Below are 57671 nucleotides of genomic sequence, written 5' to 3'. Positions count from 1 at the left end.
AAGGAGGTTTGCGATGAGCGATGTAGCACCGGAAATCAAAGTGGGCGATACAGCCCCGGACTTCAATCTCAAGGATCAAGACCAGAAGGACGTAAAGTTGAGCGACTACAAGGGCCAGAAAAACGTCGTGCTCTGCTTTTACCCGCTGGATTGGAGCCCTGTGTGCCAGGGCGAAAACAAGTGCTTGAGCGATGACTTTCCCAAGTTCCAGTCAGCCAATGCCGAGCTGTTCGGCGTCAGCTGCGACAGCTTCTTTTCCCACAAGGCCTGGGCGGACTCCATGGACCTCAAGCACCGCCTGTTGTCCGACGTCCATCGGACGACGGCCAAGGCGTATGGCCTCTATTTTGAACCGCTAAATTGTTCCAAACGTGCGACCGTGATCGTCGATAAGAACGGCAAGGTCGCCTACGCGAAGGTCCAGGAAATCAAGACGGCGCGAGAAGACAAGGACATTCTTGCTGCGCTTTCGAAGCTAAACTAACGATTCAGGACTGAGGACTGGGTGGCTCTGAAGCTCAGTCCTCAGCCCGCTTCGCCCGCTCAGCCTGCGTCGACGAGTCCGCGAGGCGCTGCGAGGCGAGCACTCAAACCCTAGCACTGCTTATGAGCACCGTTCTAGACGTCAGCGACGCCAACTACAAAGAATTCACCGACAGCGCCGGTGCAATTGTCACTTACGGCCTTGCCACCTGTGAGCCCTGCAAGGCTTACGATCCTATACTTGAAGCGACCGCTGCGAAATTCCCCGAGATCAAAATCGGCAAGGCCAAGATGCATGTGCCGGGCCGCTGTCGTGAGATCAAGAAGACTCACACGTTTGAAACATACCCCACGACTCATTTCTTCGCCCATGGTAAATTACTGCTCACGCGCGAAGGAGTCGTCGAGCCGGCCGAACTCGCAGCACTCATTTTGGACCACCTGCTCACGTAACGTCCATGCACCGTGAGTAGTTGAATTGAAAGATACCTATCTGCCGCGCCCGGATCACCGGAAGCGGTACATGGTCGGCGAGTGTAGGAGGCAACCTGAGGATGAACAACACGATCGTAGCCCTCGTATTCGGTATGACCCTGGCCTTTTCATTCACGGCTCAGGCCCACACCGACGAATTTTTCGATGCCGTTGAAGCTCCGCACGGCGGGCAACTGCGCATGACCGGCCCGTTTCATATAGAACTCGTCGCCAAGGCTGGAGACTTGATCGTATACGTCACCGATCACGCGGACAATGCCATCAGCGTGGACGGTGGATTAGCCAAGGCAAATATCGAGAATGGGGCAACAAGGACGCAGGTGAACTTGTTTCCGGTAGGGAGCAATATCCTCAGGGGCTCCGGCACTTTTTCGCTGACCCCGAGTACGGTGGTCGTCGTTTTCTTGAAGCTACCGAAGCAAGACGGCTATGCCGCCCGCTTCATGCCGTTGAAACCGAAGGGTGAACAGGGAGAAAAAGCCCCACCCCACGCGGATGATGCCGGTCCTCACCACCACCATCACCACCCACCGAAGTATTGATTGGGAGAACCGATCATGAAATATTTGCTGGGGAACTTAGCTCTGTGCGCAACGCTGTTCGGTACGGTGCCGGTTGGAGCCCACTCGGCGAAACCATCCGACCCAGTGAAGGCCCTCCACGCCGGGCAGGCCCTTACTGCAGGGCCCTATCATCTAGAGCTGGTCGCCAAGGACAGAGAACTGATCCTGTATGTAACGGATCATTCAGACAAGGCCATCCCCACTGATGGGGCGAAAGCCAAAGCCACTATCCAGCAGGGGTATGAGAAGGCCAACATCCAGGTGGAATTGGAGCCATCCGGCGAAAACACCCTCAAGGGTACCGGGGAATTTACGATTAATCCGGATACCGGGATCATTGTCTTCCTCAGGTTACCGGAACAGGAAGCTTACGCAGCCCGCTTCACTCCGCTCAACAGCAAGGGCGGGACCGCACAAACAGGCGAGCACCACCACAAGCCGAAACATTGATCGTCTCAGCTTCCTCAGCATTCACAATAACTCTTGAAGGTTCCGTCGCGGTCGCCTAACGTGCCGGCAACCAGGGTATGACAGGATTATTGGATAAGTGGAGGAGCCGGAGGTCTGGTATTGCCTTGGTAACCGGCGCTAACAAGGGTATCGGCCTTGAGGTAGTCCGGCAATTGGCGGCGAAACAGTGGCGGGTGTTCCTCAGCGGACGATCCCTCGATTCCATCGAACGAGCTGCTGTCTCCCTTTCCACCCCATCGGTCACCCCCGTCGTCCTCGATGTCACTGATCAAGCGAGTATCGACATGGCTACGAAGATCGTCTCCGAGACCGTCGATCATCTTGACGTCCTCGTAAACAATGCCGGGATCTTGGACGATCATGATGATTCGGCCCTCAATCTCCCTGCCGATCAACTCCGGCGAATGTTTGAGACCAACACCATCGGCCCCTTGCTCGTCACCCAGGCGTTCGTCCCTCTGCTCCACAAGAGTGCTGCCGCTCGAATCATCAACGTCTCGAGTGGAGTCGGGCGGTTGAGCGACATGGGTTCAGCGGTTCCAGCCTATGGCATTTCCAAAACGGCGCTCAATGGCGTGACCGGCAAATTCGCGGCGGCGCTCAAGAACGCCGGCATAGCAGTAAATTCCGTCGATCCAGGGTGGGTACGGACTGAGATGGGCGGGAACAAAGCGCCCCGTTCAGTAGAACAGGGGGCGGATACGATCGTCTGGCTGGCTACCCAGGCTCCTCAGTCGATGACCGGCCAGTTTCTTCGAGATCGTAAACCGATTCCGTGGTAAAGCATTCCGCCGGATTTCGAGAGCCGTGTTTAGGATCAAGACAGATGACCGTTTGATCCGATCACCGCAATAGATTCGCCGATGGCTTGTCCATGTAGGTCAACAGCGCGATCAATCCCGCGCCGATCAACAGCCACAAGAAACCGCCTTTCCAATTTCGTTGGCTGAACGCGAACACGCTGATCAGGAACAAGAGCGCTCCCACAATGCCGATTAGCATCGACCCCGCCGCACTCATCAGCCCCTCCGTAGAAGAGATTCCTGTTTATAGCCAAGCCCTCAATTACTGATGGACATTGACGGTGGACTTTGCGATCATGGGGCATGAGATGCTCATCAGATTTGCGCCAACGGGTCGTGGATTTTGTCCGGAGTGGTGGCAGCAAGGCCGAGGCGGCTCGGCGATTCAAGGTGGGCGAGGCCAGCGTCTACCGCTGGCTCAAGCCCGGCGGCCTAGCATACAAGCGTCCCGGCCCACAACGACCCCACAAACTGGATTGGGACGCCTTGCGTCGTCATGTGGAAGTCCATCCCGATCGGACACAAGCGGAGCGAGCACGGCATTTCCAGGTGTCCCGGCATTGCATCTGGAACGCACTCCACAAACTGGCGTTGACCCATAAAAAAAAGGATCGGGTACCAGGAGCGCGATCCGCAGCAACGGAAACAATTCCTGCGCCTGCGCGAGCGGTTCTTTCGCCGTGGCAAACGACCCGTCCATATCGATGAATGCGGGTTTGCGTCGTCGACGGCGCGGCGGTATGGGTACGCACCGAAGGGTCACCGCGTGGACGGCCTGGTCTCCGGGCAGCGCCGGCCACGGACCTCGCTGATTGCGGCCCGTATGGATGGGCGATTCGAAGAACCACTGCTGTTTGAGGGGACGTGCGATACGGTGGTCTTCAACACCTGGCTCAAGACGAGGCTGTGCCCGCGTCTCAATGCCCAGCACCTCGTGATCATGGACAACGCGGCCTTTCACACATCGTCGGAGACGGCGGCGCTCATCGAGGCCACCGGCGCCACGCTGCTGTTCCTGCCGCCGTACTCTCCCGACTTTAACCCGATCGAACAGGACTTCGCTGCCCTCAAGAAACGCAGGGAATACCATGAAACCGCTACCCTCGATCAGATCGTGAAGGCCTATTCATAACTATGGGCTTAGCTATAGCATGTCGAGAGGAACGAACTCCAGGGCTTGCGCGTGATTTACAAGGTTGAGGACCAGCGCGTTCCGGTGGTAGTCATGGATGTGACCGCGCAATCTGCTGCCTAACTTCTGCTCAGCGCTGTTCGGGCTCTTTGCCTTCGACCAGCAAGCGCAAGGCTCTACTGTTATCCAAACAGCCGTTCAAGAAGCACCTCGCGGTTTATCTCAAAATGCGCGGCCACATCGGCGAGAATGGCCGAGAGGGTGCCGATGCGAAGCGGGGTATGCTGGGGGATCGTGAGATGATGCTCGCCATGCTCGTAAGTGGTGAGTCGAAGGTGACTGCCTGTTTGGCGGGTAATCAAGTAGCCGAGTTTGCGAAGGGCCTGAGCGAGATCGCTCCCGGACAGATCGCGGGGAAGCCTCATACGGCGATAATTTCCTCGCGGACATAGTGAAGGCGGACGATCTTTGGGGCCATGCCTTCTTCAAAGTGACAACGAACGGCTTCACGGACTTTCCCCGGCAATTCAGCCGGCGTGTCCGCTTCTGTGAAGATCGACTGCCCGAGCGCGCGCGCAATATACCCGCCCTCCGGAGCTTCTTCGACGACAAAGATCAACTCATTCATGGCGATCCCGCATCAAGGGTGTGTTTGGCACATGGTAGTCCCGCACCCACCTAATGTCCAGCCTGCAACGCCTTACGCACGAGTAACCAGAGATGTGGTTTAGACTACCTGAATTTCCTGAATCAGACCGCCGGGGCCAGCGCCTCATGCAGCACGGCTTCGAGGCGGCGGCGGCTGTCGGTCTGGGTGGTGGCGAGCTGCGCGTCGAGCTGATCGCAGAGGGTCATCAGTTCATCGACCTTGGCGACGATGCGCTGTTGCTCGGCGAGGGGTGGGAGAGTGAGAACAAACTGGTCAACATCTTCTCGGGAAATTCCCGGTCTCAAACTGCGTGCGCTTTCCTTCAACGTCTCTGCAAGCCGGTATGTTGCTAAGAGCAGAAACTGCCGACTGATCGCGACTTCTGTCAAATCACAAATTGCGGTTTTGCCGACGCCTGCCCCTTTAACGGTCAGCAGTATGTGTCCTTTCTTTGCGACTGCCTTCCGCACAATCGCGTAGCGTGTAATCACCAACCCGTTGTCTCCAAAGGCTGCAGATCCGGTGATATAGGGTGGCCCGCCTTTCGAAAGGGTAAAGGATCCGTTCAACCGGCGTAGTCGAACGAGAGGTCGCGGGTTTGGACGAGGCGGATGTTGTGAAGGGTTCCTCTGGAGAGGCGACCGGCAATACGGTCCCAGATCGCCTTGACTAGCGCTTCGCCCCTCACCGTTTCGGATCCAAGCGCCTGGCAGAGGTCCTGTCGATCAAAAGTCTTGATGACGCGGTCCTGCACCAGTCGATCCAGCGCTCCAATGTCCGTCACCATGCCCGTCGCGGGATCGATTGTCCCGTAAACCGTCACGTAGCAGTCCCAGTCTCGCCCCTGATGGGCTTCTTGGGCTGCGTTAAAGGTATACCGCCTGGTAACGGCGGCGACATCCGGACCGTCGGCTGCAGTCGCCTCGGCATAGAGATCTTCGTCCTCACAGAGCCGAAGGGTGTGGAGTGTACCGATATCCCGTTGGGCAACCAGCTTCGTCCACAGCACGTGTGCGAAATTTTCGGAAGTAGGAATTCGCTCTTTGAAGTAGGGCATGTCGAGATTCAGGTTCTTGTGATCAAATTCTTCGATCACCGCCAGGAGAACACGTTTGAGGTCGAACAGGTTGACGACCATGCCGGTCCTTGGATCAATCTCGCCGGAGACCGTCACCTCCAGCAAATAGTTGTGTCCGTGAGCGGGAGGATTATAGCAGCGCCCGAACGCCGCTCGATTCTTCGCCTCATCCCATTCGGTCCTGACATAACGATGCGCTGCGGCGAATTCGATGCGTTTGGTCAACAGAACAGTGGGCATAGTTCTCCGGGGCTGAGTCCTGAGTGCTGAGTTAAACGCTTAGATCAGCGACCCATTCTTCCCTCATGTTGCCTGGAACAGGGACCTCCTCGTGGTACTCACCATGATTCACTCGAATTGAAACGGGTCGGGTGAGATCCGCAAAGGCGGCTTTCATCTTGGCGCTCGGTCGAAATCTGACGAAATGGACCGCGCTGATTTTCGTCTCGTGGCTGCGGCCACCTTCGAACTCGCCGAAGGCTTCTTCGCCGCCGGCGACGATCGCTATCTTCTTTCCGTGATCCAGCCCCATGAAGTGATCGAGCCTTTCTTTTATCTTCGCCTCATCGGTGATTTCAATCAACAGGGTTGCGCTCAGCTCGTGCTCCTCCGGCAAGAGCGCGTTGTATACATCCAGCTCATCCTGAACCTTGGCAGGATCGATGATCCGCTCGGCTCTGATCATTTCCTGAATTTGAAACCGGAGGGTGTCCCGATTTTCGAACACGACGGTGATCAAGGGGCCAAGAGAAATCCGTCGCCGTTGCTTCAGTGCGATGATCTTTGCGCGAAAGGCATCTCGCTGTCGTTCATACTCTTCGTACGGGATGATATCGTCGGAAGTGATCGCCTTCACCGATTGCTCCCTTTTGCCCTGTCCATCACTCTTGTGACGACAGCCCATACGCATCACGGACGATCTGAATCGGATGCAGGACGGCTTTTCCTCCTGCATGGGCCGTCGCGCCGGCTTGTTCCAACTGTAAGCCGGCCAACGGGCAGTCCGAAGCGACGAGGTCAGCCGGCGTTTGCTCTATCGCCCGCACGGCCTTGCCGGCGATTTTCATCGACAAAGAAAAGAACTCCGTTTTGGCGGACCAGGCGCCGTCATGTCCCGAACATTGTTCGATCACCTCAACCTGCGCCCCGGCGCATTCCATGAGTTCCTTTGATTTAAACCCGATATTCTGGTCCCTGAGATGACAAGGGATCTGGTAGGCGACGCGCCCCGGCTTCTTGGTGAAGTCGCTCGTTAACTGGCCGGCCTTTTTCATCGCCATCAGATATTCGCAGACATCGAAGGTCCGCTCGGCCACCTGTCTGGTTTGCTCACCGCGATCAAGCTCTGGATATTCGCGCTTTAGCATCAAGCTGCAGCTCGCGGTCGGGACGACAACATCGTACCCCTTGATGACCCAGGGGTACAATGACGCGACGTTGCTTCGAACAGCTTGCTGAATGGCCTGGGTATCCCCAATATCGAAACTCGGCATGCCGCAACAGCGCTGTTCCGGCACCACCACCTGGACCCCGTTCTTCTCCAGGACCTGCACCGTCGCCTTGCCGACGTCGGTCGCTTGAAAATTCACGAGGCAACTGGCAAACAGCGCGACCTTGCGGACGGGTGGATCGGTTGTTAACGTTTTGGTTCGACGACCGAACCAGCGGGGAAACGTCTCTCCGGAAAAATGCAGGAGCCGGCGGTCCCGGTGAAGCCCCATGACTCGTTCCAGAAGGCTACGCACAAGTCGGCTCTCCAACAGCCTGTTGGTGACGGAGGCGGTTGCACTGCCGAGTCTTCCGATCATATCGGTCATGATCAGTAGGCGATCCCGCGATCGAACACCGCGCTCCGTTGCAAGATGCTTCTTCCAGGCGACCATCAAATGCGGGAAGTCGATTTCGTAGTGATGGGGCGGAGTATAGGGACAATGGTTGAAACAGAGCTTACAATAGTAGCATTCATCGACGATTTGATGATGATCGGTCGGAGTCAGTCCGGCCAGATCACCCTCGTACGCATCGATCCGGCCCAGCAACGTGTTGAACGACGGACAGAGATTGAAACAGCGCCGGCAGCCGTCACAGACTTCGAAGATCCGGAGTGTTTCCTTCTCCAACTGCTTGGAATCGATCGGTACGATAAGGCTGAGACCCTTCATTCGCCTCTCCGAAAACGACCAGCGGCCAGCCTTCGTCGACGGATTCCCGCCACGTCGAAAACTGACCGCTGCGCGTGAGCTGATAGCAGGCTGTTAGCCCTTGAGACTATCCAATCCCTTCTGAAACCGATTGGCATGGGACCGCTCGGCTTTCGCCAACGTTTCAAACCATTCTGCCAACTCAGGAAATCCTTCGTCTCGGGCGGTCTTCGCCATCCCGGGATACATTTGAGTATATTCGTAGGTTTCACCCTCAATGGCGGATTTAAGGTTGGTGTCGGTGTTCCCCATAGGCACACCGGTTGCCGGATCTCCCACCTCTTTCAAAAAATCCAGGTGGCCGAAAGCGTGGCCCGTTTCGGCTTCCGAAGTGTCCCGGAAAAGCCCGCCGACGTCCGGATAGCCTTCAATATCTGCCCGCCGAGCGAAATACAGATACCGACGATTGGCCTGCGATTCGCCTGCAAACGCATGTTTCAGATTGTCGTGACTTTTGGTTCCTTTTAGGCTCTTTCCCATGTCAACCTCCTCCTTATTCGCCTACCCACCTTGCGTAGGGCTTCACCCATAAAAAGCGCCACTTAAGATAGCTCAGCCGTCGTCAGAGGTTCAAGGGGCTTCGTGACCTCAGGTCGGCGCTTTTCGAGAGAGAGTCATCGAGGATGCCCGCCGATCGAACTAGTGTTGGCACGGCTGGCTGTATGTTAGACTCCCACTGCATGGACGTATGAGGACTCTTATCCAGGAGGCTCCATGTGAAGGTTTCCATTGGCCACTTTTTCTACCGAACAGTAAGTATTATCTCGTTATGCGTCCTGCTTCTGTCTGGTTGTGCACAAGACCCGTATCAGCGGCGAGCGGATATCATGAAAGACCATGTGGAGAACTTTTATACGCACCTCAAGGCCAATAGAGTGGGAGCCGCAGTCCACGAAAACGAACAGATCGAAGCCATGGCCGACCAGATGGCGGACACCGTCAGGAAGCAGGGTCAGTCACAGGGGACGTCGCAGGTCGGACGCGAATTCGCCCTGATGCAAACTGCTCGAGGCACAGCAGCTCAGAATTGGATTGCGCTGGGACAATATCTTGCGATCAAGCAGCAGCCGGAGAGGGCCCGTGCATCCTACCAACGCGTGATCGATACCTACACAGAGCCGACGGAACGCGCCTACCGAGAACAAGCCGCTCGAGCGTTGAGAGACTTGGAGATCGTGTCGGATCCCTCTCCCGGCTCGACACGCTAATCGCGCAGAGTCGAAACCATTCTGAGGAGGGTTCGAGCCGCTCGCCCTGTGATTGCCCATGATCCACTCGATTGCATTTAGAATGCTGCTGGGCCTCTGTGTGACATGGACGGGATGTGTCCATCGAATTCAGGTGACGCCTCTCCCCACGAGGGCGTCGACCGTCACTATCCCTCGAACGCTTCAGGCCGTTGTCAGCCCGATTTCAATGGAAGGGCCGGACCATCGGCCAGGCATTGTCTTGCTGGAATGGTCGCATCTCGACTTGAAACAGGCAATCTTGCGGTACCTGCAACAACGAGGCGCCTTCGCTTCGGTCTCGTCTGACCCAGCCGACCTGACCTTTCGTGTGGCAACGAAACTGACGCTCACCTCTCACAGCGGCCTCTACCATTATCGAATCGGGTTGCACGCAGAGATGAGCGAAGGCGTCCGGCTTATCAAATCGTATCGGGCCGAACAGACCGCAGTGGGATCATCGGTACGCTGGGTCACTGATTCCGACCGCGTTCCCATCGAAACTGCGTTACAGGCTGCATTGGAAGACTTGATGGGGCAGGTCGAGACGGATCGACCACTCTACCTCAACTAAACTGAACAGCCGGCAGGGTAGGCGCCCTGTGGTTCGCCGGTCGCCAGCGATCATCCCTAGGCGGATTGAGTTACACTCACAGCTTTGTAAATGTCGATATCGACATTATTGTGCGGCTCTCCCGTGGAAACCTCTACATACTCCGGGCAATCGAGACGGAATGCCTGATCTCCAAAAGCAACATTGTAGAATCCACAGTGATGCGGTTGGTCTGATTCGGGATAGGCATGGGGACGGAAATGTTCGCAGGAGACGCACATGCGTGCGACAGGGATTTCCCCTTGCAATTGAAGCGCACGGATCAGTTTCACGAGGGCAGTGAGCAGGGCGACTTGTTCTTGTACCGACAAGTTTTCGGTCGCAGACGCGAGAATCTCAGGCCACCGGTTTTCCACGTGACCTGCCTTGGCTCCAAGTGAGGTCAGATGCACGGTCACGACACGATTGTCGATTTCCCGACGGCGGCGACGAACCAACCGCTTATGCTCAAGCGTCCGGATAACTTCGGAAGCGGTAGGGAGCTTAACGGAAAGTTCCCTGGCAATCGTCGAGACGGTAGCCGAATGATTTGGTCTAGACCGGAGAAACGTGAGGACTTGGATTTGCAAGGGACCGATACCAGGACGCCCCTTCCGTCTCCATGCGCGACTCTTCATCGCCAAACCGATTTTTGAAAGCCCCGTCACTAAACGGTCAGGGAGTGAGTCTTGGTCGATCTTCATTAATGCTGTCATAAAGCATCTCCCTTGATGATCCAAAAGTGCGTCAGTCTATTGCGCTTTCCTCCTTTCCGTCAAGCCCGTTCCGCTGGTGATGAGTCATCCCCTACTTTAGATGATCAGCGGACCACGAGCACCCCGCAGTGGGCATGTTGCACCACACGGGTGGAGACGCTGCCGAGCAGGACGCGGCGGATCGCGCCCAACCCCTTCGCTCCAGTCACGATCAGGTCCACCTTATCCTGTTTGGCCACGGTCAGAATCTCGTCGGACGGCTTCCCCAACCTCAAGGCCTCACGTACCTGGAAGCCCGATTTCGCGAGCTTATCACCATAACGCTGTACCAGTTTTCTCCCGATCTCTTTGACCTCCGGATACTTGAAGGAGGGCACCGTATGCGTTACTGTCACCATGAGTGGTTCCTGGTCCGGACCATCTAGGATCGGATTGACATGGCGCATCAGGAACTTAACCGCTTTATCCGATGCTGCCGACCCATCGATCCCCAACACCACATGCCTGAGCGGCCGAGGGCTCTCCTTCACGACCAGGACGGAGCAAGGGGCATGGTGGATGGCATGGTTTGAGATGCTGCCCAACATGAAGCGATCCAAGGCATCCAAGCCTCGGGATCCTATCGACAGGAGTCCTACGCCGCGTTGCGCATGCTTCATGATCGTGGTTGCCACACCGCCTTGGTCGGTCGTTACGGTTCCGCTCAAACCGAGCCTCGACAACAAGCCCTCTGATTCTTTTTTTGTGGACTTGGCCGCTGTTTCCATACGCTTCACTTCGGACTGAATGTACCGTTCGGTGCCGATGATCACCGGTTGGATCATGAAGGGAGCCCGAACGCTCGCCACGTCGACGACGTGCAGCACGCGAACAACCGGCTTCACACTGAACGGCATCTCCGCCAACCATTCAATCGCCCACCGGCCGTATTTCGATCCATCGGTTGCCGCAAGAATCTTCATGTCGGATACCCTTCGATCGGGCGAGATGCCTCCATGTCGTTCAGAGAACTATGCTGAACCGTTCTCGAAACGCTTCTACGGACAGGCTTGCCAAGGCGGCATAGCGGCCCAACGCATCCGGATTCTTCATGTCGTCCTCAGTCAGCCGAATCATGTATTGTCTGGCAATTTTGAAGGACTCGGACTCGATGTCCACCATCCTCACCTTGGTCCGTCCGGTTGCCGCATCCGCCATCTGCCTAAACGGAATCGGGGTGAACCGTCCGTTTTGAATCGAGACCATGGTCGACGTCCCGCCGTCGAGCAGATACTGAGCGGCGCAATAGCCGAGGTCTCGCGTGTACTCGATGTCGTAGGGAATCGGATCGGCGCAACGGAGCTCATAGCCCACGTTCTTTGCCACGATAGGGATAGCAAGTCCCAATTGGTGAAGTTGCTTCGTCAGTTCACGCCGCAACACGTCGCCGACATCCACGTCGCTCAATCGTAGGTTACCGTGCTCGTCTCTTTCGACCCGCTCCAGTCCACCAAGGTCACGAGCATCGAGAATCTCGATCAGCCCTTCGGCCAGTACCGCAACACCGTCGGTTCGACCCTGTTCCAGCTGTTTAATTATGGCCCCGATTAAACGATCGACGACCCGTTGCAATTTGACCGGCCGCTCGTGAAACTCCTCTGGAATGATCGTCAGAGTCGCACCGGCCGCCTTTCCGATACCCAAAGCGAGATGGCCGGCCTTGCGTCCCATCGTCACGACCACATACCAACGTGTTGTGGTGCGGGCGTCCACCATCAGATTTTTCACGATTTCGACTCCGACGTGACGGGCCGTTTGAAACCCGAAAGTCGGGATACCATGAGGAAGGTCGAGATCATTGTCGATGGTCTTGGGAACGTGAACCACTTGAAGGCGGCCGCCGGCTCGTTCCTCCAGCTTCATCGCCGAAAATGCGGTGTCATCCCCCCCGATCGTGATTAAGCGAGTGACACCGAGACTGGACAGTGCAAACAACACGTTGTTGAGAGACTCTTCGCCTCTGGTTGGGTTGGCACGTGACGTGCCCAGATACGAGCCACCCTGAAAATGGATCCGACTCACCTCCTCGACCGAAAGTGGTCGGACTTGACCATTGCTTCCCTCCATGAGCCATTTGAACCCATCGATGATCCCCAGCACGTCCGAGCCGCCGAGAATACTGCGGATCGTGGCCGCGCTGATCACGCTATTGATCCCGGGAGCCGGCCCGCCACCGACGAGAATGCCGACCATCGTTCGTTGCTCCATCATCGGCTTCTCCCTAGACTATTTTCCATTGGCCTCCCACCTTCTTCATCATTTGCCGCATGGTTGTATACTGGATCTTGTCGGGAGGCAAGAGGTGCAGATCGAATTACTCCGGCAGTTCTTCCAAACCGACCTGGGCGCGAAGACGATTATAGCTGAAGGCCGGTTTCCCAACGCGCTGACAGCCAGGATCATGCCGCTCCATGTCATCGATCAGATCACCGACCCTGCGCCGCAACGTCGCCGTTGCCGCCGCATGCCGAGGTGTCTGGCCGTTGAGCGCGAGATGCGGCTGATCCGACCACTCCAAGTACGCTTTCTCCAGGAACTGGTTGAGCAGCAGATGGTCTTCTTCGCGTGTTACGACCAACGTCGGAGGTTCATCGGACATGAGTTCATCCACCGATAGTTGCCGAACCGGCGGCACCAACGTCTCGCCTCGGAAATGCAATGAAAATCCCAACGAGGCCGCGAGCCGATGCTTGATGTGATTCAGCCGCTGCGGACTGTCACATTCCGCGATCAGTTGAAAGGCGGTGAGCGTGAGTCGGGCAACGAGCCTACCGTCTTCCTGTTGTACCCATTGTCGGGGAGACAGCCGATCTCCCGCAACGCTCTGCGTGGCCTCCGAAGCCGGCCTTTCTACATGAAATTCGTTCATCTCAGCTAGGGCGTCGGTGAAGAATCGATGTTCATGGTGGTCGTACAGAGCGACCGCGTACAGATAGGGCTGGCCGTCGGAATTGCGATATCCGATATGGACGACGGCATCCGCCAAGGCAGCCATACGTCGTTGCGCGAATGCCCAGAGAATCATGTAGCCGAATCGCTTAGCAAACTCCTTCCATTCTCCCAGCGCAAAGGATCCGGTGGTCACCTCCATCTCTCGACGCCATTCCGACGTGATCTCGAGCAAGGCCTCCGCATCGGTTTGTGAAACGGTGATTCCACAACCGGCCCATACGGCCCTGTCTGACTCCTGGGCGTTTGGATCATGGATGACTCTGATAAGCAACGGACGGTCCGCCGCAAGTTCCTTGACGAAATCGCCGCCGGGTAGGATCAGCCTCCTCCCATCGGCAAGTGATTGCAGCAACAGATCTTGGCCAGGTTTTGGCGGCGAGGTCGATTTCAGGACATCGAGATAGGAATGCTTCAAGGGATCGAGCCACTGCCGCTCCTCTTCGGGAATGTGCTCGGTGATAACGTCCCGCAGCTGTTCGATGAGCGTCAGCTGTCCATCGTCCGGGTAGTAGTCGCAAAACAGGTAGAGATTTGCCAGTTCTATTTCCTGCTCAAGCGGCGCAACAAGCCGTCCTGCGTTGCCGTCCAAATAGGGCTTGAGCGCTCGTGCCTGTGCTAGTTCACGTTGCAGTCCGAATTCCGGTTGACGGGAAAGATTGTCCAGGCGCGAGAGCACTCCATCCAGGGACAGAGGCCGCGGAGTCCAGAATCCCGCCGCTTGTTCACCCGCGTGCTTCATGAATTTCTCCCAGGACGATTTCTTCCGCCTCGAGCCAATCTCGAATCGCGCTGCCCTCGCGACGACCGCGCTGTTCCCAGAGCTCGTACGCTTTCCGCGATACCCGTTCCCACATTCCATCCGACGATTCGATGGTCCGCTGGTCTGTGCCAGGTTCAGAAGAGGCTTTGGCCTTCACGTTGCCGGGTTTCTTCGTGGTCCTTCGCATGGTTTGTTCCTCGGTTAATGGCTTGCTGGAATGAGTTGGCTTGAAAACACACGACGATGGCCTGGGCGGAACTTCGGACTGCGGACCGTCAGAACAGGGCATGATGATCTGCGCAGGACTGATTCCGCGACATTGCCGAATAGTGTGTGCGACAAGCCGCGGCGGCCATGGGTCCCCATTATAATCAAATCAACAGACCGGGATCGAGCCGTATCGAGGATAGAATCGGCCGGCAGCCCACCGGAACTGACGAAGTCGGACGGGATGCCGACCGAGGTGATCGCCGATCTGAGATTGGACAGCCGCTTGGTCAGTTCTGTTCGAACCTGTTCCCGCTTCGTCACCCGAGGGAGCGTGAAATCTAACCCGTACGACACCGGCTCCAGTACATGAAGAAGTGTGATGGAAGCCTGTGATCGTTGGGCAACCAATGCCCCATACTCCAGGGCATCGAGTGCACAAGCTGAAAAATCGACCGGCACCAGCACTCGCTCCGGTGGGCAGTTCGGTTTTTCGCTGCTCCAACTTCCATCCGCCCGTTGTTTGACCATCGGCACGGTGAGGACTGGGCAGGGCGCCATTCGAATGACTCGCTCAGCCGTACTTCCCAGCAAGACGTGTTCGAGACCGGTCTTCCCTCTGGTTCCGACGACAATCAATTCGGCCTCTTCGCTTCGCGCGGCGGCTGACACTTCCTCACTCGGGATTCCAGTTGCAACATACGATTGTACGGGAATGCCAAGCGCAACCACCCGCACCTTGAGATCCGTTAATTTCGTCGTGGCTTCTTTCATCAATTCATCCAGGTACAGTCGATTCACCGCGTAGTCGGGGTCCATCCCAGGAGGAAATTCCAGCACGCTCATCACAGTCAAGGAGGCTCCCCATGCCTGAGCCAGCCCACAGACATAGGTTTCCGCTGCCGCCGATTCAGGCGATCCGTCGGTCGCAAGGAGAATTCTCAGTCCCCCTCTTGTCACGTTTACACCGCCTCCGCCATCAACAGAAGTACCTCTCCACTCATCGCAGTCTGTGCATACTGTTTGTTAGCCTGTCGATTTGTGTTGTGATGCGGGGGTGGTAAACGGCACGGTCAGCACGGGGCAGCCCGCCGTGCGAACGACTTTTTCCGCCGTACTTCCGAAGAAAATCTTGTCCACACTGCCGGACCGTCCGCCGTAGCTCCCCATCACAACCAGGTCGATATTCTTGGTGCGTGCAATTTTGGCGATCTCGACGAAGGGCGCCCCCTCCACGATCAGGCGTGTGATCTTCACATCCGCGGCTACTTTCGACTCCAACAATTGCCTCACTTTTAAGCGGGCATGATGGCGTAAGCGGCGGCGCTGTAGCACGGAATCGGAGGGAACGGCCAGCAAACCCAACCGATTGAACGCGGCAAGGGCGCTGGTGTCGATCACGTGCAGGACGAGCAGCGTCGCCCCGCTCAGCCGGGCGACCTGACAGGCAACCCTGAATGCCTCATCCGAACAGGGAGAGAAATCCACTGGAACCAGGATGGCCTTGAAGAGATCCCTATCCCGTCCCATGAGCAATCCTCCTGACCAGAATTCGAGCAAGGGCAATGCCAGGCACGATGACCGTCCCGCAATAGAGACTCCTGTGGAGGAATCACAGATTTGCAGTCGTTCTTATCCTACTTCGGCCACTGGCCATGGAGTCGCCCCCGAATGCAGGGGTTCTCTGCTACAGCAGTCGCTCACTCTCTGTAGCAGAAGGCGCCATACCAGGTGAGAGGTACGGCGTGAACTGTGAGGCCTAAACCGGTGCATCGCACAACTGCTTCCAATTCCTTTCACATCTCGCGCCCCCCTGGGCGGCATTGGACTTGCTCGGCATCCTCTCTAGGGAAAGGTGGGGTCGTATGACCTGGGCCTGCCACGGTTGATGGTTGATAGCTTCATTGTCTGAATGACTCACGTGAAACGAAGCAGTAGATCCACAGCTTTGAAGGTGACGCCATGAAAATTTTGCTTACTGTCGACGGTTCTGATCATTCGTATGAGGCGGTCCGGTCCCTTAAGTACCTGTCTCGCGCCGAGGAACTTCACATTGTGCATGTGCTGGATGTCCATAGCCCGGCTTACCCCATGATGATGCCTGAAGTGGCGCAGGAACTGTACGAGACGGTCGAGCGAACCATGCACGACGATGGGACTCGCTTGTTGGATCGCATTGTGTCGTTGCTTCCATTGGATGTCGGACCGGTCACAAAACATCTGGTCGTTGGATCTCCAGCAGATCAGATCGTGGCCTTGGCAGAACAACTCAAGGTCGGGCTGATTCTCTTGGGTACCCGAGGGCTTGGACCGATCAAGGAACGGCTCATCGGAAGCGTCTCCCATCGAGTGCTGACCTTCGGGCCTGGTGTAAAACTGATTCTTCCCGGTCCCTTGAAAACGCTTCATGACGTATTGCTTCCCTTACAAGGAACCTATGATGCAGACCACGCGCTCGCCTTCCTTCAACAGAAGCCCTTTCGTGATCCCCCCACGATTACTTTGTTCACCGTCCTTCCCCACACTAGACCTCCCTGGCCGGTGGATGCTGTCTCGGCCGAGCAGATGGAAACCCATTCCCTCGGCAAAGCGAAGGACTTCCTCGACGAGATAGCCGTCAAGCTTAAATTATATGGCTGCCAAACCCGCGTGGCGACTGTGTTGGGTACCCCCGTTGAGGGAATCATTCAAGAAGCCAAGACCTCCCATCCGGATCTCATCCTGATGGGATCTCGTGGACGTCGCGGCATCACCCGCATGGTGCTCGGCAGTGTTTCACACGCTCTGCTGCACCAGGGAATCTATCCACTCATGATTTTTGGCTGATTGTCGAAAGGGGCGCACCATGCCGATGTACGACTATAAGTGTCTCGACTGTGGGAAAGAATCGTTGATTGTGGTGACCTTGAAGGAGCATGAAGGTGGGATGGTGACATGCCCCGCGTGCGGCAGCAAAAAGCTGCAGCAACTCTTCAGCCCATTCATTGCTCATACCACAAAAAAGAGTTAGCCCTAATCCGAAAGTGAACATGCGGTTATACGATCTGTTGTCAAAATTATTTCTGGTTAGGGTTAGCACCGTGCCTGCAGCTATGTGGCAGTCCCTACCATTTCGACTCCTTGCATCTGGGCTCTTCGGAATTTGGATTGCAAACGGGCCATGGATATCTTCACTCTACGCTCAAGACTATCCTCCTGACCGTACACGCGGAAAAGCCTTGTATGAGCGGCATTGTCAAAGCTGTCATGGACCAAGCGGCCGGGGCGATGGACCTGCCGCTGCTTCGTTGAAAGTCTCCCCGACCAATTTTCAGCGGTTCCAATCGTTCCTGAAATCCGATGAGGAGCTGCTGCGGACCATCGAGCACGGTATCGTCTTCAGTCCGATGCATTCCTGGCGCGGCCAGCTCAGCGACGGAGAAATGCAAGACGTCGTGGCGTACATTCGTTTATTATCGCAACAGGCACAATGACGGAGCCTTGCCCACAGTCTACAGAACGCCGGATTGCCCAACTGCGTAATGCCCCTCATGATTGCGCTCACACCCCATGATGCATTGCTCATCATAGATATTCAGAACGATTTCCTGCCAGGTGGGGCACTCGGCGTGAGCGGTGGCGATCACATTCTTCCCATCTTGCAGAACTATCTTCAGCAGTTCCAGCGTCACGGTCTTCCCATCGTTCTGACACGCGATTGGCACCCACCCAACCATTGCTCGTTCAAGCCCCAAGGAGGTCCCTGGCCTGTGCATTGTGTCGCGGGTTCACCAGGCGCTCTACCGCCATCGTCGTTTGTTACACCCCCATCGACGCACGTCATTTACAAGGCCTTCAATCAAGATCAAGACGCCTATTCGGGCTTCGAAGGCACTACGCTCGATCAACATTTGCGAGGCCTGACTGTGCAGCGTCTCTTCATCGGTGGGTTGGCGACCGATTACTGTGTGCTGAATTCAGTCAAGGATGCCCGTATGCTGGGCTATGACGTCTGTTTGTTGGTGGACGGTATCAAAGCCGTCAATCTTCAGCCCGAGTATGGTCGCCGCGCCGAAGACGAGATGATCCGCCTGGGAGCCGTCCCTGTTCATTGGGAGATGCTGGGAACATGAATCCTTCGAGCAGCGCTCTGCTGACAGACCTGTATCAACTCATGATGGCCCAGGCCTACCTGAAACAGGGGATGGACGAGCCGGCCGTGTTCGAATTCTTTGTCCGCAAGCTGCCCGCCCATCGAAACTTCTTAATCGCAGCCGGCCTCGAACAGGTGCTGGACTATCTCTCGGAGTTGCGCTTTTCTCGGGAAGAACTGGCCTGGCTGGATCAATCGGGGAAGTTCAGTTCGCAGCTCCTCGAGTATTTGGAAAGGCTGCGGTTCACCGGGGATGTGGAGGCAATGCCCGAAGGAACGATTTTCTTTCCTCACGAACCGATCCTCCGAATCGTTGCGCCGCTTCCTCAGGCCCAGCTCGTTGAAAGCCGCGTGATGAACTTCCTGAACTTCCAGACCATGGTGGCCTCCAAAGCAGCGCGTTCTGTGCTGGTCGCAAGAGGGAGGCCGCTCATCGATTTTGGGCTCCGTCGTGCGCACGGTGCCGAGGCCGGTCTCTTCGCCGCACGCGCGAGCTATCTGGCCGGTTTCGCAGGAACCGCCACCGTGCTGGCCGGTATGGCCTATCAAATTCCCCTGTACGGCACCATGGCCCATTCCTTCGTGCAAGCCCACGAGGATGAAATCGTTGCCTTTGAACATTTCGCCGAAGTCCAACCGGATAACGTCGTCTTCTTGATCGACAGCTACGACACGGAAGCGGCCGCCGCCAAAGTCGTGTCGTTGGCCCGAACGCTTCAGGCTCAGGGCATCACCATCAAAGGAGTACGGTTAGACAGCGGTGATCTGGCCGAACATGCTCGACAGGTTCGATTCATTCTTGATGAAGGAGGCTTGCTTCATGCACAGATTCTCGCAAGCGGCAACCTTGACGAATATCGTGTGAAAGCCCTGGTCGAGAGCGCCGCCCCAATCGACAGTTTCGCTGTCGGCACAGCCATGACGACCTCCTCTGACGCGTCTTCGCTGGACTGCGCCTATAAACTCCAAGAATATGCCGGTCGTCCCTGTCGAAAGCGATCCGAAGGTAAAGCCACTTGGCCCGGCCGCAAACAAGTCTATCGGTATCTTGCGGACGACGAGTATTTGAGCCACGATATCGTCACAACGCACAACGATCAATTGCCTGGGGAACCGTTGCTTGACCTTGTCATGAAGAATGGCCGCCGCCTTGCTCACTCACCCGGCTTGGCCGAACTGCGATGCCATGGCGCTGCGCAGTTGGGACAACTTCCCGAAGCCTTGCGTGCGCTTGAGACGGTGCCGGCCTATGACGTTCGGATTTCCTTGGCTTTGCGAAGCCTAGCCCAGACAGTCGACTGCAGACTCTAACTCCTAGAGGGGACAAGATGACGCACTTCTCTGTATCGACCGCCTTCGTCGGAACTATCCTCCTCGTCGGACTCACCGCCTCAGGGGCCGGACCGGCCGGCACATCCCCTTCCCCTGCGGCATCGCCCGAGTCTTCTATCTGCAAGGGCCCTTATAAGAAAAAGTCTGTCCCGGCCAAAATATTGCAAGCTCTCGTGCGCGCACATGAACGATGGGTGGAGTATCGGGACAACCAGGATGCCAAGCGCGTTGAGCTCTGCCAAGCGGATCTGAGCCGGGCAGCATTGGAGGGGGCGAATCTCGAACGGGCCGACCTCGAAGGCGCCGTCCTGCGTCAGACGAAGCTGTCTCAGGTCAACCTCTCCAAAGCCAGCCTTGCTCGAACCGACTTCACCAAATCCGTTCTCATAGACAGTAATCTCTCTGGAGCAGATCTGCGCCATGCCCGGCTCACCGGGGCGAATCTCGCACGCGCGGTCGGTGATGAAGCTGCTCTCTTTGGCGCCGTCCTGATCGACGCCAAGTTGAATAGCTCCTCGTTCGAGCGGGCACAATTGCAAGGCGCCGATCTCACCTCTGCCGATTTGACCGGCAGCAACTTCGCCGAGGCATATTTGTACGGAGCCACGATGAAAGGCGCGGTCCTGGTGAATGCTGACCTGACAAGCGCCGACCTGCGTCGCACCATCCTGACCAACGCAAATTTCTATCGCGCCAACCTTCAGGGCACACTACTGGACCGCGCGCAACTGGAAGCAGCCCGTCTGATTGAAGCCGACTTGGAAAGCGCCTATCTGGACGAAGCGAATTTGCGCAGTGCAAATCTTAAGAAAGCGATTCTTCGCGGCGCTGATCTCCGGTATGCGGATCTAACCAGCGCAGATCTGCATGACGCCGACCTGGAAGGAGCCAACCTGGAGGAGGCCGCTCTGGTCAAGGTGGATTTGCACTCGTCGAATCTCCGAATGGCGATTCTTTATCATGCCGTCCTCGATGAAGCGGATTTTCTGGACGCGAATCTCAACCGTGCGGTCCTTATCGGGACCAAGGGATTGCGCGTCAACTTCATGAACGCTGATCTGAACGAAATGTACGCTCCGAAATCCTCCCTGACTCACGCACAATTCAACAGAGCCAATCTGGAATCGTCGAATTTCGTCGGTGCGGACCTCCGCGGGTCGAACTTCGGCCATGCCGACATGACCCATGCCAATCTTCAGGAAACCAATCTTCAAGAGGCCAACCTTCAACACGCCTCCCTAGCCGGCGCCGATTTGAGCGGTGCTCGGCTGGACTCGGCGAATTTGCATCGCACGAACTTCAAGGGCGCCATGCTCTCGTCGGTCATCGGTCTTGTGCAGACACAGCTCAACGCCGCCTGCGTCGATGACAAGACCACATTGCCGCCTGATCTCAGCCGTCCTGCTCCCTGCAGTCCTGTCAAGAAACGGGCTAAGCCATGACCGCCCCACCTGAACACAATGTGAGGATCACAAAGGGGAAACTTGCTCTGGAAGGGATCCTCGGACTTCCAGACGCTCCGCGTGGCGTGGTTGTCTTTGCTCATGGAAGCGGCAGTGGGCGATTGAGCCCTCGCAATAATTTCGTCGCGCGCCATTTACAGCAAGATGGACTTGCCACGTTGCTCCTGGATCTCTTAACCAAGGATGAGGCGGATGATAGGCGAACAGTGTTCGATATCGATCTGCTGGCGGATCGGCTGTTGTTGGCCAAGGGCTGGCTGGAAGCGCAGCTGCAGACAACAAAACTGGGAATCGGGTATTTCGGGGCCAGCACCGGCGCTGGAGCGGCCCTGCAAGCTGCCGCGCGAGAGCCGTTGAACGTCAAGGCCGTGGTATCGCGAGGAGGACGACCCGACCTGGCCGAGCCATATCTACCGTCGGTCACAGCTCCGACCTTGTTGATCGTCGGAGGCCGCGATGAACCGGTCATTGAGATGAACCAGGCGGCGTACGAGTTGCTGCCCTGCGAAAAGAAGTTGGTCATCGTTCCCGGCGCGACGCATCTGTTCGAAGAGCCGGGAACCCTGGAACAGGTGGCGGAGGATGCGAGGAGGTGGTTTCTCCAGTACTTCTCGCTCATGGCATGAAGCGGTGATGCGAAGCTTAGATCCTTCCGTTTTGCGGCCTGCCTGCAGACGATTCCAGTCGGCCATCAGTCCCTGCTGGTGCAGTTCCACCCACACTTCAACCAGCCGCTGCTGACGTTTCGGCAACTCCTTGACCGGCATTTCGCATCGACGACATCAGGCATAAACCTCCACCTTCCTGAGCCGGACAGAGGACATGCCTCGGGATCATGCGCTCGGCGAGAGCAGGAAATCGAAGTCGGCTTTCGTCAATACACCCTGCCCGGCGCCGCGCACCATGCCGGCCATGACCGCATCGTACAACTCGAGCTTTCGCTGCTTGAGCGCCATCATCTTCTCCTCGATACTGTGGCGCATGAGTATCCGCACGATCGACACGGGCCGCTGTTGCCCGATGCGGTGCGCGCGGTCGGACGCCTGGCGCTCCACCGCCGGATTCCACCAAGGGTCCAGATGAAAGACATAGCTCGCTCTGGTGAGATTCAGCCCCTGCCCGCCCGCTTTGAGGCTCAGAAGAAACACGCCCTGTTCACCGGTCTGGAACGCCCTCACGCGGGTCTTGCGCGCCGCCGCCGCCGTGGACCCATCTAGCCGGTGGTAGGGCAGCCCCTGTCGAGTGCATGCTTCCTGCACGAGGTCCAGAAAGCTGGTGAATTGCGAGAACACTAGGGAGCTGTGCCCCTCGTCTCGCAACACATTCAGCCGCTCGATCAGGAAACCAAGCTTTGGCGAGGTCTCGTCGGCTTGTTTCGTGAGCAGACGCGGCGAGAGACACAGTTGCCGGAGTTTGAGGATGGCCGTGAGCGCGATGAACTGGGCCTGCCCGGAGGTCTTGGTACGATAGGCATCGTCGATCGTCGAGCGAACCTGGGCGACCGTCTGTTGGTAGAGCGCTTTTTGGCGGTCGGTCAACTCGAGGAACACCTCGTGCTCGGTTTTCGGCGGGAGGTCATGGAGGATCTCGGCTTTGGTCCGCCGCAGAATAAAGGGCCTCGTCCGGTGCAGCAACCGATCGAGCGCACGACCCGCGACACGTTTCAAGTCCCTCTTGAACCGATCGTAATCGCCGAGGAGTCCAGGCACGCACAGGTCGATCACGGAGAAATACTCGCCCAAATGGTTCTCGATCGGCGTGCCGGTCAGCGCGATCTTGAAACGCCCCTTAAGCCGGCGAACCGTACCCGTCGTGTCTGCCAGGATGTTTTTCACCGCCTGCGCTTCGTCGAAGACGATCACGTGGAACGCCGTCCGCTCCAAGGTCTCGATGTCCCGGCGGACGAGCCCATAGGTCGTGATCACCACCTCGCCGTCTTTGGCATCGAGCGCCCGCTCGCTCCCACTGTAGACATGGACCTTCAAGCCGGGCGCGAAACGTGCCAGTTCCTGTTCCCAGTTGAAGAGAAGACTCGTCGGCACGACGATCAGATAAGATCCCTTCACTCCACGAGCCGCTTTGATGCGCCCCTCCTCGATAGCGGCCAGCAAGCAAATGGCCTGAAGTGTCTTGCCCAATCCCATGTCGTCAGCCAAGCAAGCGCCGAATCGGTGCTCGTAGAGAAACGTCAGCCAGTCGTAGCCGTCCCGCTGATAAGGTCTTAACGTTGCGTGCAAGCCCTTCGGCAACGGCGGCTTCTCGATCTGTCGAAATCCCAGCAATCGCGCCAGTACCGCCTCGTCCTCGGCGGGCAGCGACACGGGGATGCCCTGGTCGCGCAGCGCCAGCCAGTCGAGAATCTGCAACCGAGGCACACGCACGACCTGGGCTGTCTTCCGATCCGCATCGGCCTCACCCGTGAGGCCGATAATCGCGCGCAGCCGCTCCACGCTCTGGCCGTCTAAAACTCGCAGGCCGCGCGTTGTACGGATCAACCCGCCCTGCTGAATGGCCGCCCGCCATTCAGCCTCGTCGATCACCACCCCCTCGCAGCTGATCTCCGGCCTGATTTCGAACCAGTCAATGCCGGTCCCATCTCGGTCCTGACGCTCGGCTCGGACGGAGCAGTCCCATCGAGTAGGCCGGAGCGGCTGGTCTTCGTACAGTAATGTGATTCCGGCCTCAGTCAGCTTTTCCAAAAGATCCGGCAATCGTTGGAACAGTACCTGGGAGTCGATCGGCATAGCATCGTACGATTCCATGCCGCGAAAGGCGTCCAAACCAAAGACCTCGAATGGAATCCGGTACAGCAGCACCTCGCGGCTCTTGTCGATCGCGCGCAACGTCCACTGCCCTCTCTCGATCTGCAATCGCACATCTGGCCTCGCGTACAGCGACACATGATGTTTCAACCATTGAGCTGCCTCAACACGGATGCTCCGCGCCCAATCGGTCTGGTCCAGCGCGGTCTTGATGAGGCGGTCTCGTTCCTTGGCCTCGCCGACCGTGAGCAACGTGAAGAACAGATCGTAGAGTACGACCTTGCGTTTCTGCGCCCGTAACGGAGCGGAGGTGACGCGGCCTTGTTCCAACGCTGAGATGAACGAAAAGGTCGTGGCGCTCGGAGCGAACAGGGCATCCCCGCGACGACATTGCGCTTGTAGCGTCCATGCAGCTGTCGGCGACCCGGCCTCGTCCGAGAGAGGCGCCAGAATTAACTCGTATGACACCTCCTCGTTCGTTGAGCCGGTCGCAGAAGGATGAACCGACGTCTCTGTGCCATCCACGCGCAGGAGAAGCTCGCGCAAGGTCTTGTCGGCCTGTTTGTGGATCAGATCGATCTGCGCGGACTGGAATTCGTCTCGTGAGACTGAGAACTCCGTCTCGCCATAGATGCCCTGCCGTCCACCATAGCCCCGGCCATCTGGCAATGTTACCGCGCACAGCGCCCCGTCCAGTTCCTCGGCATAGTCATAAGAGTTGAGACCTCGGAAGCCGTCGCGCAGCGCGCGAAACGAGCCCCATCCGCTTTCGTCCTCCATAAGAAGTAAACGTCGGCCGTTCACATCGGCTACGAAGTTGCGAAAACGGACGATTCGGTTGAGCGCGGTTCCGTTGGCCACACAGATCGCACGAATTTTTACGTCATCGCCCGCGACAGCAATCTCCGTCTTACTCACGTATTTGACCGATGGGGTCCATTGAAGAGCGATGGATTCTTGGCCGATTTTTAGCAGGATCGGGAATCGGTGTTTGGAGACTTGGAGATAACGGAGTAAGGGTTCGTCTCCATACCCTGTCGAAAACCAGGACGGATTAAGGAGTGGGCGCAGATCAGACGGCAACGCGGGAGCCCATCCTGCCGGAAGCCGCACGCCATTCCGGTTGACGAAGAGCTGGGGATACGACTGCCCGGCATCGATCACGATTTCATAGGCCGACGCAGGAAGAGACGAAAGCGAACCGTCCCCATTCCGTGCGGAGACCGCCCCCTTGATCGAATCCGGCTCGGCGATCTCACCAAGCAGCTCGGTTCGGAGCGTGGCCAGGTGGGCTTCTTGCCGATCCGACAATTGGAACGTCTCAGGCGACAGCAGATGTTTGGTGGCAAAACCCGCGCAAAGGACATGCTTGCAGAGCCAATTGGGATCCCAGGCCGGACAATCGCAGGAAGCCGAGAGAAATCCCTCGTCGAGAGAAAAGACGACCTCGTACAGTCTCGTTCCCTGCACCTGCGCCGTGAGCCTGTCGCGGTCCTGACTCCAGGTATAGTGCTGAAGCCGCAGCTGCTGATAATAGTTATACCCTCGGATCACCGACTCTTTTGGCGCCATTGTGTACAGATCATTGGCGGCGAGGGAACGAAACGCGGCAAGCAGTGCTGACGAGTCTGGGGCAGGAGTGAGGGAACTCCTCTTCGCTTCAGAAAGCGAATCGTCCCGCTCTCTGCGGTTGGATGCCTGCTTCTTGCGCATGGCCAGTCACTATAGCGGGAGGGGAAAGGCTCATCAAGCAGGAGAAACGCATGTCCGTGGGGCGGTGGGCGATCATGGCCTCTGAACCGAGTCGGTTTTGAATATTTCCTTCGCGGCTTCCAGCACTTTCCCCGCTGCGTCTTTTGCAGAGAGCTGGGTCGTATCAATTCTCACTTCCGGATTGACCGGCGCTTCGTAGGGCTCTTGCAATCCCGGCACACTTGATGATTCGCCACGCTGGCCTCGTCGGTACGTCCCTTTATAATCACGCTGCATCGCCAGTTCCAGCGGACATTCGACCACCACTTCGATGAACTTGGGAATGAGGCTTCTGGCAAAGTCTCGATAGACTCGCTTATTGGCTGTGGCATCGAAGATGACCGTCACGCCATGAGCCACTAATCTTGCCCCCATGAACGCCAGGGCTCGGTAAAAAAGATCCCGCTCCGCCTGTGAATAGGTCGGGGTTGGTGTGAGGACTTGCCGGACCGCATCGGACTCCAGAACCTCGACCACACAGCCTATTCCTTCGAGTTGCGGTTTCAGTGCGGCAACGATGGTGCTCTTCCCTGAAGCAGGCAGACCGGTGAGCCAGATGGCAATGGCGCTGTGATCACTCATCACTGACAATACTCATTCACCCGTTCCGGTTCGAAGCACGGGACATCAAGGACATTCTCGATGAAATGAAACAGGCTCCGGCGGATGGCGACTGACAAATTGGGATACCAGAGCGGGCTGGCCACGACCAGGCCGCGAAAGGCAAAAAAGGGCGCCGCCGTTTCAGTAACTTCTTCATCTCCGCTGGTTTCCACATATGTATCCCAAAACAGCCGGAACAAGACTTCGAATGGCCCATGGAGCTTACCCCATCGAATCAATGAGTTGAGCAAATAGTTGATCGTCATGGCGGTGACATCGTCTGCCGGCTCGCCCCATTCTCCTCGCGACCGATCCAGTACGGCAAAATCCGTTCCGGTACGGAACAGCACATTGTACGGATGGAAATCCCCATGCACTTGGGAAAGCCGGTTAGCCTTGTCTCGAAGCCGCCAACGCCACCGATTGCAGGCTTCCTCCACCATTCGCAACAGATCGCCGGTAATAAAGCCACAGCGTTTAGGATAGCTGTCCGTCAGTCCCATGATACATTCGCCATGACCGATCAACTCACGCAGCCGACGTTTGTACAAATCCGGGTCACGCCGCTTTTTCGCATGGATCTGCGCCAGGTAGCGAGCCAACGCGACCGTGCGTTGCCGATCCAGCTTTTGCAACGTGCCGCCTTTCATCAGCCGCTCAAGATCCACATGGTAGCTCGTCCCCTCAGTCCATTCATTCAGCACGAAGAATTCACGGGATTCGGCGAGGGAGAAAAGGGCTTGCCTGCCGTCGAATGCACCCACATCAAGCGCCTTCACATGGCGAGGAAGACGACCGTACGAATCATAGTCCCACAACATGGCTTGAGCACGATCCGCCATATGTTCGTGACCAAACGGGCCTGGTCTCATGGTCGACAGGACAGCGGACTGAACTCGACGCCCGATCTGAAACGACAATTTGACAGGGGTGCCGTACCCATAGCGCTTCTGCTCTCCCTTGGAACTCTCTTTGCCGATGACTCCATAAGAACGCAGCTCGACGCGAGGACCAAAACGAGTCCGTAGATACAGTTGCAGCGCTTGTTTACTTAATTTTGGCATACCGCAATAAGTCGCACGTCATGTACCCCGTGATCGGAGCGCGGTGAGAAACCGGCTCCCCATCCGTCAAACCTCATGCGGTTCAATTCGACACTGAAGAGTGACGATCCACCATTGCCTTCAACACTTTCAGTCACACTCGTTCGATAACCGATGCATCGGCATCCATTTGCTAAACCTTACTGTGGAAAAAATCAATACACCCATCACACCGTGCCCGCAAGCGTGATCGAAGAGGCCTCCGAACAGCAGAAAGGTATCGCAGCCTGCTAGTGAGGGTCGATGAACCCTTTCCGGCCGACAGCTTCATCGGACCGTTCAGCGACTTGAGGAGATGGCGCAGGCCGTCACCCACGGAGTGAAGGAGACGAGGAACCGATCGAGCACAGCCGTCTGAATGGCGTGAGCTGATGCGAGGCGTGACGGATTCAGACAGGGTTCTGCCGGTTGGCTGCCGCATGCGGGATACGGGAACGCTTCGTTCGAAAGTGGACCAGATCCTTCGAGAAGAGCACATCCAGTGTCCAGTCCAAGGCCACAAGCACTTTCTTCTCAAAGCGAGGCAGCTTCAGCAAGTAGATCGTCCGCCACAGCCACCAGGCGATGAAGCCAGAGAAGTTCACGCCGAGAATGTTCGCGACCCCGGTCCGCTTCCCGATGGGCGCCAGGAGCCCGAGCGTCGAGTAGACGAAGGGCTTCATGCGCTCCCCTCGCAGGGTGGCCAGGATATTCCGCGCCGCCACTCGCCCTTCACGCAGCGCATGTTGCGCGGTCGGGGGGTGGGAGCCACCGGTCTTGAGATCCGGCACGAGCGCACAGTCGCCGAAGGCCCAGAGGCCCGACCAGCCGGGCACTTCCAGGTACTCGTTGACGAGGACCCGGCCTTTCGTTTTCGGACAGGGCAGGGTGTCCAAGAGGGCATGCGGGCTGGTGCCGGCGGTCCAGACCAGCGTATTGGTCGGCACCGTCGTCCCATCGCTGAGGGTGACGTCGTGGTCCGTCACGGCGGTGACTTTACAGTGCGCATGGATTTCCACCTGCTGCTCCGCGAGTTTGCGCTGCGCATAGGCGCCGAGTTCCTCTCCCAGTTCCGGCAAGATGACCTTGCCCGCACTGACCAGAATGATCCGCAGCATGTCCGCCCGCAGATGCGGAAAGAACTGCACCGCCTCCCGCAGAAAGTCATTCATGGCCGCGATGGTCTCGACCCCGGCAAACCCGCCGCCGGCCACAACGTAATTCAGGAGGGGCGCCCGGAGTGACGCCCCGCACTCATAGTCCGCCTCTTCCAGGTTTGCGATGAGGTGGTTGCGCAGCACAATCGCATCATCCAACGATTTCATGGTGAGCGCCCGGTCTGCCAAGCCGGGGATGTTGAAGAAGTTCGTGGTGGACCCGAGGGCCAGCACCAGGTGGTCGTAGGGCAGCGAGTGGCAATGGACCTCGTGCCCATGCGACAGACCGACGCGCTTGTGCGCGAGATCGATGGCTTCGATCTCGCCATGAAAAAAGGTCACGCGACGCAACAGCCGGCGGATTGGGCTGACGATATTGGTGATATCCAGGTCGCTCGCCGCGACTTCATGCAGCATCGGGGTGAAGAGGAAAAAGTTGTCCTGGTTGACGAGGGTGACGTCCAAGTCGGCGCCGCGCGCCAGGGCGCGTTCGAATTCCAACGCGGCATACATCCCGCCGAAGCCCCCACCCAGAATCACCACGCGTGGCTTGCCGTTCACCATGAGTCCTCAGCGAACATGGACATGGTCTAGATCGTACAAGGCGAAGGCCAACCATCGCTTGGCTTGGCCCATCTGCTGAGACCGTCGCTGGAGCCGTCGTTCGCCTACCAGAAAGGACCGTTCGCGAGGCGCTCTTGCACCTTTCGTCTCGACCAGCTCGTGCCTGGTGGCGGATATCTCTCTCATTCGTATGAAGGGCTGCATGAAAGTCTCATGACGTTTTCCCGCTTGGAGATTGCAAGATCAAGGCCGGGGGTTACAAAATTCCATCACGCATGCTGTCGGCTGATAGGCCTGAAACAGCGAACCACCCACCATCCAAATTACTCAAGGTGAAGGAGAGCCGATGTAGGCAGTATCGTCAATGTCTCCCTGCTTGATCGGGCTTCGGCCCAGTGAGTCAAATCGACTGAAAGGTTGCCACAAGCCGTTTCCTGTTTCCGCACGTTGTCTGTACCGCCGTTTCTTGAGCGAGCGATTGCGCACTCTGCGCCTTTTGTAATTTCGCTCGGGACAGAACCAGGACAGAATGAACACAATTGTAAGTAAGTACTAATGGTTAGCTATAGGATCGGCATACATGTTTGAATTTATGAATCCGGTACGTTTGGTGTGCCGAGTTAGGAGAAAAATTCCGGCTTGGCACTCAATATGCTACGCCGATATGCGACGAGGCAGCGAGGTAGCTCATGGGTGAGGCATGTATCAAGGGGGGAGAATCGTGAAATTCCTACTCTGGTTGTCGGGCGCACTTCTGCTGGGTCTTACCTCAGTTGCGGCTGCGGAATTCGAGGCGCCGACTGCTCTTCCGAACCTCTTCCCCTTTCCCAATCCCACCGGCATTTTGAAAACCTTCAACTCGACCGGAAAACTCGATCTGACCGGTCCTTTCTTTCAGAGTCTGGGGACCAACGGCCGCAGCTGCGCCAGTTGTCATCAGCCCGGCGATGGATGGTCCGTCTCGGCGGCGCACGTCGAGGATCGGTTTGAGCGGTCCCACGGTCTCGATCCGATCTTTCGGACCAATGATGGCTCCAATTGCGATCACAACATTGATACCGCCACAATGGAAGGCCGTCGCCAAGCCTACAGCCTCCTGCGCACCCGCGGATTGATCCGTATTGCGCTTGCCGTCCCGTCAGGAGCCGAGTTTGACGTGGTAAGCGTCAGAAACCCCTACGGCTGCAGCGAGACGAGCACGCTCTCGATGTACCGACGCCCTCTGCCGGCCACCAACCTCAGGTTTCTCAGCACCGTGATGTGGGACGGGCGAGAATCTTCACCACAGACCGGCACGAAACCGATCACATTCGCCACGAATCCCGCCGATCTGCTGTCCGACCTGGCTCATCAGGCGGTGGGTGCTGCGCTTGGCCATGCACAAGCCGCAACGGCGCCCACCCAGGAAGAGCAAAAAAAGATCGTCGACTTTGAAATGGCGCTTTCCACAGCCCAGGCTGTCGATTTCAGCGCGGGGCCTCTCGATGGTCAGGGCGCGAACGGTGGTCCCGTCATCCTCTTGGAGCAACCGTTTTTTATCGGTATCAATGATCCACTCGGGCTCAATCCCTTCAAGACGCCTTTCACGCCGGTGGTCTTCACTCTCTTCACCAATCACTGGGCCCATGCTTCCAGTCATGAGCAGCACGGGCATCACCAGGATCGTCGAGCGAGCATCCTCCGAGGACAAACCCTCTTCAACTCCCGCATCATCAACATCTCGGGGGTGGGCGGTCTCAACGATGCCACCGGGTTGCCGCTGATTCAAGGCACCTGCGGCACCTGTCACGATTCGTTCAATGTGGGCGACCATTCCATAGGTGCTCCGCTGAATATCGGGATTGCCGATGTGATGAACCCCTTGGGTGTCGATTACCTCCCTGTCATCACTCTGCGTAACAAGACAGATGGAACTGAAGTGTTTACAACAGATCCAGGCCGAGCGTTAGTTTCAGGAAAATGGGCCGACATTGGGAAGTTCAAAGGCCCGATTCTCAGAGGCCTCGCCGCCCGGGCACCCTATTTTCACAATGGCTCGGCCGCGACCCTGAAAGAGGCAGTGGAGTTCTACAACATTCGCTTTGGCATGGGTTTGACCCATCAAGAAATAGCCGACCTCACCGCGTTTTTGACGGTGCTGTAACGACGGAAACCAAACTTGTTATGGCGCTTGAGACAGTCTTGTCGGCGCCTCAGCTTCCGCGTATATCTCGTTCAAAATCCCGCACGCAAGTACCTGGACATGGTAGTTTCTTCTGTGCTTGAATTGACGTTTGCGGAGCTGGAATCATTGGATCAGATCGAACGCAACTATCGCGCACTCTTGTCCGTCGCCCTCGTGCTGAACTCCCAGCGCGACATGCGCAGCTTGTGGGAAGCGATTACAGTAGAGATTACCAAAGCCATCCCATGGGCCCGTGCATCGATCACCCTGTACGATCCTCAGACCGATGCATTCCGGTTTTATGTCCTCGCGACCACCGTCCCGCAGGTCGCGCTTAACCGCGATGCCGTCGTCCCGCGCCACGGAAGCGGGATGGGATGGGTCTACGAACACAAGACCCTGCACATTCGCCCCGATCTCAAGAAAGAGCAAGTCTTTCCTGAAGACAAGTTTTACGCTCAAGAAGGACTCGGCCGAATGATTAACCTTCCACTGCTCGTGAAAGATCAATGCCTCGGTATTCTCAATATCGGCACTCGGGAATCTGGTGATCCCGATTCCGGAGATATCGAATTCCTCACACAAGTGGCGATGCAAATCGCCTATGCGATCGATCACGTCCAAGCCTACGAACAAATCGACCAGTTACGGAACCAACTGGCTAAAGAAAACGTGTACTTGAACGAGGAACTGCGGCTCACAAAGAATATCGACAGATTGGTCGGGGACAGTACCGTCTTTCAGCATGTCTTAACCCTCGCGCGACAAGTTGCCTCGACCTCGACGACCGTTCTCCTGACGGGTGAGACGGGAACCGGCAAGGAATTGATCGCTCAAACCATTCATGATTTGAGTCAGCGCCATCGGAAACCCATGGTTCGCGTGAATTGCGCTGCCTTTCCGGCCGGACTGGTTGAAAGTGAATTATTCGGCCACGAACGCGGTGCATTTACCGGAGCGGATCGCGCCCGCGAAGGACGATTCGAACTGGCCCATGAAGGAACATTGTTCTTGGATGAAGTCGGTGAAATGCCACTGGAGACACAGGCGAAATTGCTGCGAGTCCTACAGGATGGGATGGTCGATCGTTTGGGTGGGAAACAGCCGATTCGAGTGGATGTTCGTCTTATCGCCGCGACAAACCGCGATCTTTCTGCCGCGGTCAAGCTCGGTACGTTTCGAGCGGATCTTTTGTATCGTCTGAATGTGTTTCCGATCCGACTGCCCACATTGAGCGAGCGTCCGGAAGATATTCCCTTGTTAGCCCGACATTTCCTTGACCTATACGCGGCAAAACTCCGCCATTCATGCACAGATATCGATCCTGATTCTTTAGAACGATTGGTTCGCTACTCGTGGCCGGGCAATGTCCGTGAATTGGCCAATGTGATCGAACGAGCCTTGATCCTCTCACGCGAGTCGATCTTGCGGATCGATGACCATCTCCTGGGATTGCAGGATCGCTCGTTCACCAGCTTGCCGTCGTCCGACCTCAAAGATGTGGAACGTCGACACATTCTCCAAACTCTGGCTTTGACCGATTGGCGCATCGAAGGTCCTGACGGAGCAGCAACACGTCTCGGCATCCCGCCCAGTACCTTGCGCAGCAGGATGAAGCAACTTGTGATAAAGCGACCGACCGCTCACTGAAGCACTCGCCGCCTTGTCTCGTACGGACGCTCTCCATCCGCTTCTTAGCATCAGAGGCCTCGAGCCGTCGTGGGTAGAGTCTGCGGTGAATCGCGACCTATCGTGGTTTCTCAGTAATTTTCTTTTTCGGTTCAGAAAGATAATCCCTCGCAGCCCCGAAATTTCACTAGGTTGAGACTATGCGAGTGAAGAGGCACAGCCCTTGCTCATGCACAGCTTCTGATATTGAGGTTGACTCACGCACCACAGATGACCTTTGTGCCGGAAACCTCAGCAGCTAAGCACCCAAGCACACGATGTTCTGTTGACCGAGCCTACCTATGACGACAGAAGATCATCTAGAGACCCGCTGCCTCGGATTGCACTTCCTTCTCCTCACCCTCGTGCTGGGCCTAGCCCACATCGTGGTGCTGTTCAACGCCGGCTCGTACGTGGCGCTCGAGCCGCACGCGGCAGGAGGCTTAGGCGGCGTGCAGGTCAGTTTCGGGCGGTGGGCGCAGACGAATTTCATGATCGCCCTGGCCCTGGGCTTTCCTCTTGCCCGCTGGCTCTCCGACCGTTATGGAGAGCCCCGTGTCTTTTGCGGCGCCTTCCTCGCCTACGCCGTGGCCTCGGCCTTCTGCGCGACCGCCGACAGCATTGAAGGCTTCGTGGCGGCTCGTGTCCTGCTCGGTCTCGCCGGCGGCATCACCTTGCCGCTGAGCCAATCTCTGCTGATCAAGGAATATCCCGATCACCTGAAATCGTTGGGCCTGGCCATCTGGGGGCTGTTCACCTTGATGCCCTTTACGTTCGGGTTGGTCACCGGCGGTTGGCTTGGTGAGCATTGGGGCTGGCGTACCCTCTTCGTCCTCAACATCCCGCTGGCGCTGTTGATCGCCGCGCTGGCCGCCGCCTTGTTCCATGGACGACGGCATGAGGTTCGTCATGAGCCATTCGATCTCGTTGGCTATGTCCTGTTGTTCGTGATCTTCGGCAGCCTCCAGGCGATGTTGAACGGAGGCAACGACTTTGATTGGTTCGACGATCCGCTGCTCCGGGGCCTGTTGGTCGTCGTCCTCGTGGCGGCCCCGGTCTGGATCGTCTGGGAGCTCGGCGAACGCCGGCCGGCGATGGATCTGCGGCTATTCGCGCATCGGAATTTTGCGATCGGCCTCCTCTGTCTCGGCCTGGGCTTCCTGTCGATTCAAGGCTTGCTCTCTCTCTTCGTCGTGCAACTGCAGCTGTTGCTGGGCTATTCCTCGGAGCTGGCCGGGCTGGTGTTCCTGCCCATGGTCCTGCTGGGGATGCCGCTGATCGCCGTGATGCATGAAGTCGCCAAACGGCTGGACGTGCGCTGGCTGGCCTGCGTGAACAGTTTGGGCTTCGCCGCCACGTTTTATTGGATCGGCCTCTTCGACGATCCCCACTCGTTCGATCAGATCTTTTGGCCGATGGTGCTCGAGGGGGTCTTCCTCGGCTCGTTTTTCACGCCATTGACTGTGTTGACCTTGCACGGCCTGTCGGGGGAGCAACTGCTGCGGGCGGCGGAGACGGCCAATATTCTTCGCATCGCGGCCGGCGCGATAGGGATTACCTGGCAAGGGATCGTCATCTTCCGCCGGCTCCCCTTTCATCAATTGCACCTCAGCGACCATTTCGGGGGGCGCATCTCGGCGTCGTATGATGCGCTCAGCCAGTTCACGGCGAAGCTGGAGGCCCTCGGTTTCGAGCCCGCCATGATCGAGCGTAAAGTGCAGCTGACGATGAAGCAGGCGGCCGGCATTCTCGCATTGAATGACACGTTCCTTCTGTCGAGTTACCTCTGCCTGGGGATTGCGATCCTGGTTTGGTTCGCGCGGTCCAACCGTGTGCCGGTCTTGAAGCCGGCGGACGCCGTGCGGGGCAGGCAAACGAGCTGAAGGAACAACCATGAACCACGGCCGATCGCCCAGTTCCCTCTCCGTCTCCCTCTCCCTCTCGGCCTTGTGCCTGTTGGTCATGGTCGCGGTCACCGGCTGTGAATGGTGGATCCCGAAGGGTGAGCCGCCGGCGACCTATCTGGAGCCGCCCGAGTTGCAGGAGACGCTGGAGGAAGTGACCCACCGGTTGCATCAATGGCCCGAGGACCGGTGGTGGGACCAGTTCCACAACGCCGAGCTCACCCGACTGATCGAGACGGCGCTGCGCGACAACCCGGGGCTCAAGGTGGCCTCCGCACGCTTACGCGAAGCGCAAGGGCTGGCCCGGGTGGAAGGGGCCCGCCTGCTGCCCTTCCTGGAGGCCGATGCGTCGTTGACCTACGAGCGCATCTCGCAACACGGCGTGTTCGCCGCCTTGAACGCGGAGACGGCAGGACAACGTATTCTCCTCGGCATGATCAACCCGCTCACAGTGCGGTACGAGTTCGACTTCTGGGGCAAATATCGCGCGACGCTCGACGCGGCGCTCGGGCATGCGGCCGCCGAAGAAGCGGAACGGGCCGAAGTCCGACTCCGGCTGACCACCGGCATCGCCCGAGCCTACTTCCGCGGGCAGGCGCTGCAGCAGCAGCTGGAATTGGTCCACGCCATCGTCGAGCTCCGTCGCCGGCTACGGATGCTCGCCGAGACCCGGTCCACCCTGGGCATTGATAATGACCTGGCGGTGAAACAAGCCATCGCCGACTACGAAGCGGCGGTCACGCGCCAAGCTGCGGTGCACGATCACTTGGACGTGCAGCGGAATTTGCTTGCCCGCCTCATGGGCACAGGGCCGGACGACGGGCGCCACCTCGTCACGGTGGCGGGCGCCACCATTCCCGAGCAGATGCCCGTCCCGGAGCACCTCTCGATCGGCTTGCTGGTCCACCGGCCTGATTTGGCGGCGGCCCTGTATCGTGCGTACGCCGCCGCGCGGGTGGTGAAGGTCGCGAAAACGCAGTTCTACCCCACGATCGATCTGACCGCCTTCGTCGGGTTCAATGCGTTGACGTTCACCAAGGGGGCCGACAAGTTGGCGAATTTCCTGTTTTCCGGCCAGAGCTTTTCCTATGGCCTCGCCCCGGGCCTGCGCTTGCCGATCTTCGAAGGGGGCCGTTTGCGCGGCGAACTAGCGACACGTCGGGCGGAGTACGACACGGCGGTGGACCTGTATAACGACACGCTGCTCGACGCCTTGCGCGAAGTCGCGGACAGTCTGAGCGCGTGGCAGGCGACGCGTGAGATGTTGGCATCGCATCAGCGCGTCGTGGCGTCGCTCAGCGAGGACTGGCGGCTCGCCAACGTCCGGGTCGTGTCCGGACTGGACGACGACCGGGAAGGGCTCCGCCATCGCTACCCGGTATTGGAACAGGAATATGCGCTGCGGGCACTGGAGAGCGATCAACTCGTCGCGATGGTGGATCTCATTGAAGCCTTAGGCGGCGGCTACCACAATCCTGATATCGAGAAGAGGCCGGCGCTGCCGGCGAGTTGACCGGATGAGCGACACCGATGCCATACCCCCACCGGCACCGCAACTGATCGAAGAATCGCTGCACGCGCAGCGCAACCGGCGGCTGGCGCTCGTGGCGCTCGGGCTGAGTCTAGCCGGTCTCGCCTATGGCGGACATTGGTGGACGACGGCCCGGCATTGGGTGCAAACCGATAATGCCTATGTGACCGGCAACCTCGTGCCGGTCGCGGCGCAGGCCGGCGGCATCATCACGCAGGTGTTCTTCGAAGAGACGCAGTTCGTCACGCGCGGCGAGGTACTGGTCCGGCTCGATGCGAACGAAGCGACGACGGCGCTGGGCCAGGCCCGCGGGCGACTCGGCGACGCGGTCCGGCACATCAACGCGCTCTTCATTACGCAGCGGCAACTGGCGGACAAATTGGCGGCGCGCCGGGCGCGGCTCGACGTGGTCCGCCACGACCTGGCTCGGTACCGGCGTGCGGTGCCCAGCGGCGCTGTGTCGAAGCAGATACTCCAGAATGCGCAGGATCACGTGCAGGCCTTGGCCGCCGAGGTGCGGGAAACCCAGGCGGAATACGACGCGCTCGACGCGCAGATCGGCGGCACGACGGTGCTGGACCATCCGACGGTCGAGCTGGCGAAGCATGCGTTCATCCACGCCCATCTCGAATATGCGCGGCAGCAGATCCGCGCGCCGGCGTCGGGCTACGTGGCGAAACGCCGGGCCCAGGTCGGCGACCGGGTCAAGCACGGCACGCACCTCATGACGATCGTGCCGCTGGACCATCTCTGGGTGGAAGCCAACTTGCGCGAAACCGACGTGGCGGACGTTCGCCCGGGTCAACCGGCTGAAGTGCGCGTGGACCTCCACGGCGGCCACCACACGTTTCGCGGCACGGTGGAGGGCCTGGTCCCCGGCACCGGGAGTCCGTTCGCACTGTTACCGCCGGACAACTCCACCGGGAACTTTATCCACATCGTCGAACGGGTGCCGGTCCGGATCGCGCTGGCCGCCGAGGAACTCCGGGAGCATCCGATCAGGCCCGGCCTCTCCACGGTCACCAAAATCCGCGTCAGCGAGGGAGGGCAATCCGTCTGGTCGTCGCTGGCGAACGTCGAGACCGAGGAGTATCAGACCGACGTCTATGACCACGAATTGACGGACGCCGAAGCCCTGGCACAGGACGTCATGCGGATCAATCTGGTGACTCGCCTTGCAGGATCCGTGGGGACGGCGCGCGACGAAAACACGCGCTGACAAACTTTTTATGCGGACGATCTTCCATCGGCAGGCGTGAAGCGATGGGTCGGGAAAAGGGTGGGCAATGAAGGATACCGTCCTCGGATCGATTTTGACCCTGGCCCTCCTGGGGGATAGTGCCGTCTTGTACGGTCAAACTTCTGACTTACATAGCGATCGTCTAACAAACCCCGCTAGCCCGTCTGACACCACAGGCCGTTCGAATGCCCGCAATGGATTGCGTACTTTGCAAGTACCAGGCGCTCTACCCGAGTCTCATATTCCTCCACGAAGCCCAGATCTCGGCTCACCGACGTTCCCCCTGTCTCCGTCCATAGGCCCTGGAGCTGGTCTGCTGGGACCAGAATCCGGCCCTGGCCCGGCACGATTGCGCTCCGGTCATGGGTCGAAAAACATGGGTAGACACTTCGACCAACCGGCACAGTAGCATGTATTCTTGCGCAAAAAACGGAACGTCCTGTCAGGCGCTATCGCCGGATGGGCCTCTGATTAAGTACCCCTTGCTTCTTGACGCACAACCTTTCGCCCTATGACCTCATGCACTCCACCAGCTATCAGGTGTTGGGCGAGGTTGTAAAAGATGATCGGAACCATGACACGGGGGTACGAGGCGAGGACGAGCGAAGCCAATACCAGCCCGGTTCCATTGTTATTCATCCCCAATCCGTACATCAGCGAGACTCGTTGGGCATTATCGACTTTAAAGAGTCGACTCAACCCATAGCCGGATGCAAATGCCGTGAAACAGAGGCCCGCCGTGATGGCCAACGTCACCGCCAAGAAGTCGTAGTCTCGTTCGGCGATTGCCTGAGGAAGTGACACTGATCCGTTCGAATAGTTCAACAACAGTAAGACGATGGAATTGATCAGTTTGAGGAAGGGCATGATCGCCGTCAGGTGAGTTTCAGACGCAACGAAGCGCACACCAAGGCCCAGGAGAGAAGGCAATACGATCCAAAATCCCAGGAATGCCCCCGAACCATACGCGGCGAGGTTGTGTATGACAGCCTCATATTCTTCCGTGGCCATTTCACCGAACACATGCAGCGCGACAGGAGTCAGCACAGGACTAAGTAAGGTCGAAGCGAGGACCAATCCTAAGCTCAGCGCCAGATTGCCATTGGAGTTCTGGACCCAGGCGGTTGAGGCCCCGGCAATCGGCATGGCAGCTACCAAGGCCAGCCCGACCAAAATGTGTTGAGCTTCCACCGGGTTGTGCCACAGCCTCATGATGAGGGTGATCAGAAAAATATAGGCCATAGGGATGATGAGATTCGCGGTAAGCCCCGCAAACAGTACCCTGATTTTTTGGGCCAGAGATCTGAGGTGCGAGGTCTTGACGCCCAGCCCCGCGTTGAACATCAGCGTCGCCAGCAGAAGCAGGAGTAAGGAGACATGGAGTTTCTCGTGAAAAATCCAGACATCACCAAACGTAAGATTCCGAATCCAGAGGCCGGCTGTCGGCCACGTAGCGGAAATGGCGTACGCGCCGATCAAAAACCACAACAGGTGATGGTGGATGAACCGGGTCAATGCAAGAAACATGACGTTGGGACTGCGTGGCGATCGTGGATCAGGTCAAAGCCTACATTCCCGAAGACGGATATGTCACCACAGTTCAGCGAGTTTCGGATTGACTCTTAGTGGATGGCCAAGATCCGTATCTTGGAGTGAAATCCTGTGCAACGACCTCAGTGCTGGCATCACCACCGTGATAGAGCAATAACCGAGGTCGAATGCGGCAGACAACGTCGACCTGACGGCGATATCCCGCCGCGCCCTAGTCCACATAAATGAATCCACTGACCCGGATATCCTTGTGCTTGGTACAAAAGAATGGATAACGAGCCCCCAGGTTTTTCTCGCCGACTAACCCACGTGGCGCAACCTGAATTCTTTTCGTCTCTCCAGCTTGCACCCGGAGGTGAAGCGGCACTGGGATGTTTCGCGCGAGCAGCCCTCCTGAGCCGGGATCCAACCTGATCTCCGGCATCGCCTCGCCTTCAGGCAGAAGCATGAAAAGCCCCCACACCGCGAATTCGTGGTCGACGTCGGTGGGATTCTGGAGGACAAACCATAAGGGTTCATTGAGATCCTCTTTTTGGTCGATGATCACAGCATTAGGAAGCCAGATTTCCGTTTCTCCCATTTCGAAGGTGCCCTTCCCTTTGCCCAGTTCCTGGGCGACAAACCAGAACTCCTTGGCCTGAGCCCATCCGGGTAGGCTAAAAAGAGCAGCGCACAGTGAAAGCGCGGGGATCAGAAGCATCCAGTGGAAAAATTGCGATCGTCCCTTGCCTCTCATGACACCCACCTCCATTCGTCGATGCGCCCCGCGGGCTATCGCGTGACCAGGTTCCTCTTCCCATCCTCCTTTCGCCCATGCGAGGTGCAAAGAGCTCCTGGTCCTCGATCCCCTTCGGGACTTTGATCGACGCACCGGCATACACATGGCGTCGATCGGTGCGATTGAAACACGCCGCACCAGGCCACTACTCACCGAAGAGTGTTTTCAACGATTCGCGCGCATGGAGCATCCGGCATTCTCACGGCACGGTCGCGTTGGTGAGAAAGCGGACGCCGCAAGGACCACGCTGCGGGCTTCCAGAGCCGGCTTGAGGAGCGGTAAGAAGGAACATCACAAGAAGTATCAGACTCGCCGGTAGACGTTTGATCCATCCCCCATTGGTTCAATCACACAATGAACCGGCCGCTCCTCTCACCATCCGTGTCTCGTTTCCGTCAATGGTTATGACCAATACTGTGACGCCTTCATATAGCCGAACAGCAGATCCCGCCGGGCCAGAATACCCACCAGCTTGTTGTCTCGCACAACCGGAACTCTGGTCAAATAGCGGTCCTGGAACAGGTCGGCCACTTGGGCCAGTGTTTGCTCTTCGGTCACGGTCACCGGATATGCCGACATGATCTCGATCGCGAGAACCTTCCGAAGATCGCGCCCGTCCAGCATGGCTTGAAGGAGATCGTATTCGGTGACGATCCCGACCAACGTGCCATCCTCTTCCACGACAGGAAGACTCCCGAAATTTCGATGCGTCATCATGTGGACGATCGTCGATGCGTCGGTGCGCGGTGTACATCGCGTGACCGCATCCTGCATCAGTTGCTCCACCGTTAAGGTCTTTGGATCGCTGGCTTTCATGAAGAAGTCGGTTTGTCTCATACGTTCCTCACTGTTCTCGTTTTCCACCGGTGGCAAGATAGGTTCGCAAGACATCGCGCCTCGCGATGATACCGATCAGTTTATCCTCGTCATCCACGACGGGAACTCGGACCAGATCGCTTGCGCGCAGCACATGGACCAATGTACCGAGCGTCGTTTCAGCCCTTACTGAATAGGGGTTAGAAGTCATGATTTCCTTCGCCGCGACGGCACCGAGCCGATGACGGTCGTCGATCGCTGCAAGCAAATCATGCTCGCTGACAATACCGGCTAACTTCTTTCCATTCTCCACGACCGGCACGGCCCCGAACCCCTCGATCATCAACGAAGCAATCACATCTCCCTTCGTCCTCGGGCGGGCGCATTGCACTTCTTTCTCCATAACCTGGCTGACGGTCATGGAATCGAAGTCTTTGACATTGATCCTAACCTTGGCCTTCCTTTTGGTCCTCTTTGGTTTTTTCATCATGCCCCCTAACCGATTGGTCCGCCACTCTCGCCGTCCATGCATCATTCGTCGACCATCCGAACGGTAGATGCCCATTCCTCATTGTCGGCGAAGCGAGGCGATCCGCAGCCTTAACGCCCTCGCTTAGTTAACCGCGAGTCTTCTTTTGCTGCTGAGACAATCCGACCCTCCTTGCTTATTCGAAGAATACTTCCACACGAATCCATACTCGCTCGACTGGCGCTAATCACCACAGGATGTCACCGGCTTCTGCTGCAAAACGCCGCAATACGTCCACTAATTACAGTAGAGACTCCTTCCACAACTCTTTGGTAAACAATGAATTCTTCTTTCACCTTTCCTCACCCTACAGGCATATCCAATGCAGTTCTAATACCCGAACTCGTTACTGCATAGTGAGCATACTCAGGAAGGAAATCGATCATGCGAATTCTCTGTGCGGTTGATGGGTCGGAACATTCAGGATGGGCAGTACAAGCGCTCGAGGCTCTTGCCACTCGAGAGCCTGAGCATGTGGGGCTTCTGCACATAGTCGACCAGCCGGCGCTTCAGGCCGCCAAGAACAAGAACCCCGTCGCAGCAAAGCGTGCCATTGCCGCAATGGAAAAGGCTGGGACTATCGTGCTGCGCGACGCAGCACGATCGGCCCGACTCGCCCTCGGTCAGGCAGCAACCGGACCACGCACAAAATTCCAGACTATCCTCACGCATGGTCCGGCTGCCCATACCATTGCGAAGACAGCCCGTCGTCTGAAGGCGGACTTGATCATCATGGGATCACGCGGTCTGAGCGATATTCAGGGATTCTTGTTGGGGAGCGTCTCCCGTCAGGTGGTCTCGTCGACCGCCTGTTCTGTTTTGGTCGTGAAACAGCCCATGCCCAACCTGCATCGTGTTGCCCTCGCAGTCGATGACTCCAAACCGTCACGAACCGCCGCCAGGTTCCTGCGATCTCATATTCTTGCAGAATCCGCTGCCGTCACGATCCTGACCTCGGCTGAAAGTCCCGTCACAGATCTTGCCAAGCGGTACCTGTCCGAGTCGCAACTGGCCGAACTAACCAAACCGGTCACGGATCGAGCAACCGCACTCGTCCATGGTCTTCGTGATGAGTTCATCAAGGAGGGCTATTCCGTCGCAACACAGGTGTGGATAGGCCACGTCATCGAGACCATCGTTAAACATGTTGAAGCCAATCGTGACGAGCTACTGGTAATCGGGTCCCGAGAGTTGACCAAGAACGAGCGGCTCTACCTCGGTAGCGTTTCCGAAAGTCTGCTCAGGCATGCTCCCTGTTCCGTCCTGATCGTACGAGGCACCAGTGCCCGACATTAGCCACCACGACATTCATCGACTCTCGGCCGAAGCCGTGCTGAAGCGGATGGAAACCACCAACGGTGGTCTGTCTCCTGGTGACGCTCAACGGCGATTGGCTCGATATGGGCCCAATGTCCTTGTCGGGTCAGGCCAATACTCGCTCCTTCGAGGACTCCTCCACCATTTCACTCACTTTCTCGCGATCCTCCTTTGGATTGCCGCCGGTCTCTCTTTCGCCGCGGACGCCATGAAGCCCGGTGAAGGGATGGCCCCATTGGGATGGGCCATCCTCGGCGTCATCGTGATCAACGCGGTATTCGCCTTCTTCCCAGGAATACAAGGACGAGCGCACTCTCCAGGTCCTCCACCGCCTATTGCCTGATACGACATGGGTGACCAGAGGAGGACAGTCGGTCGAAGTGACGCGAAGCGAGATCGCACCGGGAGATGTGCTGATTCTAGAGGAAGGAGAACTGGTGCCAGCCGATGCGCGTCTGATCGAGGCAGTCGGGATGCGAGTGGACAACGCGGCCTTGACCGGTGAATCAACACCGAAACGAGGGGCGGCCGAAGCAACTGAGGACGGGCACCGGCTCGAGCTCCCAAACCTCGTCTTTGCCGGCACCACCATCCTGTCGGGGCATGGTCGCGCCGTCGTCTTCGCCACTGGGATGAATTCAGAGTTCGGCAAGATCCTCGCACTCACCACCATGGTTGAAACCGGGCTCAATCCTCTCCAGAAAGAGATCGCTAAAGTCACTCGCATCGTCGCAGTCATTTCGCTGGAGATGGGGCGACATTTTTTCTCGTCGGCTTATGCACCGGACTCGGCTTCTGGATCAGCGCCACCTTCGGGATCGGCATCATCGTGGCGAACGCGCCGGAGGGTTTGCTCCCGACCGTCACCCTCTCCCTCGCCATGAGCAGCCAGCGCATGGCGAAGCGCAACGTATTGATCAAGCACCTGCCCTCCGTAGAGACCCTCGGTTGCACCAAAGTGATTTGTACAGATACGACGTGCTGTCAAGTGCGCCATTGTTGAAGCGGTATGAGTCGTAAGGGGTTTCTGCGGTTGATTTGGCGAGTGAGAGATTGCTAGTCTTGGTCGTCCGAGTAAGATATTTTTCGTTGACGAAGCACCGGTCGAAATAGTCCCCACAGTTAGATTGTTTGAAAATGTGTAATCATCCGTCACGAAGTTTGATGATTTCATTCTCCATCGATAATCGTTCAGATAACAACTCGCAGTTATGTGACAAGTAGAGCACTGTTATACAAATGACATAAACCGTTGATGTATGTGGCAAGCATGTGCGCCCGTAGCTCAGTTGGATAGAGCGCCGGGCTTCGAACCCGTAGGTCGCAGGTTCAATTCCTGCCGGGCGCACCAAGCTCGCACGGTTATCTGAGCTTCACTGATATTCCTACCAAGTTGGTTGCGCGGAGGCTGCAGACCTCTCTCCATCGTGTGTGACTTACTCGTCGAACCGGTCTGCCGATGGCCACCATGGACTCATATTCAGGCAGCTCGATCGCTATCACGATCGTGTTGTGCTTATAACTGTGAACATCGAGAGTAGTTCCAGACTCGCATATCGCAGCACATTTTAGGGAGGGCAATATGACGACCAACCGTCAGGTAGGGGGGCTGGTCACCTGCATCCTCATCCTCATGACGAGTCTGCCTGGTGCAGGGGCGACATCAGACGACACTGCCGGCACTGACGGGCCGTCGCTGGAGGAAACGTTGGCGTTTATCAAAGACACGTGGGAAGCATGCTCAACAATGCACAGTGGCTTGCAACGCATGATGGCTAAGGACGGATCACTCTGGCATGTGGATCGAATGGCGAAGGTCGAGGTGGTTGTGATGCCTCCATCGGCTCTCAAAATTGTTACGCGTCTGAATGAGCTAAGGAAGTTGAGCGGGATATTCGCACTCCAATCCCCAGCAGAAAGGGTTCAGGAGTTTGACTTGGGTGCACTCTCGCCTAACGTGAACCAGGAACGGGAGGGTGAGAATATTTTTGGAATTCGGTTACGTTGTGCGCGCGGGGCATGTGTAACGGAGTGGTTAGCGTCTCTCGCGATACCTGGTAAACCCATGCACGAACTGAAGACCGGCAAGGTAACCATCACGAGCCTCGAAGACCTGGTGTATGAGGATGGTACCCCAAAAGACAAGCCGGGGGAAAAGAAGGGGGAGGGGTATATTCCTGTCTGCGATATGGCATCCTTAGAAAGCCTTTCGAAAGCCTTTCACCACGCCATCGTCAGGGCTGGCGGAAGGAAGCCGCTGTTTTAGTGGGCTGCGGTACGAGCAAGGCTTGAGCTGCAGGGAAGGAGTCGAGCTCTGAAACTCCTCCCTTGATTTTCGTTCATCCGACTGTGTAGCCTTCCCACCTGTTGCATCTCCGTTGTCTAAACCGCTCAGGGGTGCTCTCAAACCCCATAGATTTCAAGTTCATTTTATGCCAGGACACTCGACAGGGGATGCTATCGCTACGGGTCAGGATTATAGGGGGTTCATTCCGCCAAAGTTGGATAGATCTGTGATGGAGTTTCATCCACCATGTCACTTATGCGTGAAAGAGGTTATCCCTTGCAGTGGTTTTGCCGATATGGAAAGCAGACGAACATTGGCGCGCTATACTGCGAACAGAAGAAACGGTTTGCCTGGTCCAGGCAATGTCCCTGTTGTGGAAGGCCGCTTGAGAAGCTGGATCCGATGACCCCCTGGGTCTGTGAGTGCGGATGGCGCAGTCAATGAATCCAGCAAGAAGAGGGAGGTACCATGATCCCAGTTTTACACGACGTGAGAGCAGCATTTTTCCTCCTGATCGCACTAGCCATGCTGGTGTTCATCTGTGCGCTGGCCGGCTTAGGAGCGGTGCTACAACCGTCCCGTTGGTCTGAGCGCAAAGGGCGTCGCTGAACGAACGTGTCTGTCAGGATAGGTTAGCAGCAGGCTTAGTCGCTTGCTTGCCTGGTCAAAGAAGAATCTCCCTCCTGCCTCTCCAAATATGTGAAATCATTAGGTGCCCTGCCACCAATCCGCTAAGCTCCTGTTAAAGAATCAGTTTTCAACACCGGTGCTATATTTGCTTTGTGTACGGAGGATAACTGGCGAGTCTCCAGGAGATCCTAGTTGCATTGATTGTTTCTGAATTGATTGCGGGGCTGAATGGGAATGTTGCATGGAGGGGAAGGGTCATGAATAAGGTGATGGCGAGGTCCGGAGCGCTGATGATGGGAGTGATCTTGTTGTCAAGCCAAGGCTGTAACACGAAATGGCTCAAGTCTGACGGCGAAGCTAGATTCGGGAGTGGGAGTGAGAGTGGGAGTGCGAAGCTTCCCAGTATGTCAGGACTAGGCTCAAACGGTGAATTGAGTGGTCTCTCTCGCAATCCGTCGGAGGAGCGTCTTACGCAAGGCGGATATTCGACGGCGTTGAGCCCGTCAGGACTCAGCCCACGTCAGCGGGCAGAACTAACACAAGAGGAAAAGGATGCCGTGGAAGCAGGTTTGCAGGATGTTTTCTTTCGTTATGACCAGTGGACCCTGTCTGATACCGGGATAGAAGCACTCAATCATGACGCTGCTTATCTCAAGGAGCATCCAGCGGCCGTGCTGAAAATTGAAGGGCACTGTGACGAGCGAGGCACCGGCGCCTATAACATGGTCTTGGGCGACAAACGCGCCAAGGCAGCGCGGAACTATCTTGCGGAAGCCGGGGTGAATCCTAAACAGTTGGAGATCGTGTCTTTCGGCAAAGAGCGCCCCTTTTGCTTTGATCGGCATGAGCCCTGCTATCAGCAGAACCGCCGCGACCACATGCTTCTGACTACCAAGAAGTAAGGTGGGTGCTTCATAGGAGCGGTGCATTTCGGGAACGGACGTCAACAGGATCTGTCGATCACCTCAGATAATAGAGAAATTATACAAGGGCCTCCTCTTTGAACAAATTCAGTTCTCTCTTCAAGTCAGATGCTCCTGATCAGACCCCGTCCAAGCCACGACCACAGGACCGGCGAGTCCAACCGCGATTCACCACGCAATTTCGCAGCACTTTCTCGGGTGAGAAACAGGAAGGACAGGGAAGAACTCTGGATGTTTCTGTCGGCGGTTGTAAGATTGAAAGCGACATGATGGTGGAGCAAGGTGCGAAGTTCGAATGCCGATTGCACGTTCCAGGCCTTGATTGGCCTTTGCGGATCGAAGAAGCGACGGTCCGTTGGGTTGATGGCAATAGTTTTGGGATTGCGTTTTCGCGTATCGCTCCAGAAGAGTTTGGAAAACTCAAAACGGTACTCTCCGAGCTTGAACAGGACGAGTAATTCTCCCCTAATCTCTCCAGCCCACGTCCACTCTCGCATGATTTCTTGATGAAGTGTTCGGCAGTCGATCTCGTCGCGCTCTCGTTCCGTTGTAGGGCGATGTACCCTCCCAGGTTATCCTGAACACGGTTGACATGGCTACCATAACTGTCAGAAAGTACAGAATGATTGATGGTCAAGTCAAAAATTTCGCCATGAGGGTAGAGAAAGGAGTGGGGAGTGGAACAGAGGTATGCAATCACCGTGAAATTCTTGGTCGATGCCGGTTCAGCAGAAGATGCGGAAGAGATGATCGAAACTGCCTGTGAAAAGGCCTCGGCCTCATTCCCGGAAATGAGTTACGAAGGGATTGAGGATATTGAGGAAGAAGAAGAGGAGTAGCCGGTCTTTCTCCACGGAAAGCATCTCGCCATTTGCCGACAAACCATACAATGAAAGACGAATCTTCCTTCAGCTTATCGGAGAAGGAAGTCGCTATTCTCGCAGGCGGCTGTTTTTGGTGTCTTGAAGCGGTTTATGATCAGGTCCGGGGAGTGGAATCGGTCGAGTCGGGTTACGTCGGTGGAACCCTAGACAATCCTACATACGAAGCTGTGTGTGGAGAGCAGACCGGCCATGCTGAAGCCGTACGGATCACGTTTGACCCTCGAATAATCTCGTACAAAGAACTCCTTGAAATATTTTTTTCCATTCATGATCCCACAACGCTCAATCGGCAAGGAAACGATCGAGGCACCCAATATCGCTCAGCAATTTATTATGGCACCCCAGCACAGCAACAGACGGCTGAGAGGCTCATCCAATCCCTTTCGGAAGGAAAGCTATACGAGGCTCCTATCGTCACTCAAGTTGTACCGGCTACCCAGTGGTATGAAGCAGAAGCTTACCATCAAGAGTATTTCGCTCGGAATCCACTCCAAGGTTACTGTCAGTTTGTCGTAGGTCCCAAGATTGCGAAGTTCCGCAAGCAGTTTGCCTCGCGACTGAAGGCGTAGTTGCTCTCACCTTAATCGGCTGAACCAGCTCGTTAGTCTGTCCCGTACCGCCCCGAACACCGCCGGTTTCTGAAATATCTGATGCGATTTGAGAAGAACCTCAGCATGCACAGGGCAAAACGGCCATGCCTCGTCCGGATTGCCTTGAACTTGAGCGATGATCGAGCCTTCAGCTTGGTCGATCGGAGAATGGAGGACGATCAAGGGACTGTTCGGATCAAGTGAGCAGGTATCGTCCGCCTTACCTGATTGCTCTGTAGCCGCATGACGAATCTGCACGTGCTGTTCACCCTCGGAGAAGACGGTGTCTCCCTCCCGAATGGGGCCGGTCGGCGCCAAAGAATACAGAACCAGCGGAGCGCCCAGAATGATAATCACCGCTATGGTGATGGACCAGAGAGGAGGTTCTGAACGGCTGGTTTGATCTGGAATCGACGACACGTCTTCTCATTCTTGTTTCCGGCATTTTACCTTCAAACAGGAGAAAAAGCATGATCATTGGCCTCTGCCTTATGCAGGAGATTATCACTTTGTCAGCTTCCTGAAGAGGACGACCAGCTCTCGCCGGTCTGGCCGGAACAGCCTACTCAAGATGCCTTCTCGAGAGGGAGCAACAGCCGCCGCCGGTTCGAAATCCAGTTTCGTTTCCTGAGGGGCAATAGGCTGCAGCGGCGCCGATCGTCCATCGATCGCGGCCCCGATTCCGGGGTCCGATGCATAGTTGGTCGTCGAACGATAGTTGCCTAGTATGATGTGCAGCTCATCACCATCAATGAAGATCCCGCCGGAGGTCACTTGTTTGATGAGCGCGGTCTGCTGAGTGGATTGATAAAACGTGACGATCTCCTCGGATGTCGCCGTCCCCAGACCTTTTGTGACTAAGGGAGCAAAGAAGCTGATTTCGGCTGCATTGAATGCCGGATGCCGTGGCGGCTCTTCGTCCTTGCTCGTAAAGGGCAAGGATGGAAGCTGGAGACGCGGTTCGACAATCATCACACCAGACAGAACAGCCGTCATCTCATCCGTCGTGATGTCGGTCGGATGAGAATGGCTTCCGCCTACGATATGGTCAATTTCAAGGCGGACAAAGCGTGTCGGGTCGTCGTAGAGGGACACCGTTGGAAGTCGATTTTGACAGGAGGTAAGCCCGAGTAACAGCATGGCTCCAAGAACGAAGACCACACCAGAGTTCTTCGTTGTATCCATCTTTCGCTCCTGAGGGTAAGCCACTACACTGCCTCTCTACCATTACAGGAATGAGGCCTCCATGTTACGACCAGGTAAATTCTCCTACAAGTCACTAACCTTTTTACCGTTCGCTGAGCACACCCTTCTGTGGCGACTGCGAGCCCATTCTTTCACCACCCCTATTCGCTCGATTCGCCGCTCCCTGAAGAAGCAATGCAGTTCATTCACTACTACTTGAATGAGGTGGCGAAAAGGCTCGATGGCATACATTACAAGCTACAAGCGGACAGAGCGTCACAGCTGAAGTACAACCGATTTAACTCATTCGTTACGGGACCGTAGCACTGTCTTAACGCTCCATCGGTATACCTCTCATCGCTGTTCTGAGAAAGAACAACCACTGGGGAGGGATCGAATGAAGGGATGGTGCCTTGCAGCCCGCATGTGTGTGGTCGGTCTGGTGTTGATCTGTAATGTCAATCCGGCTCAAGCCGGCCTGGCCGGCCTGGAGGATCTGCTCTATGAGAAGGGGCATATCACGAAGGAAGAATGGGTCAAGCTGAAAGCCGAACGTGAAAAAGAAGAAGGGATTATTCAACAACGGTCGGCGACGACGAACTGGTACGACAAAATCAGCATACGAGGCTATGCACAATTTCGCTATAGCTACCTCACTGACGAGAAAAATCTGCGCATCGATGATTCTGATGCCTCCGTCGGCAATAACACAGGCTTCACCATTCGCCGCGCCCGCCTCGTCTTTTCGGGTGATATTACCGATTGGTTGTCCTTCTATTTGCAGCCGGATTTCTCCGCCGTTGTTCCGGGCACGACGGGAGACGGAAGTACTAGCGTTGTCCAACTTCGCGACGCTTATACCGATATCTTTCTCCCCCTGCCCTTCCTAGGGAAACAGGAACTGCGCATTCGAGCCGGGCTATCGAAGGTCCCATATGGCTTTGAAACCCTTCAATCCTCCCAACAGCGCGCCCCCTTCGACCGGAGTGACGCGATCAATAGCGCGGTGCCGGGAGAGCGCGATATCGGATTGTTCATGTATTATTCGCCGGCTGAAACCAGGAAACTATTCAGAAGACTTGTCGATTCGGGTCTCAAAGGATCCGGCGACTACGGCGTCTTGGGCATCGGGGTCTATAATGGTCAAGGCATCAATATCTCGGAGCTCAATGACAATAAATATGTCGTCCTGCATGCCACCTATCCCCTTGAATTGCCCTACGGGCAGATCATCCAGTTCGGCGTGGACGCGTATCGTGGAACGTTCAATGTCGGGGCTGCTTCGGGTACCGGCCTCCCAGCTACCCCAATACGGGAAAATAATGGGAACATCCTTGACGAGCGGGTCGGCGTGCATTTCGTGCTCTATCCTCAACCCTTCGGGCTCCAAGCGGAATGGAATTGGGGCCATGGCCCGCGGCTGAACGCAACCCAAACAGCGATTCAAGAGGGCGATCTCCAGGGCGGCTACGTTCAAGCGATGTATAGGTGGAACGTTAGACTGCCGTGGTTGACCGCCCTTATCCCGTATGTGCGCTGGCAAGAATACGACGGAGGGAGGAAGAACCGAACCAATGCACCGTCCACCTTCGTTCGGGAATGGGAAATCGGGCTCGAGTGGCAAATCGTTAAGGCTCTGGAATTCACGATCGCGTACGCCAACACCGAACGAACGAATACGCGAACGGCACCGTATGAAACTCAGGAAGGGGACCTTATCCGTACTCAGTTGCAGTGGAACTACTGATGATATTTCCTTGTAGGGACCGGGTAGAACGCTCCGTGTTTGAGGGCATGTAATAGATCGACGTAACACCACCGTAACACGGTGGTAATGCCCTTGTAACCCTTGGGGAATAGCATGTGTTCATCCTTACCACCAGGAACAAATGAGAGGAGTGCCGATGAAAATATCCGTCGAGCGATTCAGTTTGTATGGCTTCGCCCTGCTAGGAGCCCTTACTTGGGGATTGCCACCGGCCTACGCCGATGAGGCGATCGTACTGGACCCCGCCTTGAAAGGCTATGTCAAGATCAGCGGGGTTTCCGGCAATCTCACCAGCATCGGCTCGGACACGCTTAATAATCTTATGACGCTCTGGGCAGAAGGATTTCGGAAAAAATATCCCGCCGTCAAACTACAAATCGAAGGAAAGGGCTCAAGCACCGCGCCTCCTGCCCTGATCGAAGGAACAGCTCTACTTGGACCGATGTCTCGAGCAATGAAGAGCACCGAGCTCGATGCCTTCGAAAGAAAATTCAGGTATAGACCCACCGCATTCCCTGTCGCCATTGACTCGCTTGCCGTCTATGTCAATAAAGATAATTCATTGCAGGAACTCACCATGACGCAACTCGATGCGATCTTTTCCAAAACTCGTCGACGTGGTGCTTCAGAAAACCTGGATCAATGGGCTCAGCTGGGCGTGACAGGCGAAGTGGGGGATTCTCCGATCAGCATGTATGGCCGTAACTCGGCCTCCGGCTCCTATGGATTCTTCAAGGAGTATGCGTTGAAAAACGGAGACTATAAGGATGAGGTCAAGGAGCAGCCGGGCTCGGCATCCGTTGTACAGGGCATCACGGAGGATCCAGCTGGTATCGGCTATAGCAGCATCGGCTATTTGACATCCGGGGTACGGGTCATTTCGTTGGCGGAAAAAGGCGGAGGACCATTTGTCGCTCCCACGCAGGAGAATGCCATGAATGGGTCGTACCCCCTCTGGCGCCATCTGCTGATCTACGTCAACAAGGCGCCGAACAAGCCGCTTGATCCTCTCGTGAAGGAGTTCATCAAGTTCATTTATAGCAAGGAAGGGCAAGCGGTCGTCATTAAGGACGGATTTTTCCCTCTCCCGCAGCCCGTGGTTGAAAGGGAATTGACAAGAGTCGAATAGATTTCACACCAGCGGACTGGTGGGAATCCGCGATGAAGTGTATGAGGTCGTGTGCTGTCCGATGAGATGCACTCGACGGATGGCGACGCGGCAATGCTGGGGAGAGAAGCCACGGTTAGCGCATGAAGGTACCACCATTCAGTCCGACCCCCGCTGCTCAAGGAGAGCCGGCTTCAGGCTGGGGTTCAATTCCGACTCAGGTTCTTGTGGGTGGACTGTTTGGTCGACGTCGGATCAGATCGATCACGGATGCGTTCACCAGCTTCATCATCAAGGCTGGTGGGATCGGCATCGTTCTTTGCATTCTGGGGATGTGTGTCTTTTTGGTGAAAGAAGTCCTCCCACTATTTCAATCGCCTCATGCGACCTCGATTGAACCGATTTCACTCTCTCCGCTTGAGCAGCCATCGATGTCAGCACTCATCGGCATCGACGAACAGCAAGAAGTCGCCTATGTGCTACGTGGTGCCTCATTGGAGTTCGTCTTCATAGCAGGGGCCACGCCCGCCGTATCAACCATTCCTTCGCAAAATTTGTTGCCGGACGGCTCTGTCACAGCGGTAGCGCGAGCTTTCGGGAAAGGGCACTCTCTCGCCATGGGTACGGGGAACGGGCGTGTCATCCCTGTAACGATCGAATTTACCCAGGAGTTCAAAGGCAACGATCGTTCGATCTCTCCGTTCGTCACGGTCGGAGTACCGATCGTTGCCGCACCGACTCCCCAAGCGATCACCAAAATGGCCTATCAGAGCACGGACTCCGCTCTTCGGGTCGCGGCACTGCTACAAGACCAACATCTCTGGCTGACCACGAGCCGAACAACATCGCGCACGGATGGTACGGCCGCTGCCCCTATCACGCAAGTCGACCTCACATCCACTGTTCCAGGGCGGATCACAGCCTTCACGCTCGGGAATCGAGCTGAGATTCTTGCGGTGGGAACAGCAGAGGGCAAACTGTATCACCTGGACGTGCGCGAACCGGCACAGCCCATTTTAGTCGAGGCGACACAAGCTTCTGACCGGGATGGAGCCATTACCACGCTCGCATACTTGCTAGGAGACCAGAGTCTGGTGGTCGGCAGCGCATCGGGGCAGGTTGCTGTTTGGATGCCTGTGCGCGAGCATCCTGGAACGAATGTGATCCATATGAAGCCGGTCCATCTGTTTACCCCTCATCTGATCACGGTCACCGACATCACGATTTCCCAACGTGATAAGGGATTCATCACTACCGATGCCGGGGGAGAAATCCGGCTGCACCATTCGACGTCCGAACAAACGTTGCTGACGCTCACCCCACAACAGAGGGCACTCCGCAGCACCTATTTTTCTCCGAAAGCCGATGGTGTCGTCGGTTTGTCCGCAAGTGATCGACTAGTCCACTACCACATCGCGAATCCATATCCGGAGATTACATGGGCAACCTTGTTCTCCCCGGTCTGGTACGAAGGTTATGATCAACCAAAACTCGTCTGGCAATCCTCGAGCGGATCGGACGACTTTGAGCCAAAGTTCAGCCTGACCCCGCTTATCTTTGGAACGATTAAAGGCACCTTCTATGCCGTTTTGCTGGCGGTTCCGCTGGCTGTATTGGCCGCAATCTACACCGCCATGTTCCTGCATCCGAATCTGCGGGCAAAGATCAAACCCACGATAGAAATCATGGCGGCGCTTCCCACCGTGGTTCTCGGCTTTCTCGCCGGGCTTTGGTTTGCGCCGGTTCTTGAGCGGAGCTTTCCCGCCATGACGGGGATGATCTTGGTTCTTCCCTTGGCCGTTGCCGCTTCTGCCGGACTGTTTGTGTTGCTGCCTGCCTCCCTTCGCCATGGAATCCGGCCCGGTAGCGAGGCGTTACTCATGATGCCGGTCATCGTAGCCGTTGTCTGGGGGTGCCTGGAGGCTAACGTCTGGTGGGAATCAGTCTTGTTCAATGGCCATTATAAGCCGTGGCTTCAGACGCATCTCGGCATGAATTATGACCAACGGAATGCCATTGTTGTCGGGGTGGCCATGGGGTTCGCCATCATTCCCATCATCTACAGCATCTCGGAAGAAGCCCTGTCGAATGTTCCCAAGAATCTCATCGCCGGATCCTTGGCACTTGGCGCCACGCGGTGGCAAACGCTCGTCCATCTCGTTCTGATCTCAGCCAGCCCAGGCATCTTCTCTGCTCTGATGATCGGACTCGGCCGAGCTGTCGGAGAGACGATGATTGTCCTCATGGCGACCGGCAATACGCCGATTATGGACTGGAGCCTCTTCAACGGGTTTCGAACCCTCTCAGCAAATATCGCGGTGGAAATTCCTGAAGCGCCGCACGACGGGACCTTGTTTCGCACACTCTTCTTGGCCGGACTCCTTTTATTTGTCGCCACCTTTATCCTCAACACGGCAGCCGAGCTGATTCGACAACGCCTCAGGGATAAATACAGTCAATTCTAACTTGAACAGGATTCATGCAGAACAGCTCATGTAACGCGATATCGAGAGTGGCTCGATGAAAGTATGGCTCTGGCAGTTTGTTGGTAGCGGGGAGCTCTTCATTTGGAGCTGCGGTGCAGGACTGTCCCTCTCGCTCCTCATGATCGGGGGACTCCTCGTGCTCATCCTCCTCAACGGGTTCGGGTATTTCTGGCCGGCTGACGTTATGGAATTGACCCTGAAAGACGGAAAACATGTGATCGGCCAGTTGGCTGGCGAAGAAATTGGTCCGAAGGGGATCCCACGAATCAGGATGAAGATCGGCAATCGTGATCTGTACGGGCTGGACTATCGATGGATCAATACCGATCAGATCATTGAACAAACCAAGCCGGCCGATCTCGTGATGGTGGAACGTCTGGAGTGGGGGAACTTCTATGGGCGCCTGCGGACGATTGTCAAGGAAGACCGGGGCGTAGCCGATGGCGCCGATGCCGTATGGCGGTCGCTACCGCCCCTGCTTCGACATGCGGAATCTGGTGAGGCGGAGAATGGGTACAGCTTGCTTGTCGTTGATGCCAATGGAAGAGAAAAGTCCTTATCACTTGGCCAAATTGTGCGGGTCTTGAGACCCAACGATCTTTCGACCTTGGAAAAGGTCTGGGTCTATGTCGGCAACGTCTGGACGGTTCTGACCACGGAGCCACGTGAAGCCAATACGGAGGGTGGGATCTTCCCCGCAATTTTCGGCACGGTCATGATGGTGATCATCATGACCTTCGTCGTGACCCCCTTTGGCGTGATCGGCGCCTTGTACCTCAGGGAGTATGCCCGCCAGGGAGTCATCGTGCGGACTGTCCGGATTGCCGTCAACAATCTCGCCGGGATTCCCTCGATCGTGTTCGGCATGTTCGGCTTGGGATTTTTTGTGTATGGCGTCGGCGGAAGCCTGGATGCGCTGTGGTTTTCCGACCGATTGCCGACTCCGACCTTCGGAACAGGAGGTATCCTTTGGGCTTCCTTGACGCTGGCTCTGCTGACGGTTCCTCTTGTCATCGTCGCGACAGAGGAGGGGCTTGCCGCGGTACCCCGAGAATACCGTGAAGGGTCTATCGGCCTTGGCGCGACCAAATGGGAAACGATGTGGAAAGTTGTACTTCCCACTGCGCTTCCTGGAATTCTGACCGGACTGATCCTGGCCATGGCTCGTGCGGCCGGAGAGGTTGCTCCGTTGATGCTGACGGGTGTGGTGAAGCTTGCGCCTGCCATGCCGATCGACGGAACCTGGCCGTTCCTGCACTTAGATCGAAAGTTCATGCACCTGGGCTTTCATATTTATGATGTCGGGTTTCAATCACCCAACGTCGAGGCCGCCAAACCCATGGTCTATGTGACCACATTGGTGTTGATCCTTGTGGTGGTGACGCTTAACCTGATGGGCATCATCTTGAGAAATCGAATGCGAAGGAAATATGCTGGATCAGCAGTGTGATACGATGTCCGAGTCTCTTCCCCTCACGATGCCTCCCACTCTGAAGCTGAAAGATGAGAGGAAGGAGCTTGGGGACTCCTCGATATCCCATCAAGAGAATGCCGCACAGAAGGCCAAACTTCGGGTACAGGGCTTCGACTTTTTCTATGGTCCTCTCCAATCGCTGTTCAAAATCGACGTAGAAATTGCCGAGCACCAGGTGACCGCCTTTATCGGTCCCTCGGGATGTGGAAAATCCACTTTGCTTCGCTGCTTGAACCGCCTCAACGATCTCATCGAAGGCGCTCGGCATGAGGGGAATATCTTTCTCGACGACGTTGATATTTTTAACCCTGAGATCGATATCACGGATCTTCGGAAACGCGTGGGGATGGTATTTCAAAAGTCCAATCCCTTTCCCAAGTCCATCTACGAAAATGTCGCGTACGGTCCGCGACTTCAGGGTCTAAAGAATCGGGGATTGCTGGAAGGCATCGTCGAAGCAAGTCTCGGAGGCGCCGGCTTGTGGGACGAAGTAAAAGACCGGCTCCACAAAAGCGCTCTCGGTTTATCCGGCGGTCAGCAGCAGCGTCTCTGCATCGCGCGGGCCCTCGCCGTCAAACCGGAAGTCCTCTTGATGGATGAACCCTGTTCCGCGCTGGACCCGATCGCCACCGGCAAGATCGAGGAGCTGCTGTTCTCACTCAAGAAAGAGCTGACCATCGTCATCGTGACGCACAACATGCAGCAAGCGGCACGGGTGTCCGATCGGACGGCCTTCATGTATCTCGGTCAACTGATTGAGTTCGGTCTTACTAAACAGCTGTTTACGAATCCCGTCAAGAAGCAGACGGAAGACTATATCACCGGACGATTCGGGTGACCCATGGTTCAACAGCGACATTTTGACGAGGAACTTGCGGAGCTCAAGACGAAGTTGGCGCTGATGGCCGGTCTTGCGGAAGACCAAATCGACAAGGCATTGACCGCCCTGGTCACCCGCGACTCGGCCTTGGCCTGTCGTGTGATCGAACGGGACCACAAGGTGAATGCGCTGGATGTGGAGATCGACGAAGCCTGCATCGAGTTGCTGGCGCTCCACCAACCGGCCGCGCGCGACTTACGCTTGGTGACGACGGCCATGAAACTGTCCACTGAGCTCGAGCGCATCAGCGACCTGGCGGAGAGTATCTGTGAACGAGCGATCGAGTTGAATGAAGAGCCGCAGCTCAAGCCCTACATCGATATCCCGAGGATGGGACACCTTGCGCGGATGATGGTGAAGGAAAGCATCGACGCCTTCGTCAAGGAAGATGCCAAGCTGGCCAGGAAAGTGGTCATGGATGATGACTTCGTCGATGATCTCATGGAACAGTTGTTTCGAGAGTTGCTCTCCTTTATGGTGGAGAACCCACACACGATTTCCCGTGCCATCCGATTAAGCTTTATCGCCAAATCTCTCGAGCGAGTGGCCGATCATGCCACTAATATCGCCGAGCTCGTGGTCTACCTGGTTGAAGGCAAAATCATCCGGCATACCTCACCACCGGTTCAGTTGTAACACCCCAATTCATTCTCGTTCAGGGCGCACCAGACCAGAAGCCCGAATGCCCGTTTGTTTGAAATGACTCTGCCCCTGTGCTAGCATCCCTCGCATGGGTGCCACCAC

The 57671-nt window shown here is 56.7% G+C and carries 61 protein-coding genes and 1 tRNA gene (1 of these 62 cut by a window edge); 36 read left to right on the top strand and 26 right to left on the bottom strand.

Going from position 1 to position 57671, the window contains the following annotated elements:
* Positions 1–13 precede the first annotated feature (13 nt).
* From P0119_02700 to P0119_02680, 5 genes are all read left to right on the top strand, one after another.
* Complete coding sequence (locus P0119_02700; protein MDF0664966.1) at positions 14–484, top strand: peroxiredoxin; 471 nt, start codon at positions 14–16, stop codon at positions 482–484.
* A gap of 122 nt (positions 485–606) precedes the next feature.
* Positions 607–936 (top strand): thioredoxin family protein, encoded by a 330-nt coding sequence (locus P0119_02695; GenBank protein MDF0664965.1) that lies wholly within the window; start codon positions 607–609, stop codon positions 934–936.
* 101 nt (positions 937–1037) lie between these two features.
* Positions 1038–1520 carry a hypothetical protein gene (locus tag P0119_02690; protein MDF0664964.1) on the top strand — a complete coding sequence of 161 codons (483 nt, stop codon included), beginning with the start codon at positions 1038–1040 and terminating at the stop codon, positions 1518–1520.
* 15 nt (positions 1521–1535) lie between these two features.
* Positions 1536–1991: a hypothetical protein gene (locus P0119_02685; protein ID MDF0664963.1), complete on the top strand. Its 456-nt coding sequence runs from the start codon at positions 1536–1538 to the stop codon at positions 1989–1991.
* A 125-nt stretch (positions 1992–2116) separates the two neighbouring features.
* The gene (locus P0119_02680) at positions 2117–2794 is read left to right on the top strand and encodes an SDR family NAD(P)-dependent oxidoreductase (GenBank protein ID MDF0664962.1); all 678 of its coding nucleotides are present in this window, start codon (positions 2117–2119) and stop codon (positions 2792–2794) included.
* A gap of 61 nt (positions 2795–2855) precedes the next feature.
* On the opposite strand, the gene P0119_02675 is transcribed toward P0119_02680, so the two are convergent.
* Complete coding sequence (locus P0119_02675) at positions 2856–3032, bottom strand: hypothetical protein (GenBank protein ID MDF0664961.1); 177 nt, start codon at positions 3030–3032, stop codon at positions 2856–2858.
* A gap of 86 nt (positions 3033–3118) precedes the next feature.
* On the opposite strand from P0119_02675, the gene P0119_02670 reads away from it, so the two are divergent.
* On the top strand, positions 3119–3523 hold the full coding sequence (locus P0119_02670) for an IS630 transposase-related protein (GenBank protein ID MDF0664960.1): 405 nt from the start codon (positions 3119–3121) through the stop codon (positions 3521–3523).
* Complete coding sequence (locus P0119_02665; protein MDF0664959.1) at positions 3474–3947, top strand: IS630 family transposase; 474 nt, start codon at positions 3474–3476, stop codon at positions 3945–3947. The genes P0119_02670 and P0119_02665 overlap by 50 nt, the downstream gene beginning before the upstream one ends.
* Positions 3948–4129: 182 nt before the next feature.
* Here the strand turns inward: P0119_02665 and P0119_02660 are convergent, their stop codons facing one another.
* The 7 genes from P0119_02660 to P0119_02630 form a co-directional block, all read right to left on the bottom strand.
* The gene (locus P0119_02660; GenBank protein ID MDF0664958.1) at positions 4130–4372 is read right to left on the bottom strand and encodes a type II toxin-antitoxin system HicA family toxin; all 243 of its coding nucleotides are present in this window, start codon (positions 4370–4372) and stop codon (positions 4130–4132) included.
* A complete protein-coding gene (locus P0119_02655; GenBank protein MDF0664957.1) occupies positions 4369–4575 on the bottom strand; it encodes a 2-oxoisovalerate dehydrogenase in 207 nt (68 codons plus the stop codon). Before P0119_02655 ends, P0119_02660 begins: the two co-directional genes overlap by 4 nt.
* Before the next feature lie 122 nt (positions 4576–4697).
* The gene (locus tag P0119_02650; protein ID MDF0664956.1) at positions 4698–5087 is read right to left on the bottom strand and encodes a restriction endonuclease subunit S; all 390 of its coding nucleotides are present in this window, start codon (positions 5085–5087) and stop codon (positions 4698–4700) included.
* A 74-nt stretch (positions 5088–5161) separates the two neighbouring features.
* Positions 5162–5914, bottom strand: a complete 753-nt coding sequence (locus P0119_02645) for a 6-carboxytetrahydropterin synthase (protein MDF0664955.1) — start codon at positions 5912–5914, stop codon at positions 5162–5164.
* 31 nt (positions 5915–5945) lie between these two features.
* On the bottom strand, positions 5946–6530 hold the full coding sequence (locus P0119_02640) for a DUF3501 family protein (protein ID MDF0664954.1): 585 nt from the start codon (positions 6528–6530) through the stop codon (positions 5946–5948).
* 25 nt (positions 6531–6555) lie between these two features.
* Positions 6556–7836: a heterodisulfide reductase-related iron-sulfur binding cluster gene (locus P0119_02635; protein ID MDF0664953.1), complete on the bottom strand. Its 1281-nt coding sequence runs from the start codon at positions 7834–7836 to the stop codon at positions 6556–6558.
* Positions 7837–7929: 93 nt separating this feature from the next.
* Positions 7930–8355 carry a rubrerythrin family protein gene (locus P0119_02630; GenBank protein ID MDF0664952.1) on the bottom strand — a complete coding sequence of 142 codons (426 nt, stop codon included), beginning with the start codon at positions 8353–8355 and terminating at the stop codon, positions 7930–7932.
* Between the two features lie 236 nt (positions 8356–8591).
* Between P0119_02630 and P0119_02625 the strand changes: the two genes are divergently transcribed.
* Positions 8592–9083: a hypothetical protein gene (locus P0119_02625; GenBank protein MDF0664951.1), complete on the top strand. Its 492-nt coding sequence runs from the start codon at positions 8592–8594 to the stop codon at positions 9081–9083.
* Positions 9084–9141: 58 nt separating this feature from the next.
* Entirely contained in the window at positions 9142–9675 is a 534-nt protein-coding gene (locus P0119_02620; GenBank protein ID MDF0664950.1) for a hypothetical protein, read from the top strand.
* A gap of 56 nt (positions 9676–9731) precedes the next feature.
* Here P0119_02620 and P0119_02615 read toward each other — a convergent pair whose 3' ends face one another.
* The 7 genes from P0119_02615 to P0119_02585 all read right to left on the bottom strand — a co-directional run bounded on the left by P0119_02615 (position 9732) and on the right by P0119_02585 (position 15897).
* The gene (locus P0119_02615) at positions 9732–10409 is read right to left on the bottom strand and encodes a MarR family winged helix-turn-helix transcriptional regulator (protein ID MDF0664949.1); all 678 of its coding nucleotides are present in this window, start codon (positions 10407–10409) and stop codon (positions 9732–9734) included.
* Positions 10410–10513: 104 nt separating this feature from the next.
* Complete coding sequence (locus P0119_02610; GenBank protein MDF0664948.1) at positions 10514–11371, bottom strand: universal stress protein; 858 nt, start codon at positions 11369–11371, stop codon at positions 10514–10516.
* 40 nt (positions 11372–11411) lie between these two features.
* Positions 11412–12659, bottom strand: coding sequence for a diphosphate--fructose-6-phosphate 1-phosphotransferase (pfp, locus tag P0119_02605; GenBank protein MDF0664947.1), 1248 nt, complete (start codon positions 12657–12659; stop codon positions 11412–11414).
* A gap of 103 nt (positions 12660–12762) precedes the next feature.
* On the bottom strand, positions 12763–14139 hold the full coding sequence (locus P0119_02600; protein MDF0664946.1) for a hypothetical protein: 1377 nt from the start codon (positions 14137–14139) through the stop codon (positions 12763–12765).
* Positions 14123–14347 (bottom strand): DUF2934 domain-containing protein, encoded by a 225-nt coding sequence (locus tag P0119_02595; protein MDF0664945.1) that lies wholly within the window; start codon positions 14345–14347, stop codon positions 14123–14125. Before P0119_02595 ends, P0119_02600 begins: the two co-directional genes overlap by 17 nt.
* A gap of 14 nt (positions 14348–14361) precedes the next feature.
* On the bottom strand, positions 14362–15327 hold the full coding sequence (locus tag P0119_02590) for a universal stress protein (GenBank protein MDF0664944.1): 966 nt from the start codon (positions 15325–15327) through the stop codon (positions 14362–14364).
* A gap of 66 nt (positions 15328–15393) precedes the next feature.
* Complete coding sequence (locus tag P0119_02585) at positions 15394–15897, bottom strand: universal stress protein (GenBank protein MDF0664943.1); 504 nt, start codon at positions 15895–15897, stop codon at positions 15394–15396.
* A 432-nt stretch (positions 15898–16329) separates the two neighbouring features.
* On the opposite strand from P0119_02585, the gene P0119_02580 reads away from it, so the two are divergent.
* The 5 genes from P0119_02580 (at position 16330) to P0119_02560 (ending at position 21920) form a co-directional block, all read left to right on the top strand.
* On the top strand, positions 16330–17193 hold the full coding sequence (locus P0119_02580) for a universal stress protein (protein MDF0664942.1): 864 nt from the start codon (positions 16330–16332) through the stop codon (positions 17191–17193).
* A gap of 704 nt (positions 17194–17897) precedes the next feature.
* A complete protein-coding gene (locus P0119_02575) occupies positions 17898–18479 on the top strand; it encodes an isochorismatase family protein (GenBank protein MDF0664941.1) in 582 nt (193 codons plus the stop codon).
* Positions 18476–19810 (top strand): nicotinate phosphoribosyltransferase, encoded by a 1335-nt coding sequence (locus tag P0119_02570; protein ID MDF0664940.1) that lies wholly within the window; start codon positions 18476–18478, stop codon positions 19808–19810. The genes P0119_02575 and P0119_02570 overlap by 4 nt, the downstream gene beginning before the upstream one ends.
* A gap of 17 nt (positions 19811–19827) precedes the next feature.
* On the top strand, positions 19828–21273 hold the full coding sequence (locus P0119_02565; GenBank protein ID MDF0664939.1) for a pentapeptide repeat-containing protein: 1446 nt from the start codon (positions 19828–19830) through the stop codon (positions 21271–21273).
* Complete coding sequence (locus P0119_02560; GenBank protein ID MDF0664938.1) at positions 21270–21920, top strand: alpha/beta hydrolase; 651 nt, start codon at positions 21270–21272, stop codon at positions 21918–21920. Before P0119_02565 ends, P0119_02560 begins: the two co-directional genes overlap by 4 nt.
* Positions 21921–22127: 207 nt before the next feature.
* Here P0119_02560 and P0119_02555 read toward each other — a convergent pair whose 3' ends face one another.
* The 5 genes from P0119_02555 to P0119_02535 form a co-directional block, all read right to left on the bottom strand.
* The gene (locus P0119_02555; protein ID MDF0664937.1) at positions 22128–25769 is read right to left on the bottom strand and encodes a DEAD/DEAH box helicase; all 3642 of its coding nucleotides are present in this window, start codon (positions 25767–25769) and stop codon (positions 22128–22130) included.
* Positions 25770–25841: 72 nt separating this feature from the next.
* Positions 25842–26390: an adenylyl-sulfate kinase gene (locus tag P0119_02550; protein ID MDF0664936.1), complete on the bottom strand. Its 549-nt coding sequence runs from the start codon at positions 26388–26390 to the stop codon at positions 25842–25844.
* On the bottom strand, positions 26390–27475 hold the full coding sequence (locus P0119_02545; protein MDF0664935.1) for a phosphotransferase: 1086 nt from the start codon (positions 27473–27475) through the stop codon (positions 26390–26392). Before P0119_02545 ends, P0119_02550 begins: the two co-directional genes overlap by 1 nt.
* A 428-nt stretch (positions 27476–27903) precedes the next feature.
* Positions 27904–29214, bottom strand: a complete 1311-nt coding sequence (locus P0119_02540; GenBank protein ID MDF0664934.1) for an NAD(P)/FAD-dependent oxidoreductase — start codon at positions 29212–29214, stop codon at positions 27904–27906.
* Positions 29215–29220: 6 nt separating this feature from the next.
* Positions 29221–29418, bottom strand: a complete 198-nt coding sequence (locus tag P0119_02535; GenBank protein MDF0664933.1) for a hypothetical protein — start codon at positions 29416–29418, stop codon at positions 29221–29223.
* Positions 29419–29935: 517 nt separating this feature from the next.
* Between P0119_02535 and P0119_02530 the strand changes: the two genes are divergently transcribed.
* The 5 genes from P0119_02530 (at position 29936) to P0119_02510 (ending at position 37700) form a co-directional block, all read left to right on the top strand.
* A complete protein-coding gene (locus P0119_02530) occupies positions 29936–31357 on the top strand; it encodes a cytochrome c peroxidase (protein ID MDF0664932.1) in 1422 nt (473 codons plus the stop codon).
* A 99-nt stretch (positions 31358–31456) separates the two neighbouring features.
* The gene (locus tag P0119_02525; GenBank protein ID MDF0664931.1) at positions 31457–33028 is read left to right on the top strand and encodes a sigma 54-interacting transcriptional regulator; all 1572 of its coding nucleotides are present in this window, start codon (positions 31457–31459) and stop codon (positions 33026–33028) included.
* Positions 33029–33348: 320 nt separating this feature from the next.
* Positions 33349–34929, top strand: a complete 1581-nt coding sequence (locus tag P0119_02520) for a DHA2 family efflux MFS transporter permease subunit (protein MDF0664930.1) — start codon at positions 33349–33351, stop codon at positions 34927–34929.
* Positions 34930–34939: 10 nt separating this feature from the next.
* Positions 34940–36463: an efflux transporter outer membrane subunit gene (locus tag P0119_02515; GenBank protein MDF0664929.1), complete on the top strand. Its 1524-nt coding sequence runs from the start codon at positions 34940–34942 to the stop codon at positions 36461–36463.
* A 4-nt stretch (positions 36464–36467) separates the two neighbouring features.
* Positions 36468–37700: an efflux RND transporter periplasmic adaptor subunit gene (locus P0119_02510; protein MDF0664928.1), complete on the top strand. Its 1233-nt coding sequence runs from the start codon at positions 36468–36470 to the stop codon at positions 37698–37700.
* A gap of 492 nt (positions 37701–38192) precedes the next feature.
* Here the strand turns inward: P0119_02510 and P0119_02505 are convergent, their stop codons facing one another.
* The 4 genes from P0119_02505 to P0119_02490 all read right to left on the bottom strand — a co-directional run bounded on the left by P0119_02505 (position 38193) and on the right by P0119_02490 (position 41431).
* Positions 38193–39248 (bottom strand): bile acid:sodium symporter, encoded by a 1056-nt coding sequence (locus P0119_02505; protein ID MDF0664927.1) that lies wholly within the window; start codon positions 39246–39248, stop codon positions 38193–38195.
* Between the two features lie 235 nt (positions 39249–39483).
* Complete coding sequence (locus P0119_02500) at positions 39484–40008, bottom strand: hypothetical protein (protein ID MDF0664926.1); 525 nt, start codon at positions 40006–40008, stop codon at positions 39484–39486.
* Between the two features lie 444 nt (positions 40009–40452).
* Positions 40453–40887 (bottom strand): CBS domain-containing protein, encoded by a 435-nt coding sequence (locus P0119_02495; GenBank protein ID MDF0664925.1) that lies wholly within the window; start codon positions 40885–40887, stop codon positions 40453–40455.
* A gap of 7 nt (positions 40888–40894) precedes the next feature.
* Complete coding sequence (locus tag P0119_02490; protein ID MDF0664924.1) at positions 40895–41431, bottom strand: CBS domain-containing protein; 537 nt, start codon at positions 41429–41431, stop codon at positions 40895–40897.
* Between the two features lie 348 nt (positions 41432–41779).
* On the opposite strand from P0119_02490, the gene P0119_02485 reads away from it, so the two are divergent.
* The 10 genes from P0119_02485 to msrA all read left to right on the top strand — a co-directional run bounded on the left by P0119_02485 (position 41780) and on the right by msrA (position 48005).
* Positions 41780–42691 (top strand): universal stress protein, encoded by a 912-nt coding sequence (locus P0119_02485; GenBank protein MDF0664923.1) that lies wholly within the window; start codon positions 41780–41782, stop codon positions 42689–42691.
* Entirely contained in the window at positions 42678–43055 is a 378-nt protein-coding gene (locus tag P0119_02480) for a cation-transporting P-type ATPase (GenBank protein MDF0664922.1), read from the top strand. Before P0119_02485 ends, P0119_02480 begins: the two co-directional genes overlap by 14 nt.
* A gap of 37 nt (positions 43056–43092) precedes the next feature.
* Positions 43093–43596 (top strand): hypothetical protein, encoded by a 504-nt coding sequence (locus P0119_02475; GenBank protein MDF0664921.1) that lies wholly within the window; start codon positions 43093–43095, stop codon positions 43594–43596.
* A gap of 390 nt (positions 43597–43986) precedes the next feature.
* Positions 43987–44063 (top strand) — tRNA-Arg (locus tag P0119_02470).
* A 231-nt stretch (positions 44064–44294) separates the two neighbouring features.
* A complete protein-coding gene (locus P0119_02465; protein MDF0664920.1) occupies positions 44295–44978 on the top strand; it encodes a hypothetical protein in 684 nt (227 codons plus the stop codon).
* Positions 44979–45467: 489 nt separating this feature from the next.
* Positions 45468–45608: a hypothetical protein gene (locus P0119_02460; GenBank protein ID MDF0664919.1), complete on the top strand. Its 141-nt coding sequence runs from the start codon at positions 45468–45470 to the stop codon at positions 45606–45608.
* A 278-nt stretch (positions 45609–45886) separates the two neighbouring features.
* Complete coding sequence (locus tag P0119_02455; protein ID MDF0664918.1) at positions 45887–46531, top strand: OmpA family protein; 645 nt, start codon at positions 45887–45889, stop codon at positions 46529–46531.
* Between the two features lie 98 nt (positions 46532–46629).
* Positions 46630–47010 (top strand): PilZ domain-containing protein, encoded by a 381-nt coding sequence (locus P0119_02450; GenBank protein ID MDF0664917.1) that lies wholly within the window; start codon positions 46630–46632, stop codon positions 47008–47010.
* A gap of 219 nt (positions 47011–47229) precedes the next feature.
* Positions 47230–47391, top strand: a complete 162-nt coding sequence (locus P0119_02445) for a hypothetical protein (GenBank protein MDF0664916.1) — start codon at positions 47230–47232, stop codon at positions 47389–47391.
* A 50-nt stretch (positions 47392–47441) separates the two neighbouring features.
* Positions 47442–48005, top strand: coding sequence for a peptide-methionine (S)-S-oxide reductase MsrA (gene msrA / locus P0119_02440; protein MDF0664915.1), 564 nt, complete (start codon positions 47442–47444; stop codon positions 48003–48005).
* Between the two features lie 6 nt (positions 48006–48011).
* On the opposite strand, the gene P0119_02435 is transcribed toward msrA, so the two are convergent.
* Positions 48012–48446: a hypothetical protein gene (locus P0119_02435; GenBank protein MDF0664914.1), complete on the bottom strand. Its 435-nt coding sequence runs from the start codon at positions 48444–48446 to the stop codon at positions 48012–48014.
* Between the two features lie 84 nt (positions 48447–48530).
* Positions 48531–49211: a hypothetical protein gene (locus tag P0119_02430; GenBank protein MDF0664913.1), complete on the bottom strand. Its 681-nt coding sequence runs from the start codon at positions 49209–49211 to the stop codon at positions 48531–48533.
* 397 nt (positions 49212–49608) lie between these two features.
* Between P0119_02430 and P0119_02425 the strand changes: the two genes are divergently transcribed.
* The 7 genes from P0119_02425 to P0119_02395 form a co-directional block, all read left to right on the top strand.
* The gene (locus P0119_02425) at positions 49609–50958 is read left to right on the top strand and encodes a porin (protein MDF0664912.1); all 1350 of its coding nucleotides are present in this window, start codon (positions 49609–49611) and stop codon (positions 50956–50958) included.
* A 157-nt stretch (positions 50959–51115) separates the two neighbouring features.
* Positions 51116–52108, top strand: a complete 993-nt coding sequence (locus P0119_02420) for a phosphate ABC transporter substrate-binding protein (GenBank protein ID MDF0664911.1) — start codon at positions 51116–51118, stop codon at positions 52106–52108.
* 122 nt (positions 52109–52230) lie between these two features.
* On the top strand, positions 52231–54552 hold the full coding sequence (locus P0119_02415; GenBank protein ID MDF0664910.1) for an ABC transporter permease subunit: 2322 nt from the start codon (positions 52231–52233) through the stop codon (positions 54550–54552).
* 55 nt (positions 54553–54607) lie between these two features.
* A complete protein-coding gene (gene pstA, locus P0119_02410) occupies positions 54608–56023 on the top strand; it encodes a phosphate ABC transporter permease PstA (protein ID MDF0664909.1) in 1416 nt (471 codons plus the stop codon).
* On the top strand, positions 56004–56885 hold the full coding sequence (gene pstB, locus P0119_02405; GenBank protein ID MDF0664908.1) for a phosphate ABC transporter ATP-binding protein PstB: 882 nt from the start codon (positions 56004–56006) through the stop codon (positions 56883–56885). Before pstA ends, pstB begins: the two co-directional genes overlap by 20 nt.
* Before the next feature lie 3 nt (positions 56886–56888).
* The gene (phoU, locus tag P0119_02400) at positions 56889–57563 is read left to right on the top strand and encodes a phosphate signaling complex protein PhoU (protein ID MDF0664907.1); all 675 of its coding nucleotides are present in this window, start codon (positions 56889–56891) and stop codon (positions 57561–57563) included.
* A gap of 94 nt (positions 57564–57657) precedes the next feature.
* Positions 57658–57671, top strand: the beginning of a protein-coding gene (locus P0119_02395; protein ID MDF0664906.1) for a DNA translocase FtsK. Its footprint extends 2425 nt past the window's final position; only the first 14 of its 2439 coding nucleotides appear in the window; its start codon is at positions 57658–57660; its stop codon lies off the right edge, out of view.

The sequence above is a fragment of the Nitrospira sp. genome (assembly GCA_029194665.1).
Classification (GTDB): Bacteria; Nitrospirota; Nitrospiria; order Nitrospirales; family Nitrospiraceae; genus Nitrospira_D.
The sequence above is the reverse complement of the archived record's forward strand: the minus strand, read 5'-3'. Positions and strand labels throughout refer to the sequence as shown.

Excerpts from the sequence above, each read along its gene's own strand:
- P0119_02645 (MDF0664955.1), bottom strand. The coding sequence starts at position 5,914 with ATGCCCACTGTTCTGTTGACCAAACGCATCGAATTCGCCGCAGCGCAT.
- P0119_02540 (MDF0664934.1), bottom strand. The coding sequence starts at position 29,214 with ATGGTGAACGGCAAGCCACGCGTGGTGATTCTGGGTGGGGGCTTCGGC.
- P0119_02670 (MDF0664960.1), top strand. The coding sequence starts at position 3,119 with ATGAGATGCTCATCAGATTTGCGCCAACGGGTCGTGGATTTTGTCCGG.
- P0119_02655 (MDF0664957.1), bottom strand. The coding sequence starts at position 4,575 with ATGAATGAGTTGATCTTTGTCGTCGAAGAAGCTCCGGAGGGCGGGTAT.
- P0119_02535 (MDF0664933.1), bottom strand. The coding sequence starts at position 29,418 with ATGCAGCCCTTCATACGAATGAGAGAGATATCCGCCACCAGGCACGAG.
- P0119_02485 (MDF0664923.1), top strand. The coding sequence starts at position 41,780 with ATGCGAATTCTCTGTGCGGTTGATGGGTCGGAACATTCAGGATGGGCA.
- P0119_02695 (MDF0664965.1), top strand. The coding sequence starts at position 607 with ATGAGCACCGTTCTAGACGTCAGCGACGCCAACTACAAAGAATTCACC.
- P0119_02465 (MDF0664920.1), top strand. The coding sequence starts at position 44,295 with ATGACGACCAACCGTCAGGTAGGGGGGCTGGTCACCTGCATCCTCATC.
- P0119_02425 (MDF0664912.1), top strand. The coding sequence starts at position 49,609 with ATGAAGGGATGGTGCCTTGCAGCCCGCATGTGTGTGGTCGGTCTGGTG.
- P0119_02595 (MDF0664945.1), bottom strand. The coding sequence starts at position 14,347 with ATGCGAAGGACCACGAAGAAACCCGGCAACGTGAAGGCCAAAGCCTCT.
- P0119_02495 (MDF0664925.1), bottom strand. The coding sequence starts at position 40,887 with ATGAGACAAACCGACTTCTTCATGAAAGCCAGCGATCCAAAGACCTTA.
- P0119_02420 (MDF0664911.1), top strand. The coding sequence starts at position 51,116 with ATGAAAATATCCGTCGAGCGATTCAGTTTGTATGGCTTCGCCCTGCTA.
- P0119_02500 (MDF0664926.1), bottom strand. The coding sequence starts at position 40,008 with ATGAGAGGCAAGGGACGATCGCAATTTTTCCACTGGATGCTTCTGATC.
- P0119_02635 (MDF0664953.1), bottom strand. The coding sequence starts at position 7,836 with ATGAAGGGTCTCAGCCTTATCGTACCGATCGATTCCAAGCAGTTGGAG.
- P0119_02555 (MDF0664937.1), bottom strand. The coding sequence starts at position 25,769 with ATGCGCAAGAAGCAGGCATCCAACCGCAGAGAGCGGGACGATTCGCTT.
- P0119_02565 (MDF0664939.1), top strand. The coding sequence starts at position 19,828 with ATGACGCACTTCTCTGTATCGACCGCCTTCGTCGGAACTATCCTCCTC.
- pstA (MDF0664909.1), top strand. The coding sequence starts at position 54,608 with ATGAAAGTATGGCTCTGGCAGTTTGTTGGTAGCGGGGAGCTCTTCATT.
- P0119_02620 (MDF0664950.1), top strand. The coding sequence starts at position 9,142 with ATGATCCACTCGATTGCATTTAGAATGCTGCTGGGCCTCTGTGTGACA.
- P0119_02515 (MDF0664929.1), top strand. The coding sequence starts at position 34,940 with ATGAACCACGGCCGATCGCCCAGTTCCCTCTCCGTCTCCCTCTCCCTC.
- P0119_02600 (MDF0664946.1), bottom strand. The coding sequence starts at position 14,139 with ATGAAGCACGCGGGTGAACAAGCGGCGGGATTCTGGACTCCGCGGCCT.
- P0119_02630 (MDF0664952.1), bottom strand. The coding sequence starts at position 8,355 with ATGGGAAAGAGCCTAAAAGGAACCAAAAGTCACGACAATCTGAAACAT.
- P0119_02455 (MDF0664918.1), top strand. The coding sequence starts at position 45,887 with ATGAATAAGGTGATGGCGAGGTCCGGAGCGCTGATGATGGGAGTGATC.
- P0119_02560 (MDF0664938.1), top strand. The coding sequence starts at position 21,270 with ATGACCGCCCCACCTGAACACAATGTGAGGATCACAAAGGGGAAACTT.
- P0119_02430 (MDF0664913.1), bottom strand. The coding sequence starts at position 49,211 with ATGGATACAACGAAGAACTCTGGTGTGGTCTTCGTTCTTGGAGCCATG.
- P0119_02690 (MDF0664964.1), top strand. The coding sequence starts at position 1,038 with ATGAACAACACGATCGTAGCCCTCGTATTCGGTATGACCCTGGCCTTT.
- P0119_02700 (MDF0664966.1), top strand. The coding sequence starts at position 14 with ATGAGCGATGTAGCACCGGAAATCAAAGTGGGCGATACAGCCCCGGAC.
- P0119_02510 (MDF0664928.1), top strand. The coding sequence starts at position 36,468 with ATGAGCGACACCGATGCCATACCCCCACCGGCACCGCAACTGATCGAA.
- P0119_02610 (MDF0664948.1), bottom strand. The coding sequence starts at position 11,371 with ATGAAGATTCTTGCGGCAACCGATGGATCGAAATACGGCCGGTGGGCG.
- P0119_02660 (MDF0664958.1), bottom strand. The coding sequence starts at position 4,372 with ATGAGGCTTCCCCGCGATCTGTCCGGGAGCGATCTCGCTCAGGCCCTT.
- msrA (MDF0664915.1), top strand. The coding sequence starts at position 47,442 with ATGAAAGACGAATCTTCCTTCAGCTTATCGGAGAAGGAAGTCGCTATT.
- P0119_02585 (MDF0664943.1), bottom strand. The coding sequence starts at position 15,897 with ATGGGACGGGATAGGGATCTCTTCAAGGCCATCCTGGTTCCAGTGGAT.
- P0119_02575 (MDF0664941.1), top strand. The coding sequence starts at position 17,898 with ATGATTGCGCTCACACCCCATGATGCATTGCTCATCATAGATATTCAG.
- P0119_02415 (MDF0664910.1), top strand. The coding sequence starts at position 52,231 with ATGAAGGTACCACCATTCAGTCCGACCCCCGCTGCTCAAGGAGAGCCG.
- P0119_02570 (MDF0664940.1), top strand. The coding sequence starts at position 18,476 with ATGAATCCTTCGAGCAGCGCTCTGCTGACAGACCTGTATCAACTCATG.
- P0119_02545 (MDF0664935.1), bottom strand. The coding sequence starts at position 27,475 with ATGCCAAAATTAAGTAAACAAGCGCTGCAACTGTATCTACGGACTCGT.
- P0119_02685 (MDF0664963.1), top strand. The coding sequence starts at position 1,536 with ATGAAATATTTGCTGGGGAACTTAGCTCTGTGCGCAACGCTGTTCGGT.
- pfp (MDF0664947.1), bottom strand. The coding sequence starts at position 12,659 with ATGATGGAGCAACGAACGATGGTCGGCATTCTCGTCGGTGGCGGGCCG.
- phoU (MDF0664907.1), top strand. The coding sequence starts at position 56,889 with ATGGTTCAACAGCGACATTTTGACGAGGAACTTGCGGAGCTCAAGACG.
- P0119_02520 (MDF0664930.1), top strand. The coding sequence starts at position 33,349 with ATGACGACAGAAGATCATCTAGAGACCCGCTGCCTCGGATTGCACTTC.
- P0119_02615 (MDF0664949.1), bottom strand. The coding sequence starts at position 10,409 with ATGACAGCATTAATGAAGATCGACCAAGACTCACTCCCTGACCGTTTA.
- P0119_02550 (MDF0664936.1), bottom strand. The coding sequence starts at position 26,390 with ATGAGTGATCACAGCGCCATTGCCATCTGGCTCACCGGTCTGCCTGCT.
- P0119_02675 (MDF0664961.1), bottom strand. The coding sequence starts at position 3,032 with ATGAGTGCGGCGGGGTCGATGCTAATCGGCATTGTGGGAGCGCTCTTG.
- P0119_02490 (MDF0664924.1), bottom strand. The coding sequence starts at position 41,431 with ATGGGCATCTACCGTTCGGATGGTCGACGAATGATGCATGGACGGCGA.
- P0119_02460 (MDF0664919.1), top strand. The coding sequence starts at position 45,468 with ATGATCCCAGTTTTACACGACGTGAGAGCAGCATTTTTCCTCCTGATC.
- P0119_02580 (MDF0664942.1), top strand. The coding sequence starts at position 16,330 with ATGAAAATTTTGCTTACTGTCGACGGTTCTGATCATTCGTATGAGGCG.
- pstB (MDF0664908.1), top strand. The coding sequence starts at position 56,004 with ATGCTGGATCAGCAGTGTGATACGATGTCCGAGTCTCTTCCCCTCACG.
- P0119_02525 (MDF0664931.1), top strand. The coding sequence starts at position 31,457 with ATGGTAGTTTCTTCTGTGCTTGAATTGACGTTTGCGGAGCTGGAATCA.
- P0119_02505 (MDF0664927.1), bottom strand. The coding sequence starts at position 39,248 with ATGTTTCTTGCATTGACCCGGTTCATCCACCATCACCTGTTGTGGTTT.